This is a genomic window from Streptomyces sp. NPDC046859 (assembly GCF_040645135.1).
Classification (GTDB): Bacteria; Actinomycetota; Actinomycetes; order Streptomycetales; family Streptomycetaceae; genus Streptomyces.
Window position 1 is genome coordinate 1 of the sequence record NZ_JBEYXR010000003.1, and the last position, 57202, is coordinate 57202.

Here is a 57202-nt window from a genome sequence, read left to right on the forward strand (position 1 = left end):
AAGGAACGGACGCTTCCTTTGTACTCACCCTCTCGGGCTTTCCTCCGGGCGCTTCCCTTCGGTCTTGCGTTTCCGACTCTATCAGATCTTTCCGATCCGATTTCCTCGGTGCTTTCCAGGTTCCCGCTTCCGCGTTTCCCTTTCCGGCGGTTCCGACTTTATCAGAAGTCTTGGGCCAGACTGACCGGCCGCTTTTTTCCGATTTATCGGGAGAGGCTTCTCGGGAATCGATGTTCCACCGAAGCAGCTAGGTTCTCACCTACCCGGATCGGACTGGGTCCGCCTCCAGGCAACTGTTCGAATCTACCTCCCCGCTCGCGTCGTGTCAACGGCTCTCGCGGGGCGAAGAGGAGACTAGCAGCTCATCGGGCCCGTACGCACATCACGCGGCGGTCGGCACGGTCGCGCTGCGCTCGGCCTGCTCGACATCACCCGTATCGCCCTCACGCGCGGCACGGCCGCCGACGACATAGACGTAGACGAGGAAGGCCAGCTCGGCGAGGACGCCGATGCTGATGCGTGCCCAGGTGGGCAGCCCCGAGGGGGTGACGAACCCTTCGATGGCGCCGGACACGAAAAGGACCAGCGCGAGGCCTATCGCCATCCCGATGGCCGCGCGGCCTTCCTCCGCCAGGGCGGAGCGCCGGGTGCGGGGGCCCGGGTCGATCAGGGTCCAGCCGAGGCGGAGGCCGGTGCCGGCGGCGACGAAGACCGCCGTGAGTTCCAGCAGACCGTGCGGGAGGATCAGGCCGAGGAAGGTGTCCAGGCGTCCTGCCGACGACATCAGGCCGATGCCGACGCCGAGGTTGAGCATGTTCTGGAAGAGGATCCAGAGCACGGGCAGGCCGAGGAAGACGCCGAGGATCAGGCAGAGCGCTGCCGCCCACGCGTTGTTCGTCCAGACCTGGGCGGCGAACGACGCCGCCGGATGGCTGGAGTAGTACGTCTCGTACTGGCCGCCGGGGCGGGTCAGGTCCCGGAGCTGGCTGGGGGCCGCGATGGTGGCCTGCACTTCGGGGTGGGTTCCGATCCACCACCCCAGGAGGACCGCCACCAGCGTGGACAGGAGCGCGGTCGGTACCCACCAGTGGCGGCAGCGGTAGACCGCGGCCGGGAAGCTGTGCGCGAAGAAGCGGGTGACGTCGCGCCACGACGCGCGGCGGGTGCCGGTGACGGCGCTGCGCGCGCGGGCCACGAGCTGGCTGAGGCGGCCCGTCAGCTGGGGGTCCGGGGCGCTGGACTGGATCAGGGACAGATGGGTGGCCGCACGCTGGTAGAGGACGACGAGTTCGTCGGCCTCGGCACCTGTGAGGCGGCGTTGCCGGCCCAGCAGGGTGTCGAGGCGCTCCCACTCCGCCCGGTGGGCGGTGACGAAGACGTCGAGGTCCATCTGCTTTCCTGCTCCCCGGCTGTTCGTCGGCGGTTCCTGGTGGACGTCAGCTTGTCGTACTGCGGCGCGACGCGCCCTCAGCTTGGCAGACTGGCCGCTCAAGGAGCAGGTCAGGGAAGGACGGTCGGCGTGAGCGAGCTGGTGACGGGCGAGGCGGTGGCGCTGGAGCTGCGCCCCGCGAAGCTGCCCAGCAGGGCCCTGGCCGTGCTGCTGGATCTGGCGGTGGCCGTGGTCGCGTACATCGTCGTGACGATCGGTGTGGTGGCCGCGACGGCGTCACTGGACGAGGCGGCGCAGGCTGCGCTGTCGGTCGCGCTGTTCGTGTTGCTGCTGGTCGGCGGGCCGATCGCGGTCGAGACACTCAGCCATGGGCGCTCGCTCGGGAAGCTGGCCTGCGGGTTGCGGGTGGTGCGGGACGACGGGGGGCCGATCCGGTTCCGGCACGCCCTGGTGCGGGGTCTCATCGGTGTCATCGAGATCCTGCTGACGCTCGGCGTGGTCGCCGTCGTCGCGTCGCTCGTCTCCGCGCGCGGGCGGCGGCTCGGTGACGTCTTCGCCGGCACGCTCGTCGTACGGGAACGGGTGCCGGCGGCGCGGACGGGGTTTGTTCCGCCGCCTCCGCCGTGGCTGGCGGGGCGGTTCTCGGCACTCGATCTGTCGGCCGTGCCGGATGGGCTGTGGCTCTCCGTCCGGCAGTACCTCACGCGCATGCAGACCCTCGATCCGCAGGTCGGGTGGAGCGTGGCGCAGCGGCTCGCGACGGAGGTGGCGGCCCGCACGGGCGCGCCGGTGCCGCCGGGTGTCCCGCCCGCCGCCTACCTCGCCGCCGTGCTGCACGAGCGGCAGACGCGGGAGGCCCGCCGCGCCTTCGCCGCGGCACCATCGGCGGGCGACCGCCCGAGTGTCGCCCCCAGCGGGACGCCGGCGGCCGCGCCCCAGCAGGCGGCGCAGTACCGCCCGGAGCCCTCGGAGCCCTATCCCCCGGTGTCGCAGGACCCGCCCGCCGGGGACCGGTCCGGCACGCGGCCGTCCACCGGGTTCGTTCCGCCCGCCTAGTCCGGCCTCGGTCAACTGAACGTCGACGGCGGGGAGTCGAGGTCCTCCAGTTCGATGCCGGGGGCCGCGAGGACCACGTCGCCGGCGATGTGCACGGCGTGCCGTTCGCCCGTGTCCAAGGCGGTGACCTCGTACTCGTCCACGGTCAGGGGGCCGTTGTCAGTGGCGTGTGTTTCTCTGTTCACCAGCGCCCAGGACTGGTCCACGGTGCGGGGGGCGAGGACCGGGTCCGTGAGGGCCACGAGGCGTACGCGGGTCGCGGATGCGGAAGGGGTGAGGCGCAGCAGACGGGCGGTGGCGACGAGGAACGCGGGGGATGTCCCGGTGAAGGCGTGGGCGGGCACGTTGCCCTCGGTGGCCTCGGTCCCCGTGGGGTCCGTGCGGACCCAGGTGACGCCGTCGAGGGCGGCGCCGCGGACCTGCCAGTCCCCGGCGTGGAGCTCCAGGCGGATGGGGCGGCCGAGCGCGTCGAGGGTGAGGTCGACGGAGCCGCTGTCGTGACCGGCGGGGGTGGTGCGCCGGGCGACGTAGCGCCAGCCGGAGGGGCCGGGGGCGCACTGGAAGTGTTCTTGGGCGAGGGGGGTGTGATCGTGCGGATCGAGGAGCGAATAGCGGCCGCGGGGCATCGGGATCCTGAGGCTTGACGGGCGGTCCGGTCTCGCGAGCGGTCCGGTCGTGACGGGCTGGTCCGGCCGCGCGGGCCGAGGCCCGTGCGCGCGAGGGGACGTACGGGCCAAAGGGGCAGGCCCCCGGCACGGGGGTGCGGGGGCCTGCCTCGGTGGATTGGCTGCTGCCGAGGGAGTGGAGCGCTCGCCTCAGTAGCGGTAGTGGTCCGGCTTGAAGGGGCCGTCGACCTCGACACCGATGTAGGCGGCCTGCTCGGGGCGCAGCTTGGTCAGCTTCACGCCGAGCGCGTCCAGGTGGAGACGGGCGACCTTCTCGTCCAGGTGCTTGGGCAGCGTGTAGACGCCGGTCGGGTACTCGTCGGGCTTGGTGAACAGCTCGATCTGGGCCAGGGTCTGGTCCGCGAACGAGTTGGACATCACGAAGGACGGGTGGCCGGTGGCGTTGCCCAGGTTCAGCAGGCGGCCCTCCGACAGCACGATGATCACCTTGCCGTCCGGGAAGGTCCAGGTGTGGACCTGCGGCTTGACCTCGTCCTTGACGATGCCGGGGACCTTGGCGAGGCCGGCCATGTCGATCTCGTTGTCGAAGTGGCCGATGTTGCCCACGATCGCCTGGTGCTTCATCTTGGCCATGTCCGAGGCCATGATGATGTCCTTGTTGCCGGTCGTGGTGACGAAGATGTCGGCCTTGTCGACGACCTCGTCGAGGGTCGTGACCTGGTAGCCGTCCATCGCCGCCTGCAGCGCGCAGATGGGGTCGATCTCGGTGACGATCACGCGGGCGCCCTGGCCGCGCAGGGACTCGGCGCAGCCCTTGCCCACGTCGCCGTAGCCGCAGACGACGGCGGTCTTGCCGCCGATCAGGACGTCGGTGGCGCGGTTGATGCCGTCGATGAGCGAGTGGCGGCAGCCGTACTTGTTGTCGAACTTCGACTTGGTGACGGCGTCGTTGACGTTGATCGCCGGGAACAGGAGGGTGCCGTCGCGCTGCATCTCGTACAGGCGGTGGACGCCGGTCGTGGTCTCCTCGGTGACACCGCGGATCTCGGACGCCAGGTGGGTCCACTTCTGGGGGTTCTCGCCCAGGGTGCGGTGGAGCAGCTGGAGGATGACGCGGTGCTCGTCGGACTCGGCGGTGTCGACGTCCGGGACCTTGCCGTCCTTCTCGTACTCGACGCCCTTGTGGACGAGGAGGGTGGCGTCACCGCCGTCGTCCAGGATCATGTTCGGGCCGCCGGTGGGGCTGTCCGGCCAGGTCAGCGCCTGCTCGGTGCACCACCAGTACTCCTCCAGCGTCTCGCCCTTCCAGGCGAAGACCGGGATGCCCTGCGGGTTCTCCGGCGTGCCGTTCGGGCCGACGGCGATCGCGGCGGCGGCGTGGTCCTGGGTGGAGAAGATGTTGCAGGAGGCCCAGCGCACCTGGGCGCCGAGCGCGGCCAGGGTCTCGATCAGGACGGCCGTCTGCACGGTCATGTGCAGCGAGCCGGTGATGCGGGCGCCGGCCAGCGGCTGCGCCTCGGCGTACTCCTTGCGGATCGCCATCAGGCCGGGCATCTCGTGCTCGGCGAGGGTGATCTCCTTGCGGCCGAACTCGGCCAGGGAGAGGTCGGCGACCTTGAAGTCCTGTCGGTTGTCGACAGTCGTCATTACGAGCTGCTCCTCGGTATCGGGGCGAGGGTGGGTACGGCTGTTCTGCGCGGCGGCGGACACCGGGGTGCCCCGAAGAGGGCACAGGCATGCCCGCATGCGCGCAGCGCAGTCGTCGGAGGCCCTCTCTCCCTCGGCCGGTCCGCGGTGGGACCGCCCGACCGCCATCAGCAGCGACGTCTGGCTCCGTTCCAAGCTACACCGGGATGCCCCGCGACCCCCAGCCCGCCTCCGAACGGTTCGGGCCATCCCCTGTGCTGCTGCGCACAGCGGGGGAAGGCCGCGCGGGGGCTGGGGGCGGGACTGCGACGAGGGGTCGCCGCCTCTTTGAGTCCGGCGCGCGGTGATGCGGGTGCCCCGCAGATCGGGACCCCTGATCGGTCCGCGTGGCGCCCGGGACGGTGTGCGCGCGGAACGGTGGCGTGAGGAGATCGACGTGACCAGTCCAGGCGGCCCTCCCCCACGGGCGGCGGGGGCGAGCGGCGTGTGAGGTTGCTCGCCGTGATCGCGTGCCCAGGCGGACGGCGTGATCGTCGCCGCCGACGAGGACGTGGACCTGAGCCGGTTCACGGGCAAGCGGGTGGGCATGTGCGCGGCCGCGATCCCGGTGATGCCGCTGGGCCGGGGCCTGGCCACGCTGCTCCGCAGGCGCCTGTACTCCGGGCAGGGGCGGGAGAGCGTCTGCGCGTCCTGGCGATGCCGTCGCGGAGGATGACGGACGCCGGGTTCCGGGAGCGGCTGCCGGCCGCGCCGGACGAGGTGGCCGTCGTGGAGGTGCTGTGCGTGGTGGGCCGGCCCTCGCGGGGACCACGTGCCGAGGGGCCCGCCGGAAAAAGTCCGGCGGGCCCCTCGGGGTGAGCTGGTGTCAGTGGGCGGTGTCGTGCGGGGCGGGACCGCCCGGGGTCGCCTCGGGGTCGGCGCCCTTGGTCGCCTCGGCCTCGCTGTAGATGTCGGGTTCGAGGTAGATGACGCGGGCGATCGGGACGGCCTCGCGGATGCGGGCCTCGGCGGCGTTGATCGCGGCGGCGACCTCGCGGGCCGTGTCGTCGTGCTGGACGGCGATCTTGGCGCCCACGAGGAGTTCCTCGGGGCCGAGGTGGAGCGTGCGCATGTGGATGATGCCGGTGACGGTGTCGCCGTCGACGATGGCGGCCTCGATCCGCTTCGTCTCCTCGGCGCCGGCGGACTCGCCGAGCAGCAGCGACTTGGTCTCGATGGCCAGGACGACCGCGATCAGGACGAGCAGGACGCCGATGCAGATGGTGCCGACACCGTCCCAGACGCCGTCACCGGTGAGCAGGGCGAGGCTGACGCCGCCCAGGGCGAGGACCAGGCCGACCAGCGCGCCGAAGTCCTCCAGCAGGACGACGGGCAGCTCGGGCGCCTTGGCGTGGCGGATGAACTCCTTCCAGGACTTCCCGCCACGGGTGACGTTGGACTCCTTGATGGCCGTCCGGAAGGAGAAGGCCTCGGCGATGATCGCGAAGACGAGGACGCCGACCGGCCAGTACCAGTGGTCGATCTCGTGGGGGTGCTTGATCTTCTCGTAGCCCTCGTAGAGGGCGAACATGCCGCCGACCGAGAACAGGATGATCGAGACGAGGAAGGCGTAGATGTAGCGCTCGCGGCCGTAGCCGAAGGGGTGTTGCGGGGTCGCCTCGCGCTGGGCCTTCTTGCCGCCGACCAGCAGCAGGGCCTGGTTGCCGGAGTCGGCGAGCGAGTGCACGCCTTCGGCGAGCATCGACGACGAGCCGCTGAACGCGAACGCCACGAACTTCGATGCAGCGATCGCGAGGTTGGCGGCGAGTGCCGCCACGATCGCCTTGGTACCGCCTGACGCGCTCATGTGTCGCGTTGTCCCTTCGCCTTCGGAGCCTTCGTACCTACGTCGTCCGGGCGTCGCCGGCGAGAGCGCGCTGCCCTCGGTCGGCTTTGCCCGGCCTTTGCCGGTGGGCCATTGTCGCAGTCCGGCCGGACCCTGGCCCGCCGGGCCGCCGGATACCTCGCTCAGGCGACGACCGTGGCCCGGAACACCATGCCGGCACCGGACACTTCGGCCTTTTCGCCCGCCGGGACGAAGACCGACCGGCCCGGCGTCAGGTCGTGTTCCCCGGCACGGACGGAACCCGACGTGCAGAGCAGGATCTGCGGGGTCGCACGGGTGAGGTCGTGGGCGACGGTCCCCTCCGGGAGGACGTACCGGGAGAGCCGGAACTCGTCGATCGGGGTCTCGTAGACCTCCTCGCCGTCCGGTGCGGCCTCCGGGCGCAGCACTCCGGGGTCGCCCGCCTCGAAGCGGACGATGCGCAGGAGTTCGGGGACGTCGACGTGCTTGGGGGTGAGGCCGCAGCGCAGGACGTTGTCGGAGTTGGCCATGATCTCCACGCCGAGGCCGTTCAGGTAGGCGTGCGGGATGCCGGCGCCGAGGAACAGGGCCTCGCCGGGCTGCAGCCGGACGTGGTTGAGGAGCAGGGCGGCGATGACGCCGGGGTCGCCGGGGTAGTGGTGGGCGATGCCGGCGTACGGGGCGTGCTCGCCGCCGAGGCGGGTGCAGGCGGCCGCGGCCTCGGCGACGGTGTGGGCCATGGCGTCGCGGTCGGCGGTGAGGACGGCGGTCAGCACCTCGCGCAGGGCCGCCTCCTCGGGGCGCGCGTGCAGCAGGTCGACGTACGGCTTGAGGGAGTCGACGCCGAGGGCGTCCAGCAGGCCGGCCGCCTGGAGGGGGTCTCGGAAGCCGCACAGGCCGTCGAACTCGGTGAGCGCGCAGATCAGTTCGGGCTTGTGGTTGGCGTCCTTGTAGTTGCGGTGGCCCGCGTCCACGGGAATGCCGCGGCGCTCCTCGTCCTCGTACCCCTGCTTCGCCTGGGCGAGGTCGGGGTGGACCTGGAGGGAGAGAGGGGCGCCGGCGGCGAGGAGTTTGAGGAGGAAGGGCAGGCGGGGGCCGAACTTGGCGACGGTCGCCGCGCCCAGTTCCCGCTCGGGGTCGGCCTCGATGACCTCGACGAGGGTGCCGCGGGCCGTGCGCGAGGGCGCGCCGGGGTGGGCGCCCATCCACATCTCCGCCTGCGGTTCACCGGTCGGCTCGACGCCGAGGAGCTTCGGCAGGGCGGTGGTGGAACCCCAGGCGTAGGGGCGGACGGTGTTGTCGAGGCGGTCCATGCGGGTTCTGCCTGCTCTCTGTGCGTGCGTGCCGGCGCGTACGAGCGCGGGTCTTCTTCGGTGGAACGTGGGTCTTGTGCGCCGGAGCACGGGTCGTGCGCGGTGGGCCACGAAGCACCCGCCGGACGGGGTGCGTTCGTGACGGGTTCGCGCGCGTACGGCCGCCGCCCGGTGCGCCCCGGGACAGGTCTAGGCGCCCGAGGCGAGCGCCAGGTAGACGGCGGCGAAATCCGTGACGGCGATCAGTTCCGCGAGGGTCTCCAGCTCGTCGCCGGGTTCCGGTTCGAGCTCGCTGATCGGGGTGTCGTGGCTGAGGGCCAGGTCGCGGGCGGCGGGCGCGGCGGTGAGGCCGCCGATCGGCCGATCGCGCAGGAGCACGACGCGCGCGTGCAGGGCCGCGGGCTCCTCGACGCGGTCCCGGAAGAAGTCGTCGGGATCGGCGCTCGCCGCGAGCCGGCCTGCGAGCAGGGCGCTGTGCGCGGACAGGGCCTCGGGCAGCTCGGCGACGAGGGAGGGGTGGCCGGAGAGCTCGGCGAGCGCGGCGGCGAACCGGCGGCCGGCCGGGCCGGCGGACACGCCTTCCGTCCACACCAGCGGCAGTGCGTCGGCGAGTTCGACGGCGAGCGTCTTGGCCGGGTTGCTGTACGTCGCGACGGCGGGGCCGCAGCGCTCGGCGATGTGGTCGAGGCGGTCGGCGACCTTCTCCACGACGTCGGGCGGGGCCGCGAGGATCCCGGTCCGGTCGAGCAGCGCGAGGAGGGGGGTCAGCAGCGCCCACAGCACGCCGGGCGCGGAGGCGGCGAGCGGGGTGTCCAGCTCGTAGGGTGCGGTCGCCATCGGCACGAACAGGCCGTGGCTGTTCGGCACGGCCTCGGCGAGCGGGGAGCCGGCGGGGGACACGGCGACGACGGTGCAGCCGCGGCGGTAGGCCTGCTCGGCCAGCAGCGACAGGCCCGGTTCGCTGCCGTCGGGGGTGGCGATCAGCAGCAGGTCGACGGAGCCGGCCCAGCCCGGCAGCTCCCAGCGCAGGGCGCCGCCCGCGGGGGCGACGCCGGTCGGCGCGAGGCGGGTGACGGGGCTGGTGGCGCCGGCGAGCGTGCCGAGGAGGTCGGCGACGCAGATGGCGGCGGCGCCGGGTCCCGCGATCAGGATGGCGCGGGGGCGGCCGTCGGGCTTGAGGTCGTGGACGCCTGCCTCGGTGGCGTGCCGGGCGGCGGTGCGGACGCGGGCGCCCGCCTCGGCCGCGCCGCGCAGCAGGGCACGGCGGTCGGCCTCCGCGAGCGCTTCCGGCGCGTCGAGCAGCGATTCGTCGAGCATGGGCGGAAGGCCTCCGATCGCCGGGTCGTCTGGCGGCTCTGTCGTGCCGGTGCGTCGGTGCGGGTGCTTCGTGCGGTGCCGGCCGGGCCGGCGTCGGCCGCGGGCCCGGCGGGCCCCGGCCGTGGGGTGCTTACGCGGGGCGGCGGGCCTCGTCGACGAGGAGGACGGGGATGCCGTCGCGGACGGGGTACGCCAGACCGCAGTCCTGTCCGGTGCAGACCAGCTCGGTGTCCTGCTCCTCGAGGGGGGCGTGGCAGGCCGGGCAGGCGAGGATCTCCAGGAGGCCGGCTTCCAGCGGCATGGCGGGTCCCTTCTGGGGGCGGGTGTCGGTGGTGCGTGGGCGTGTGCGGATGTGCCTGGTCAGCGTACCGCCGGTGGGGGCGGCTCGCGGGCGCTCCCCTGCGGGGCGGCCGGGGCCGCCCCGCGTGCGGCGGCTCAGGCTCTGATGATGGCCAGCGCCTCGTCCCGCACCTTCGCCATCGTGGCCTCGTCGCGGGCCTCGGCGTTGAGCCGCAGGAGGGGCTCGGTGTTGGACGGGCGGACGTTGAACCACCAGTCGGCGGACGTCACCGTGAGGCCGTCGAGGTCGTCCAGGGTCACGCCGTCCTGTCCCTCGTAGGCGGCCCGGATCGCGGCGAGGCGGTCCGCCTGGTCGGCGACGGTGGAGTTGATCTCGCCGGAGCCGGCGTAGCGGTCGTACCGGGCGACCAGTTGGGACAGGGTGCCGTCCTGGCCGCCGAGCGCCGCGAGGACGTGGAGGGCGGCCAGCATGCCGGTGTCGGCGTTCCAGAAGTCCTTGAAGTAGTAGTGCGCGGAGTGCTCGCCGCCGAAGATCGCGCCGGACTTCGCCATCTCGGCCTTGATGAAGGAGTGCCCGACGCGGGTGCGGACGGGGGTGCCGCCGTGCTCCCGGACGACCTCGGGGACGGACCACGAGGTGATCAGGTTGTGGATGACCGTGCCCTGCCCGCCGTACCGGGCGAGTTCACGGGCGGCCACGAGGGCGGTGACGGCGGACGGCGGGACGGGCTCGCCGCGCTCGTCGACGACGAAGCAGCGGTCGGCGTCGCCGTCGAAGGCGATGCCGAGGTCGGCGCCCTCCTCGCGGACCCGCTGCTGCAGGTCCACGATGTTCGCCGGGTCCAGCGGGTTCGCCTCGTGGTTCGGGAAGGTGCCGTCCAGCTCGAAGTACATCGGGACGACGTCCAGCGGGAGGCCCGCGAGGACGGTCGGCACGGTGTGGCCGCCCATGCCGTTGCCCGCGTCGACGACGACCTTCAGGGGCCGGATCGCGGTGAGGTCGACGAGGGAGCGCAGGTGCGCCGCGTAGTCGTCCAGGGTGTCGCGGCGCGTGACGGCGCCGGTCGTGGCGGCCGGGGCGGGGGCGCCCGAGACGGTCCACTCCTCCACCAGGGCGCGGATGTCGGCGAGGCCGGTGTCCTGGCCGACGGGGGCGGCTCCGGCACGGCACATCTTGATGCCGTTGTACCGCGCGGGGTTGTGCGAAGCCGTGAACATGGCGCCGGGCAGGTCCAGCGCGCCCGAGGCGTAGTACAGCTGGTCCGTGGAGCACAGGCCGATCTCGGTGACGTCCACGCCCCGCCGGGCCGCTCCGCGCGCGAAGGCGGCGGACAGGCCGGGGGACGAGGGCCGCATGTCGTGGCCGGTCACGATCGCGCTCGCGCCGGTCACCTGCGCGAAGGCCGCGCCGAACAGCTCGGCCAGCGGCTCGTCCCACTGGTCCGGGACCACTCCGCGCACGTCGTACGCCTTCACGATCTGCGACAGATCAGCAGCCATGGGCACCCCTCCTGAAAGTCCTCACCGGGACCCCAAACTACCCGTCCGCACCGACAGCGCGGTGTGCCGGTCCCGAGTGGACCCACAGCCGTAACCCGGCGGTCGCCGAGGGGGTCAGGGCAGCATCCAGCCGAGCACCGGTGAACTCTGGCCGACCACGATCAGACACATCACCAGCAGCAGCCCCAGGCTCCATGGCAGGACCTTGCGCAGCAGGTCGCCCTCACGGCCCGCCAGACCGACGGCCGCGCACGCGATGGTGAGGTTCTGCGGCGAGATCATCTTGCCGAGCACGCCGCCCGAACTGTTCGCGGCGGCCAGCAGGTCCGGCGACAGTCCCGACTGGCGGGCCGCGGTGACCTGCAGGGCGCCGAACAGGGCGTTGGCGGAGGTGTCGGAGCCGGAGACGGCCACGCCGAACCAGCCCAGCACCGGTGACAGGAAGGCGAGTCCGGCGCCGGCCGCGGCGACGAAGTGGCCGATGGTGGCGGCCTGTCCGGAGAGGTTCATGACGTAGGCGAGGGCCAGCACGGACGTGACGGTCAGGATGGCGTACCGCAGCTCGTGCACGGTCGCCAGCCACTCCTTGACGGCCACGCGCGCGTGCACGCCGAGCACGGCCGCCGTGCAGACACCGGCGAGCAGCACGAGCGTGCCGCCGGTGGAGACGATCGGCCAGCTGAACACGTTGGCGCCGACCGGGGTGCCTGTGGCGTCGGCGACGTCGAGGAAGGGCCAGTCGAAGGTCTGGGTCGCACGGGCCAGCCAGTCCTTGACCGGCGGTATCTGCGCGACGGAGAAGATCACCACGATCAGCGCGTAGGGGGCGTAGGCGCGGACGATCTCCGCGCGCGGGTCGTCCTCGTCCAGTTCCTCGCTGCGCGTCCCGGTGAGCGCGGACGCGCGTACGGCCTCCGTGGCGGGCACACGCGCGTGCGGTACGGCGACCAGGGCGCCGGCGCCCACCAGGGCGGCGCCGATGTCGGCGAGTTGCGCGGAGACGTAGTTGGCGGCGGCGAACTGGGCCACGGCGAAGGCGACTCCGCACACCAGCGCGGGCACCCAGGTCTCGCGCAGGCCGCGCCTGCCGTCCACCAGGCCGACCAGCAGGAGCGGCACCACGAGGGCCAGCAGCGGGGTCTGACGGCCCACCACGGACGCGACGTCGTTCAGCGGCAGCCCGGTCACCTGGGCCAGCGTGACCACGGGGGTGCCCATCGCGCCGAAGGCCACGGGCGCGGTGTTGGCGACGAGTGCGACGACCGCCGCCCGCACCGGATCGAAGCCGAGGGCCACGAGCATGACCGAGCAGATGGCGACGGGGGCCCCGAACCCGGCGAGGGCCTCCAGCAGGGCGCCGAAGCAGAAGGCGACGACGAGCGCCTGGATGCGCGGGTCGTCCGAGAGCCGGCCGAACGACCGCCGCAGGATGTCGAAGTGCCGGGTGCGGACCGTCATCCGGTACACCCACAGGGCGTTGACGACGATCCACAGGATGGGGAAGAGACCGAAGACGGCTCCCTGGGCGGCGCTGAAGAGCGTCTGGCCGAGCGGCATGCCGTAGGCGAGCCAGGCGACCAGGGCGGCGCTCAGGAGGCCCAGGAGCCCGGCCAGGTGCGCCTTCATGCGGACCGCGCCCAGCAGGACGAGGACGATCATCAGCGGCAGGGCCGCCACCAGGGCGGACAGACCGAGGGAGCCCCCGACGGGCTCGAGTTCCTGCACGTACACGGCGCCTCCCCGGATTCCGCCATGCGGAAAGCGATTTCTCGTCCCGGCCTAGGAATGGTCGTGTCCGCGACAAGCTGGCGTCAATGGGCGTGCAGCACTCGCGGCGAAGAGATCGCGGGAAACAGGGGGCAACACGGTGAACAGGGAGAGCAACCGAGAACACGGGGAACGCGAGAAGGGGGGCGGCCGGAGGACCGGGTGTCAGTTGCCGGGACGTCAGTTGTCGGGCGACCGCAGCACGCGCAGGTGACCTCGCCGCGCGACTTCCATCGGGTCGGCTCCGCGCCCTCCGCCACCGCCGGCCCCGGCGGCGCGCTCCTGCGGACGGGCGGCCTCGCGCACGGCGTTGGCGAGCGCTTCCAGGTCGTCCCCGCTCGGGCGGGCCGGAGCGGAACCGTCCAGCAGCCGTACGACCTCCCACCCGCGCGGGGCGGTCAGGCGCTCGGAGTGCTCGGCGCACAGGTCGTAGCAGTGGGGTTCGGCGTAGGTGGCGAGCGGGCCGAGAACCGCGGTCGAGTCGGCGTAGACGTACGTCAGCGTCGCTACGGCGGGACGGCCGCAAGCGGTGCGCGAACAGCGACGTACAGGGCTCACGACGTTGGACGGTACCGCACTCTTGAGCGGGCCGCGACGACTCTCCCCCAGGTCACCCCACCGTGTCGTGGCGTGAAACACCCCACACGCCCCATTCACCCCACCTCTGTGACCTGCGGAGACAGGAAGCGCCCCGAACCCGGTTCCGACCGGAAGCGGTCACCACTTACCACAAACCCTGTCAATCACCACGACGTCACCGGTCTCGGGGAGATACGGAAACGAGCCGAAGCTTGGCTGGAATGGTCATCTGCCGACATGCCGTACGGCCCGGTGCACACCGCCCCGGCCCGCACCCGGACATCCGGCGGGCGGCGGCCACGGGGACTACGCTTCGTCAGTGATGGACACCCCCGTACCGCCCCGTGCCGTCGGCCCCGGGCCCCGCCGCCGTGATCGTCATGGGCGGGGCATGCGCGGCCCGATCGCACCACCCCAGGTCCCCCTGGCCGCCAGTCGCGCCGACGCGTTCGCCGACCTGGTCCAGGACTCCGTGGAGCGCCTGGAACGCCGCTGGCCGCAGCTCGCCGACGTCGATTTCCTCGTCCTGGAGGTGCCGCGCCTGGACGGCACCGGCCCCTGGAACGACGAGGCGGTCCCGCTCGGCGGCACCGTCGCCGCCCGCGACGGCCGTCCGGCCCGCGTGGTCGTCTACCGCAGGCCGGTGGAGATCCGCACCAAGGGCCGGGACGAGCGCGCGGCCCTCGTGCACGAGGTGGTCGTGGAACAGGTCGCCGAGGTGCTGGGACTGACCCCGGAGACGGTGGACCCCCGGTACGGGGAGGACTGACCCCGGGGCCGGACCGGCACCGGGGCCGTCGCCTGCTTCTGGAGCGCCTACTGCTGGAGCACCGAGAGGTCCTGGTCGGCGTCCGGGACGGCCACCATGCCGCGGTCGTCGGGCAGGGTCTGCACGGTGAAGGCGGAGACGCCGTCCTTCCCCTCCGTGAGCGTCCGGGCCCCGTGGACCTCGCCGCCGGACACCGACTCCACCGTCAGGGCGTAGGTGCCCTTCAGGCCGCTCGGCACCGGTGCCTCGATCTGCTGGGTCGTCCCCGCCTTGATCGTGAACGACTTCGTCGCCGCCGTACCGCCCTCGCTGCCGGCGGACGCGGTGACCTTGACCTCCGCCGCGCCGAACGGCGCCGTCAGCGACAGCGTCGTGCCCTTCGCCCGGTTGTCCACGACGGTCGCCCGCGCGCCGACCGGCCGGGTCGCCGGTATGAACGCCGTCTCCTGCCCGGCGCCCTTGCCGCGCACCACCCGCACCGCGGCGACCACCGGCACCGAGCGGCCCGTCGGGGTCAGCACCAGCGAGCCCGGCTCGCCGCGCATGACGTCGCCGAGGTCCACCGCCCCGGTCATGCCCGCCTTCAGATGCAGCGTCTCGTGCCCGGCCGGGGTGATCTGCCCGGAGGGCGAGGCGAGCCGCACCTTCAGGTCCGCGTCCGCGTCACCCGGCGCGAACGCGATCAGGCGCACCGCCGTCGCGTCCTTCGGGATGCCGGGGATCACGACGCTCCCACTGGGGTCGACGGAGGCGCTCAGCCAGTCGCCGCCCAGCTTGTCGTCCAGGGCCTGCACCGAGGCCCCCACACGACCGCTGCGCACGCTCACGTGCACGGTCACGTTGTCCTGCTTCTCGGCGGTCAGCGTGGACAGCAGGACCGGATCGTCGGAGTGCGGCGGGACGGTGATGCCCTCGCCCGCGGTGGTCTCCAGGGCGCCGTCCCTGCCGTACAGCTCGATGTCGACGACGGCGGCGGAGTCGTCCGGGTTCACCAGGTGCACGTAGTCCGTGCGGTCGGCCGCCGTGCCGGCGCCCGGGAACCAGAAGTCGGTGTCCGGTGCCGTGCAGGTGACACCGAGCAGACCGCGGCCCGAGCCGGCGGCGACCTCGGTGGTCTGCTGCACCGTCCAGCCGGGCGCGAACTTCCCCTCGGCGGTCCCGACCAGCGCCGGCGACTCCGAGCCGGAGTCCTCCTCGCTGACCGGTTTGCCCGGCTCCTTGGCCGCCAGGACCGGCTCGGCGGCCGTGCCGGCCTCGTCCTTGCCGCCCTCGGCGTCCTTGCCCGACGCCTTCTTCCCGCCCTTGCCGGTCTTGCCGTCCGTCGACTCGGTGGCGGCCGGGCGCAGTTCGGCCCTGCCCGCGCCACCCGTCCCCTTGGTGACGGGCGTGAACGAGGTGTACGTCGTCTCCGCCAGGTCCGAGACGCTCGGCGTGGGGCACGTCAGGCTCGTGCGCTCCACGGGCAGTTCGGCGGCCGTGGCGGCGGTGCCGGGCCCGGACGTGTCCGGGGAGGTGACGGCCGCGAAACCGGTGACGGCGGCGAGGGCGGTGGCACCGGCGATCAGGGACAGGGTGGTGCGGTTCACTGCTGGCTCCCGTCGGAACGTCCGCTGCCGTGCGGGTCCTGCCGCGCCGGGTCGTACGCGGGGTCGTAGTCCTGCTGGTAGGTCTGGTCGTAGGAGGCGTCGTAGACCCCGGTCTGGTCCTGCCCGCCGTACGCGTACGGGTCGTACGGGGCGCCCTGGTACGGATCGGCCTGGTGCTGCTGGTCGTAGCCGCCGCCCGAGTACTGCTGGGCGTCCTGGTACTGCCGGCCGTCCTGGTACTGCGGGGCGTCCTGGTACTGCTCGCCCTGGTAGCCGCCGTACTCGGGGCTCGGGTGACCGGGTGTGTCCCACTCGCCGTAGGAACCCTGCTGGGGGATGTCCGCCGGGGCCGGCGGCTGTCCGGGCGGGGGCGGGAACCCGTCGGCCTCGAAGGCACCGGCCTCGGGGGCGTCCGTCTCCGGAGCGGCCCCCGCCGCCTCGGCCTCCGCCTGGGCGCGCAGCCTGCGGGCCCGCCGTCCTTCGCCGGCCACGGCCTCGGCGGGGACGGTCTCCTCCTCGGGCAGGTCGTCGTCGATGTCGCGGCGCCGGCCCGGGAGGGCCATCACGACGAGGACGACGGCCAGGAGTCCCTGCGCCCACAGCCAGGCGGTGTGGGTGAAGGGCTCGTCGTAGGTGACGTCCAGCGTGCCCCCGGCGGCGGGCAGTTCGAAGCCCTGCGCCCATCCGTCGACGGTCGTCGGGGGGAGCGGCCTGCCGTCCAGGGTGGCCGTCCAGCCGTCGTCGGCGGTGTCGGCGAGCCGCAGGACGCGGCCCTCGGCACCGGGCTCGATCGTGGTGTGGATGTCCACGGGTCCCGCGGCGACGGGCTGCGGCGCGGCGGACGCGGCCCCGGATCCGGCGACGATCGCCGCGCGGGACACCTGCCGGTCGATCCGCCACAGCGCGCTGCCCTTCTGCTCGCTGAGCCGCGACAGACCGGGCGTGGCGTCCAGCACGCGCGCGACCTCGCGCGGCGCGCCCTTGCGGACGAGGACGTAGCGCACGGCGAACGAGCCGAGCTGGTCGGCCTGGTCGGCGCCGGAGCCGGCGACGAGGTTCGCCACGATCTTGTCCAGCCGGGTGTTCTCCCCGTCGGCCAGGGCGAGTTCGGCGTCGCCGAGGCGGGCGCCGGAGCCGCGGACCAGCACATAGCCGACGCGGGCCGTGGAGTCGCTGTCGAGGACGAGGGTGCGGGCCTGGTCGCGGGTGCCGCTCTCCTCGGCGACGAACGCCGGGACCTGCACGGGGTCGCGTCGCTCCAGGGGTCCGTCGGCGCCGCGGATCATCCAGCCGGCGGCGAGCAGGAACGGGCCCGCCGCGGCGGCGAAGGCGACCAGCGCGGCGACGGGCTGACGCCAGCCGAAGCTCTGCTCGGCCACGCGGGCGCGTGCCCCGTCGGCGCCGAGCAGGGCGGCGGCCAGCAGGGCGAGGCCGTACACGAGGGTGGCGGGCCCGGCCCACGCCGAGCGGTTGGACAGGACCGCGAAGACGAGGCCGAGCAGCGCGACGGCCCACGCCGTCCGGATGGCCGGCTGCCGCTCGGAGCGCAGCAGGGCGGCCAGCGCGGCCAGCACGATCCCGACGAGCATGAGCCCCTCGACGGTGCCGGGGCCGCCGGGGCTGGCGCTGAGCAGGTCGAGGGCGGAGGCGGCCGAGGGGCCGAAGTCCAGGCCGGCCTCCTGGAAGAAGCCGAACGGCGGCAGCGACAGCGACCAGGGGGCGAGCACCAGCAGGGGCGCGCCGAGCTGGGCGACGAAGCGCAGTCCGTAGGCGGTGATGTCGGTGCGACGCACCGCGAGGAGGGCGACACCGAGGACCAGCGCGATCGGCCACACGATCGGCGTGAAGGCGGTGGTGAGGGTCAGCAGCAGGGCGTAGGCCCAGGTGGCGCGCCAGCTTCCGCGGGTGCCGGAGGGGTGTGCCAGGCCGCTGGCCGCGATGCCGGCGCGCGCGATCAGCGGCAGGAGGACGCTGAGGACGGCGGTGCCGATCCGGCCGCCGGCGAGGGCTCCGGTGGCGGCGGGCAGGAAGGCGTAGACGACGGCCGCCCACGCGCGCAGGAGACGGGACTCGACGAGCGGGCGGGACGCGAAGTACGCGGTGAGTCCGGCCAGCGGCACCGAGCCGACGAGCAGGACGGTGACGGCGAGCCCGGTGGAGCCGAGCAGGAGGGTGGCGAGCGCCGCGACGAGCGCGAGGTACGGCGGTGCGGACGCGGTGCCGCCGGCGCCGACGGGGTGCCAGGCGTCCACGTAGTGCGACCACAGCTCGCCGGCGTCGGCCGGGGCGGGCAGCAGGGCGCCGCCCGCCAGCGCGCCGCCGCCGAGGAGTTCACGGCAGGCGATCAGCGAGACGAGGAGCAGGACGACGAAGAGCACCGGGGCGGGCTTGCGGGCGATGCGCTTGAGGCGCGCGAACTGCTCGATCTCCAGGAAGTCGGCGTCGTCGCCGCCGGGTCCGGACTCGATCGCGCTGCCGTGCCGGCCCGCGCCGGTGACCGCCTCGGGGTCGGAGCGGCCGACGACGCTGCTCGCGATCTGTTCGACAGTGGCCCGCACGGTCGCACCCGGCGGGGGGAACAGGGCGCGCAGCTCGCCCTTGTCGATGACGGGGGCGCCGCGCCGGCGCCGGCCGGCGATGATCCGCTCGGGGCGCAGCAGGGTGCCCATGAGGCCGCGGATCTCGTCGAGGGCCTGGCCGGGGACCTTGCCCACGAGGTAGGCGAGGGTGCGCAGGACGGTGCCGAGGACGAGGCGCAGCAGCGCCCAGGGCAGGGCGGCGCCATGGGTGTTGACGAGGAGGGTGTAGACGGCGCCCGCCTTGTCGACCTTGTGCGGGGAGGCGGCGGTACGGCCCACGCAGTCGACGGCGCGGCGCTCGCGGGAGGCGGCCTCGGCGTGCCGGACGACGGCCTCGGGGGCGACGAGGACGCGGTGCCCGGCGGCGGTGGCGCGCCAGCACAGGTCGACGTCGTCCCGCATGAGGGGCAGGTGCCGGTCGAAGCCGCCGAGCTCCTCGAAGACGTCGCGGCGGATGAGCATGCCGGCGGTGGAGACGGACAGGACGGCGCGCACGTGGTCGTGCTGCCCCTGGTCCTGTTCGCGGCGGTCCAGACCGGTCCAGCGGCGGCCCGAGTTGGCGATGGTGACGCCGACCTCCAGGAGCGCCCGGCGGTCGTACCAGCCGCGCAGCTTCGGGCCGACCACGGCGACGTCGTCGCGGCCCAGCTCGTGTTCGTTCTCCACGACGCGCAGCAGCTGGGCCAGGGCGTCGGGTTCGGGGGCGCAGTCGTCGTGCAGGAGCCACAGCCACTGCACCGGCTCCCCGTGGGGGAGTTCGGGCAGGTCGTAGGCGTCGTCGCGCCAGGCGCGGGTGACGGGGTCCCAGCCGCTGGGCCGCTTGAGATAGGTGAGGTCGTCCGGGGTGAGGACGGGGGCCGTGCGGTTGGCCTCCTCGACGGCCTGGCCGAAGCCGGTGCGCCGGGCGAGGTGCAGGACGCGGTCGTCCCCGAGGGCGTCGGCGAGCAGCTGCGCGGAGTGGTCGGCGCTGCCGGTGTCCGCGGCGACGGCGGACTGGACGGGGCGCTCCTGGCCCAGCAGCCCGGCGAGCGCCTCGGGCAGCCAGCGGGCGCCGTCGTGGGAGACGAGGACCGCGGTCACCACATGACGCGGGAACTCAGGTGTGGCAGCGGCGTCGTGCGCGGCTGCCGTGTGGCTGTGCACGGACATCGAGGTACAGGCCCCGGTTCGATGGACTGCGGTGGACGCCTGTGTCCCCGGGGGACAGCGGGACGTCTCGGACGAGCGCCCACACTATCGGCTGGGCATCACAGCGGCCCGCCGCCTGTGGACAACCCACCCGCGACGGGCCGTTCGAGATCTGTTCGAGACGTTGGGAGATGCGGAGGTACGGACGGATTCGCGCCGGCGCGCCCCGCCGCCGTCGTCGGCGGCCGGCGTGACGGCCGGGCCGTCGGCGGTGCCGTCAGACGGCCGCCTTCTTCAGCCGGCGCCGCTCGCGCTCGGACAGGCCGCCCCAGATCCCGAAGCGCTCGTCGTTGGCGAGGGCGTACTCGAGGCACTCGGAGCGGACCTCGCAGGCGAGGCAGACCTTCTTGGCCTCTCTGGTCGAGCCGCCCTTCTCGGGGAAGAAGGACTCGGGGTCGGTCTGGGCGCACAGTGCGCGCTCCTGCCAGCCGAGCTCCTCGTCCGCTTCGTCGACCAGCAGTTGCTGCACCAGCTCCGTCATGTGCGCCCCTCGTCCGTCTTTCGCGTCCCCGTGATGTAGCCGTTACCGATTCCGGCTGAACGACACGAGTGAAATTACAAGTGTGCTGCTCCGGGCGAGTCAAGCCGAGATCTGCTATTGGGCCCCTTATTCACTCTGCGGAACCAAGGTCTAGCGGAAAGTGTTCAAATCGTCCTAAACCTTGACAACCGGACAGGGCCCGTACGGGAACGTCGCTCCGCACAGAGCCTGTACGGGAAGAGACGTCCTGCCGTTCGATCTCGTTGCACACACGCGCGGATGCGAACCGGATCACAGTCCGATCACAGGATCACAACGACGCCCGTGCGCCCGGATGTGCGCCATGTGTCCCGGCAACCCGGTGCACAAACCTTTCGCCAGACAGATGGACCGGATGGGGTGAAAGTTGTGCCACATCACCGGGCGTCGAGTTGACAGTGGAGGCATGAACCGCTGTCCTTGTGGGCATGTTCGCGAATCCGGCACTCACCTCGACCCGCACCGCCGGGTCCCTCGGTGCCGCCCGCGCGTTCTGCTGCTGTTGCTGTCCCAGCTGTTGAGCCCTTCCCGCTCCGGCTGAAGGCCGCGTCGTCCACGGCGCGGCTCTCGTTCCCTCTGACCTTCTTTCACCGAGGAACCACCGCACCCCATGAACAGCGACAGCGACCTCCAGATCGCCGGCGACATCCTCGAAGTCCCGCACCTCCTCCAGGCCCCCCGCGAGCACCCCTCCACCGTGGCGGAGTTCGTCGGCCTGGCCCGATCCCTGGCCGCAGACCGGTCGCAGTGGGAGCACCTGGTCCAGTACGACGCGACCACCCGCTGGTACCACCGGCTGCGCACCGGCCCCGGCTACGAGGTGTGGCTGCTGTCCTGGGTGCCCGGACAGGGCAGCGGCCCGCACGACCACGGCCCGTCCTCCGGCGTGCTGACGGTGCTGGACGGCACCCTGACCGAGCACACGGAACGCGGCACACGTGTGCTGCGCCCCGGTGACGAGCGGGTCTTCGCACCCGGCTACACCCACGACGTGCTGAACGACGCGCTGGAGCCCGCGGTCAGCCTGCACGTCTACTACCCGGGCCTGACCGAGATGCCGATGGTCCCGCGCTCCCACCTGCGTGCCACCCCGGCGCCCGCGGCCTGCGAGGCGCGCCCGGTGACCGCCTGACACGTTGCCGCACCCGGCTGACAGACTGCTTCCATGCGCATTGTGGTTCTGGCAGGCGGCATCGGCGGTGCCCGGTTCCTGCGTGGTCTGAAGCGGGCCGCGCCGGACGCGGACATCACGGTCATCGGCAACACCGGGGACGACATCCACCTCTTCGGGCTGAAGGTCTGCCCGGACCTCGACACGGTGATGTACACGCTCGGCGGCGGCATCGACGAGGAGCAGGGCTGGGGCCGGGCCGACGAGACCTTCCATCTGAAGGAGGAGCTCGCCGCCTACGGGGTGGGCCCGGAGTGGTTCGGCCTCGGCGACCGGGACTTCGCCACGCACATCGTGCGGACGCAGATGATCGGCGCCGGGTATCCGCTCAGCGCCGTGACACAGGCGCTGTGCGACCGCTGGCAGCCCGGCGTGCGGCTGATCCCCATGACCGACGACCGCGTCGAGACGCATGTCGCCGTCGAGGTCGACGGCGAGCGCAAGGCGGTCCACTTCCAGGAGTACTGGGTGCGGCTGCGCGCCTCGGTGCCCGCCGAGGCGATCGTCCCGGTCGGCGCCGAGCAGGCCAAGCCGGCGCCGGGTGTCCTGGAGGCGATCGGGCAGGCGGACCTCATCCTGTTCCCGCCGTCCAACCCGGTCGTCTCGGTCGGGACCATCCTGGCCGTGCCCGGCATCCGCGAGGCCATCGCCGACGCCGGCGTGCCGGTGGTGGGCCTCTCCCCCATCGTCGGGGGCGCGCCCGTGCGCGGGATGGCCGACAAGGTGCTCGCGGCGGTCGGTGTGGAGTCGACGGCGGCGGCGGTCGCCGAGCACTACGGCTCGGGCCTGCTGGACGGCTGGCTCGTCGACACCGAGGACGCGGAGGCCGTGGAGCGGGTCGAGGCGGCCGGGATCCGCTGCCGGGCCGTACCGCTGATGATGACCGACGTGGACGCGGCCGCCCGGATGGCCCGGGAGGCGCTGGCACTGGGCGAGGAGGTGCGGGGCGCGTGAGCGGACCGTCCGCCGGGGGGTTCCGTGTCTGGGCCGTGCCGGGGATGCCCGAGGTCCGGCCGGGCGACGACCTCGCCAAGCTGATCGCCGCGGCCGAGCCCGGCCTCGCCGACGGCGACGTCCTCCTGGTCACGTCGAAGATCGTTTCCAAGGCCGAGGGGCGGATCGTCGAGGCCGCCGACCGGGAGGCCGCGATCGACGCGGAGACCGTCCGGGTCGTGGCGCGCCGCGGCCCCCTGCGCATCGTGGAGAACCGGCAGGGGCTGGTGATGGCGGCCGCCGGGGTCGACGCCTCCAACACCCGCCCCGGGACCGTGCTGCTGCTGCCCGAGGACGCGGACGCCTCCGCGCGCGCGATCCGCGACGGGCTGCGCGACGCGCTCGGCGTCGACGTCGGCGTCCTCGTCACCGACACGTTCGGGAGGCCGTGGCGGACGGGGCTCACGGACGTCGCGATCGGCGCCGCCGGCGTGCGGGTGCTCGACGACCTGCGCGGCGGCGAGGACGCCCACGGCAACCCGCTGAGCGCGACCGTCGTGGCGACGGCGGACGAACTCGCCGCCGCCGGTGACCTGGTGAAGGGCAAGGCCGAGGGGCTGCCCGTGGCCGTGGTGCGCGGCCTCGCGCACACGGTGACCGAGGACGACGGGACGGGCGCGCGGGCCCTGGTGCGTGAGGCGCGGGACGACATGTTCCGGCTCGGGACCTCGGAGGCCGTCCGGGAGGCCGTCACCCAGCGCCGCACCGTGCGGGCGTTCACGGACGAGCCGGTCGACCCGGGGGCCGTGCGCCGGGCGGTCGCGGCGGCCGTCACCGCGCCGGCCCCGCACCACACGACGCCCTGGCGGTTCGTGCTGCTGGAGTCGGCCCGCGCGCGCACCCGGCTGCTCGACGCCATGAAGGAGGCGTGGATCACCGATCTGCGCCGGGACGGCAAGAGCGAGGAGTCGATCGCCAAGCGGGTGCGGCGCGGCGACGTGCTGCGCCACGCCCCGTACCTGGTGGTGCCGTGCCTGGTCATGGACGGTGCGCACACGTACGGCGACGCGCGCCGGGACGCCGCCGAGCGGGAGATGTTCGTCGTCGCCGCCGGCGCCGGTGTGCAGAACTTCCTGGTCGCGCTGGCCGGGGAGCGGCTCGGCTCGGCCTGGGTGTCGTCGACGATGTTCTGCCGGGACGTGGTGCGCGAGGTGCTCGGACTGCCCGCGGACTGGGACCCGATGGGGGCCGTGGCGGTCGGGCATCCGGCGCAGGAACCGCGGCCCCGCCCGGAGCGTGAGGCGTCGGCCTTCATCGAGGTGCGCTGACGCCCCCCGGTGAGCGCCCAGGGCCTTTCGTTCGGATCAGCCCGGCTGTGGCCGACGGGACATGGTGACGTGCCAGACCCCGCGACGCCGGGATGATCCAAACGAAAGGCCCTAGGCTCATAGGGCGCCCCCCCTTGGCGCGCGCCCCTCCCCCACCCCGAGGACACCGTGGCAGGACGATTCCCCCAGCGGCCCACGCGTACGACCGTGCGCGGCGGGCAGGCCGCCGTGCCCGCGGGCGTGCCGCGTCAGGCTCCGGCGCCCGCGCGTGTGCGGACGTGGACGCCGGACGGGCCGCTCGATCTCGGGCTGCTCCTGGGGCCGCTGCGGCGCGGGCCGGGCGACCCGACGTTCCGTGCGACACCGGACGGTTCCGTGTGGCGGGCCTCGCTGACTCCCGCCGGGCCCGGCACGCTGCGGGTCACCGCGCGGGGGGCCGAGGCGCGGGGCGAGGCGTGGGGGCCGGGCGCCGAGTGGCTGCTGGAGCAGCTGCCGGACATGCTCGGCGCGGCCGACGACCCGTCCGTCTTCGTGCCCCGGCACCGGGTGGTCGCCCAGGCCCGGCACCGGCGGCCCGGCCTGCGGCTGACCCGCACCGGTCTGGTGATGGAGTCGCTGATCCCGTCGATCCTGGAGCAGAAGGTCACGACCGACGAGGCGTACCGGGCGTGGCGGCTGCTGGTGCGCGCGTACGGCGAACCGGCGCCGCGGCCCGCGCCCGAGCGGATGTTCGTCATGCCCCACCCGCGGACCTGGGCGCTGATCCCGTCCTGGGAGTGGCACCGGGCCGGCGTGGACAACAAGCGGGCGTCCACGATCCTGCGGGCCGTGCGGGTCGCCGCCCGGATGGAGGAGGCGGTCCGGATGCCCCCGGCCGAGGCGCAGGCCCGGCTGGAGCTGGTGTCGGGGATCGGGCCGTGGACGTCGGCCGAGGTCGTGCAGCGCAGTCATGGCGCGGCGGACGCGGTGACCGTGGGGGACGTGCATCTGCCGGGGATCGTGGGGTTCGCGCTGGCCGGGGACCGGGACGCGGACGACGCCGTGATGCTGGAGTTGCTGGAGCCGTACGCGGGGCAGCGGCACCGGGCGGCCCGGCTGATCCTGCTCAGCGGGCGGGTGCCGGCGCGGCGGGTGCCGAAGATGCCGCGGGTGGACATCGGGCGCTGGTGACGGTGGGCCGCCGAGCCGGCCCACCGCCCCCGAACGGCCCGCCCTACATGTCCGGTGAGAAGCGCACCGCGCCCGCCGGGATACGGGCGTCGCACCAGATCCGAGCGCCCTCGCGCAGTTCGTTGTCGGCGCCGACCACCGCGCCGTCCCCGATGACCGTGCCGGTGAGGACCGAGCGCTCGCCCACCCGGGCGCGGGTGCCGATGAGCGAGTCGGTGATGACCGCGCCGGGCTCTATGACGGCGCCGGGCAGGATCGTGCTGCCGAAGACGCGGGCGCCCTCGGCGACGAACGCGCCCTCGCCGACCACCGTGCCACCGGTGAGCTTGGCGTCGGCGGCCACCATGGCCGTGGGCAGGACCAGCCGGTCGCCGCAGCGGCCCGGCACCGCCGGTGACGGGGCCCGGCCGAGGACGAGGTCCGCGGAGCCGCGGACGAAGGCGGCGGGCGTGCCCAGGTCGAGCCAGTAGGTGGAGTCGACCATGCCCTGCAGGTGGACGCCGGCCGACAGCAGCTCGGGGAAGGTCTCGCGCTCCACCGAGACGGGGCGTCCGGCCGGGATGGTGTCGATGACCGAGCGGCGGAACACGTAGGCGCCCGCGTTGATCTGGTCGGCGACGATCTCCTCGGGGGTCTGCGGCTTCTCCAGGAACGCCGTGACCCGGCCGGTGTCGTCGGTGGGGACCAGGCCGTACGCCCGGGGGTCGGTGACCTTCGTCAGGTGCAGGGAGACGTCCGCGCCCGTGGTCGCGTGCGTACGGACGAGGGCGGCGATGTCCAGGCCGGTCAGGATGTCGCCGTTGAAGATCAGGACCGGGTCGTCGGGCGCGGAGTGCAGCCGCGAGGCGACGTTGCGGATCGCGCCGCCGGTGCCGAGGGGCTCCTCCTCCGTCACGTACTCCAGATGCAGTCCGAGCGACGAGCCGTCACCGAAGTACGGCTCGAAGACCTCGGCCAGATAGGACGTCGCCAGCACGATGTGGTCGACGCCCGCCGCTCTCGCTCTCGCCAGCTGGTGCGTGAGGAACGGGACCCCGGCCGCCGGGACCATGGGCTTCGGCGTGTGCACGGTGAGCGGGCGCAGCCGAGTGCCCTTGCCGCCGACCAGGAGGATCGCTTCTGTCACCTGTCGTCTCTGCTTCCTGCCGGGACCGGCCCGAACGGTGTTTCGGCCGGCCAGTGTATGCAGACCGTTGTGCGGTGCCCTCGACGGCAGTGCGGTGCCAGGTGTCCCGCCCCTCGTCCCCCGACGGCGGTGAATGCGACCCCATGGCCCCCCATGAGTCCCCCTTCGACCGGACGACGTCCAGGGCCCCTGTCAGACCTCTACCGGCCGTGACGGGTTCCCCGGACGTCCTTCCCCGTTGACTCCTCCCGCGGTCAGCGGCCCTGGTAACGGGCGGCCGTGGAACGGGCCGAGCCGAGCTTGCGGTAGAGCTGGAGCCCCGGGCACTCCGTGGAGAAGCCGTCCCGGTGACCGGAGATCACATTCAGTCGTACGTTCTCTCCCTTTCGGTAGAGATTGCCACCGCCGGACGTCAGGTATGTCTTTCCGCGCGGATTGGCGCCGTAGAGGCCGAGCTTCCAGGCGGTGAGGCGGGCGACGGCCTTCACCGCGGCCTTGGACGGCTTGGTGGAGCCATAGGTGCCGAGGACGGCGATCCCCATGCTGTTCGTGTTGAAACCACGGGTGTGGGCGCCCAGGACCGCCTTCGCCACACCCCCGGCCCGGCCCTCGTAGATCCGCCCGCACTTGTCGATGAGGAAGTTGTAGCCGATGTCGCGCCAGCCCATGCTCACCACGTGGTAGCGGTAGATACCGCGGATGACCGAAGGCGCCTGCGCGCAGGTGTACTTGCTGCCCGTGGCCGTGTGGTGGACGAAGGCCGCCTTCACCTTCTTCGTGTAGACGAACCTGCTCTCCCGCCAGCGTTCGTTCGCCCCCCAGCCGCGCCGGGTGACGATGCCCGGCCGCGGCCCGATGTACGGCTTCGCCTTCTGGGCCGCCGTCAACTCGCTGCCGCGCAGGGTCAGCAGTTCCCGCTCGGTCTCGGCCCGGCCGAGGGCGGGGATCTCGACGGCGCCCGCGGCGGCGAGTTCGGCGTTGGCGGTGGCGGCGGCGACGGTCTCGGCGGTCTCCGGCTGCAGGGCGCCGGGGCGTGCCGCGCCGAGCGTGTCGTCCTGGGGGGCTGCCTCGCCGGGATCGACGAGTTCCAGGCGCAGGCCGGTGGGCAGGGGTGTCGCGGCGGAGGACGCGGGGGCGGCCGATGTGCCGTTGCCGGTGGCCGGGGTCTTCTCGGGTTCGGGTTCGGCGCCTTCCGGGGTCACCCGCAGTTCGACGCCGTTCGACTCACCGACCCAGAGGGGGGCCGTCGAGCCGCGCAGCCGTCCGGGGGCGCCCTCCGCGGTGTCCGGGTCGGCGGCGTGGTCGGCGTTGTGGGTCTCGACGTCCTGCCAGCCGGACCAGACGCCGGTGGCCGCGTCCCGGGTGCGGATCTGGACGCGGCCGTGGAGTTCGGCGGCCGGGTCGTCCCAGACGACACCGACCAGGGAGAACGGACGTACGGTCCGGCGGGACAGCCCCTGTTCGGCGGGGTCGTCCGTGGCAGGGTCACGGGTGAGGGGCAGGGACTGGGTGCTGCCGGCGGCGCCCGGGCCGGCGCTCTCCCGGCGCGCCGACGGGCCGGCCGTCAGGGCCGCGCTCGTGGCCGCTTCCGCGCCGGGCGCCGGTCTTCCGGTCGCGGCGACGGCGGGTGGGGTGAGCGGGAGAGCGAGAGCGGCCGCGCACGTGACACCGATCGAGGAAGCAAGGAATCCACGCATACCCCCGATGTTGAACATAGTCATACAAACCTGTCCATCGAGGACTTGAGGGGGGGGCGGTGGGTGTTCGGCCGAACCGGTGGCGGGGCACTGGTGCCGCCGGGGGGTGCGGGTCCGGGCGCCCGCGTACCCTTTCCCGGGTGAACGCCACCGATCGCACCCCTGCCGACCTGCTGCGTTCCGCGCTCGCCGCGGACCCCGGACGCCCCCTGGTGACCTTCTACGACGACGGCACCGGGGAGCGCGTCGAATTGTCCGTGGCCACCTTCGCCAATTGGGTGGCCAAGACCGCGAACCTGCTCCAGGGCGACCTGAACGCCGGTCCGGGCGACCGGGTCACCCTGCTGCTGCCCGCGCACTGGCAGACGGCCGTGTGGCTGCTTGCCTGCTCGTCGGTGGGCGCCGTCGCGGACGTGGGCGGGGACCCGGCCGCGGCGGACGTGGTGGTGAGCGGCCCGGACACGCTGGAGGCCGCGCGGGCCTGCCGCGGCGAGCGGGTGGCGCTGGCGCTGCGACCGCTCGGCGGCCGTTTCCCGCAGCCCCCGGAGGGCTTCACCGACTACGCGGTGGAGGTGCCGGGCCAGGGCGACCGCTTCGCGCCGTTCGCGCCGGTCGACCCCGACGAGCCGGCGCTGATCGTGGCCGGGCGGGAGTTCAGCGCCGCCGAGGTGGTGGAGCGGGCCCGGGCCGAGGCACCGGGGCTCGGGTTGACCGGACCGGGCTCGCGCATCCTGTCCACGCTGCCGTACGACACCTGGGAGGGCCTCGGCGCCGGGCTGTTCGGGGCGCTGGCGACGGGCGGCTCGGTCGTGCTGTGCCGCAACGCCGGGTCGCTGGACGAGGAGGCCCTCGCCAAGCGGATCGAGGCGGAACGGGTGACCGCGACCGCCCGCTGAGGCGGTCCCCGCGCCCGCACCACCCCCTTCCCGTCACCCGTCCGGCGCAGCACCATCCGCCCCCCGGACGGCATCGGCGCCATGGTCGTAGGAGCAGCCCACACCGCACGCGCCATGTCATGAGGGGTGGACCCAGCCGTGATCGAGACCGCACGCTCACGCCGGGGGGCGTCGGCCAGGAGGGCATGGGTGCGGCGGGGGACCGTCGGGGCCGGACTGCTGCTCCTCGCCGCCGCCGGGACCGGCTGGCTGGTGTACGCCAAGCTCGACGGGAACATCACCCCGGACGAGGCCGCCGCCGCCGAACTCGCCCGGTACGAGAAGGAACGCCCGAGCGCGGCCGTGCGGGGGGCGCAGAACGTCCTCGTGATCGGCTCGGACTCGCGGGCCGGTGACGGCAACCGGCGCTACGGGCGCGACGCGGGCACCGAGCGGTCCGACACCACGATCCTGCTGCACCTGTCCGCCGACCACCGCCGCGCGACCGCCGTGTCGATACCCCGCGACCTGATGGTCGACCTCCCCGGCTGCCGGCGTAAGGACGGCGGGCGCAGCCGGCCCGTGTTCGCGATGTTCAATCAGGCCTTCCAGGTGGGCGGGTCGGCCTGCACGATCCGCACCGTGGAGCGGATGACCAACATCCGGGTGGACCACCACGTGGTCGTCGACTTCCACGGCTTCAAGGAGATGGTGGACGCCGTCGACGGGGTGGAGATCTGCCTGGCGAAGCCCATCCACGACAAGGCGGCCAGGCTCCGCCTCCCGGCCGGGAAGGTGACGCTCGACGGCGAGCAGGCCCTCGGCTACGTCCGCGCCCGCAAGTCCCTCGGCAACGGCAGCGACACCGGCCGCATGGAGCGCCAGCAGCGCTTCCTCGCCGCACTGGTGCACAAGGTGCGGAGCAACGACGTGCTGCTGAACCCGGTGCGGCTCTACCCGGTGCTGGATGCCGCGACGTCCTCCCTCACCACCGACCCGGCACTGGCCAGTCTGCGCGGTCTGTACGACTTCGTTCGCAGTGTGCGTGACATCCCCACCGGACGCGTGCAATTCCTGACGGTCCCGCGTGAGTCCTACGTCTACAACGCCAATCGTGACCAGTTGGTGGAACCCGACGCGCAGCGGCTCTTCGAGCGGCTGCGCCTCGACCGGCCGGTGGTGGTCGCGGATTCCCGCGGGAAATCCCCGAGCGCCAGGGGCGAATCGGGGTACGAGGGCTCCGAGGAGAGCGACGCGAAATCCGGCGTGGAGCGTCCGGACGAACCCGCCGGACCCGCTTCGCCGGCCCCCACGTTCCGCGGCAGCACGGCCGCCGAGAGCGGCTGCGAGTAAAGCGCTTCTCAAGTCCCGGAGACCTGTCCAGTGGATTGGGCGGAATTGCCCAGTTGTAGGGACGTGGAATTTGTCACCGTTCTCGCTCGACGCTGAACTGGGCGGATAGTGTGAGCGATCTGGTGCACCCTGCCGTACTTAGGCTTGCGCACTGTTCGACCGAGAGACCCGAGCGCCTTGGAGGGGGTAGGCGCCGCGTGGCCCCGACGGAGGATTCAGACAACCGTGGACGCGCAAGGCCGTGGGCGGGCGGATGACATCGATCCCGCAGACCAGTGGGTGCTCAATCCGAACACCGGCGAATACGAACTGCGACTGAGCCCTTCCGGTCCGCAGTCATCGGTTCCCGGTCCGCGCAGGCCTGCTCCCCGTGCGGGCGGGCCCGCGGGACCCGGTGGCGCCGGGCGCCCGGGGGGTGCCGTCCGTGACCGCGCCGCCGCCCCCGAGCGCCGTCCCGCACCGGGCCGTGAGGTCCCCGCCCAGCGCAGGCGCAGGGGGGCGCCCGAGGAGCCGCCGGGGCGCCGTTCGCGCCGCCCGGTCAAGAAGAACAGCAAGGCCAAGAAGGCCGTGCTGTGGACCGGCGGCGTCATGGCGTTCGTGGTGGTCGCCGCCGCGACCGGGGCCTACCTCTATCTCGAGCACCTCAACGACAACATCCAGTCCGTCTCCGACGACGGCGCGAGCACCGGTGGCTTCAGCAAGGACAAGGCCATCAACATCCTGCTCATCGGCACGGACAAGCGCACCGGTGCGGGCAACGACAAGTACGGCGACTCCGGCAGCGCCGGCCACGCCGACACCACGATCCTGCTGCACGTCTCCAAGGACCGCTCGAACGCGACCGCGCTGAGCATCCCGCGCGACCTGATCGTCGACATCCCCGACTGCCCCACGGAGCAGGAGGACGGCAGCCAGAAGGTCATCCGGGGCGAGACCGGCGCCCGCTTCAACAAGAGCCTCGGCCAGTCGGGCCGTACGCCCAGCTGCACCATGCGCACGGTGACGGAGCTGACCGGGATCAAGCCGGACAACTTCATGGTCGCCGACTTCAACGCGGTGAAGACGCTGACGTCGGCCGTCGGCGGCGTCGAGGTGTGCCTGGGCAAGGACATCGACGACCCGGACTCCCACCTCGACCTGCCGAAGGGCAAGCACGTCATCGAGGGCGAGCAGGCGCTCGCCTTCGTCCGTACCCGGCACTCGGTCGGCCTGGGCGGCGACCTGAGCCGGATCGGGCTCCAGCAGCAGTTCCTGAGCGCGCTGATGCGCAAGCTGAAGTCGAACGACACGCTCAAGAGCCCCACGAAGATGTTCCAGCTGGCCGAGGCGGGCACCAAGGCGCTCACCGTCGACTCCCAGCTGGACAGCATCGACAAGCTGAAGGACCTCGGTCTGGAGCTGGGCAAGCTCAACGTCAAGAACCTGACCTTCACCACGGTCCCGGTGATCGACAACCCGGCCGAGAACGTCAAGGTGACCGTCGTCCTCAACCCGACGAAGGCGCCGGAGGTCTTCCAGGCGATCCAGAACGACGTCTCCTTCACCGACATCAAGCAGCAGAAGAAGGAAGAGGCCTCCGCGGTGGCGGCCCGGCTCAAGGGCTCCAAGGCCGACGCCTCGGAGGTGCGGGTGCGGATCCTCAACGGCGGGGCCCCGGGGGGCAGCGCGCAGGAGACCCTGTCCTGGCTGCAGACCGAGGAGAACGTGACCAAGTCGGAGAACGCGGGCAACGCGCCCGCGGCGCTGGCGAAGACGACGCTGGAGTACGCGCCGGACCAGGCGGACCAGGCACGCCGGCTCGCCGCCATCATGGGGCTGTCCGGGTCGGCGATGAAGCCCGGCAAGAGCGTCACCAACGCGCAGGGCCTGCCCACGATGACGCTGACGCTGGGCAAGGACTTCAAGGGGGCGGGGGTGCCCCTGACGGCTCCGACCAAGGCACCGGACGTGGAGAAGTCCACCGCCGACAAGGTGGAGTGCGCGAAGTGACCACGGTTTCCGGCCGGGAACGCAACTGTGCCGGGCTCTCGTTGGTCTGACACAGGACGTGGTCGTGCCGGGCGGCGTCGCCCGGCACGCCGTACGGCCGTGCCGGACGTGGATTTTGCCGACACATGGCGAACCCGGATCGGACCCCCGGTGGTCTGACAGATCGCGGACCGGTGTCGGACAGGTTGGCTTGATACGGAGTTCACTCCGCCGCGGACAGGGAGGTCCGGCGCGGAGCTCCGGTGTGCGGGCCAAGGGCGGGGAAGGGCAGAGAGTTGGCGCAGAGCGGTGTGCGGGGGGAGGTCCCCGCTGTGGACGACACGATGTCGCTCACCCGGCAGCCCGGTCAGGACACGCCGGCCGGCCAGGGAGGCGGGAGAGGCGAGGACGGCCAGGGGCCCGGCAACGGGCGCCGCAAGCGGCGTGCGCTGCGCTGGTCGGCGACGATCCTGGCGGTCGTCATACTCGGGACCTCCGGTGCCGGGTACCTGTACTACCGCCATCTCAACGGCAACATCGAGAAGGGCGAGCGCAGCAGCGGCGACTCCAAGGCGAAGAAGGCCGAGCCCAACGCCGCCGGCCAGACACCGATGAACATCCTGCTGATCGGCTCCGACAGCCGCAGCTCCGACGCGAACGTCGCGCTGGGCGGCAGCCGGGACAACCGGGACAACCCGCCGCTCGGCGACGTGCAGATGCTCATCCACCTGTCCGCGGACCGCGAGAGCGCCGCGGTGGTGAGCATCCCGCGGGACACCCGGGTCGACATCCCCAAATGCGCCGACCCCGAGACGGGCGACACCTACCCGGCCACCAACGACATCATCAACACGTCCCTGGCCCGCGGCGGGGCCGGCTGCACCCTGGCCACCTGGCAGAACCTCACCGGGGTCTACATCGACCACTGGATGACGATCGACTTCGCCGGCGTGGTGAGCATGGCGGACGCCATCGGCGGCGTCGAGGTCTGTGTGAGGCAGAACGTGTGGGACCGTCCGCTGCCGGGGGTGCCCGGCGGCTCCGGCCTGAAGATGAAGGCCGGCCGGAAGGACGTCGAGGGCAAGCAGGCGCTGCAGTGGCTGCGCACCCGGCACGCCTGGGGCAGCGACCCGCTGCGGGCGCGCGCCCAGCACATGTACCTGAACTCGATGATCCGGACGCTGAAGAATCAGAACGTCTTCACGGACACCGGGCGGCTGATGGCCCTGGCCGAGGCGGCGACGAAGTCGCTGACGGTGTCCGAGGAGATCGGCACCGTGAAGAAGCTGTACGACCTCGGTATGCAGCTCAAGTCGGTGCCCACGGACCGGATCACGATGACGACCATGCCGAACGTCCAGGACCCGCAGAACGCCAACCACCTCGTACCGGCGGCGAGCGCCGGCAAGATGTGGCAGATGCTCCGCGAGGACGTGCCGTTCGACAAGAACGGCAAGAGCAAGGACAAGGGCAGGGACGGCGACGCGGAGAAGGCGGCCACCGCGGACCCCACGTCCGCTCCGGACGGGATCGGCGTCTCGGTGGTGAACGGGACCAGGACGGCCACCCTCGCGCCCGTCTCCGGGCGGGCGCACACGATCGCGCAGGAGCTGGTGGACAAGGGCTTCACCCAGGCGCTGCAGGACTCCTCTCCGGCGGTCTCCGCGGAGCACACGGTGGTGCGGTACCCGAGCGAGGACCTCAAGGGCGACGCGCAGCAGGTCGCCAAGGCGCTGGGCATTCCGGAGAGTTCGGTGCGCCGGTCCACCGACGTCTCGGGGGTCACGGTCGTCGTGGGCTCCGACTGGCGGACCGGCACGGCGTATCCGAAGCAGTCCAAGCCGTCGGCGGGCAACCTGCCGAGCGACTCCGACGCCATCAACGGTTCGGACGAGGACCAGTGCATGGATGTGTACGCGCCCTACCGCTGGTAGTCACCGGACGCCGCACCCACCTGCGGGATCGCCCTCGACGCGAGGGCGATCCCGTTTTTTTATGGCCAATCGCCAGCGATCTTCAGTCATCGGCGAACACGAACGATCACTCCGTGACCCGGGCATGCCAGGCTCTTGAAGCCGTCCACGCGGGCCTCACGAAGGCGTCCGTGGGCTGTCCGATCCGTCGCGCAAGTGAGAGGTCTGCAACTGATGCACAAGAGCGTGAAGTTCAGAGCCACCCGCTGGATCACCACCGGGGCCATGGTCCTCGGCCTGGGCGTCGGGGTTCCCCTGGCGACCGCTCCCGCGGCGCAGGCCGCGGCCACCGCCGGCTGCAGCGGAACCCTGATCGACCAGATCAAGCACTACGACTACACGGTCAGTTCGCACCCGCTCGTCGCCACGACCTACCTGTACTGGGACGGCACCTACAACTGCGCGCGGTCCGTCAAGGCGGGCTCCTACTACGGCGTCAGCTCCCGGATGAACCTCGACCTGTGGACCAAGGCCGGCGGTCACGACAACGACAACGGCTACTTCAGCTACGAGGCCGGTCCGGTCAAGGTGAACGGCAAGAACACCTGTATCACCTTCGAGCTCGACATGTGGCGCCCCAACGGCGGCGCCAACTTCCTGCAGGACCACGTCCCGCCGTCCGGCTACTTCCACTGCGGCTGACGCCAGGAGAACGCGCGAGGGTTGCCGCGGTGCCGCGGCAACCCTCGCGCGCTCTGCGGGCGTTGTGTCAGGAAGCCGCTTCGACGCCGCGCACCGCCGGACGGCGCGAGGCGATGACCTTCCGCGCCAGCGAACGCGGACTGGTCAGGAAGCCGTAGCCCCAGGACATGTGCATGGTGGCCAGGGCCACCGGGATCTGGAGGCGGGCCTTCAACGGCAGCCCCTTGCCGGCCGGGACCGAGCCGGCGGTGATGGCCGCGAGGTAGCCACCGGGCACGACCAGCGCCCACGGCGTCACCGCGACGCCGAGCAGCAGACCCGCCGCGATCGCGCACACCGCCGCCGGCGGCGCCAGATAGCGCAGGTTGATGGAGCCGGCGTGGTAGCGGGCGACGACGTGCCGCCAGCGGCCGTAGTCCTTGTACTGCTTGGCGAGGGCCTTCACGCTCGGCCGCGGGCGGTACGACACCTTCAGCTCCGGCGAGAACCAGATCAGGCCGCCCGCCTCCCGGATACGGAAGTTCAGCTCCCAGTCCTGGGCGCGGATGAACTCCTCGTTGTAGCCGCCCTGCTGCTCCAGCGCCTCACGGCGGAACACCCCCAGGTACACGGTCTCCGCGGCCTGCGCCTCACCGCCCGTGTGGAAGGCGGCGTTGCCGACACCGATCTTCGACGTCATCGCGGCCGCGACCGCCTGCTCCCAGGCGTTCTCGCCCTCGGCGTGCATGATGCCGCCGACGTTCTGCGCGCCGGTCTCCGCCAGGAGCCGCACCGCGGTCGCGATGTAGTTCGGCGAGAGCATGCCGTGCCCGTCGACACGGACGACGATCGGGTGGCGGGACGCCTTGATCGCCGCGTTGAGGGCGGCGGGCGTACGGCCGGTGGGGTTCGGGACGGTGTGAACGCGCGGGTCTTCGGCCACGAGCTCGGCGGCGATCTCGTCCGTGCGGTCCGTGGACGGACCGAGGGCGATCACGACCTCCATCTCGCCGGCGTACTCCTGCGCGAGGATCGCATGGACGGCTCCGCGCAGATGCCGCTCCTCGTTGAGGACGGGCATGATGACGGACACGGCGGGGAGCTGCACGTCGGGATTGGCGTTCATAGGGGGCTCACGTTACCGCGAACGGGGGACACGGGTGCGCCCCGCCGTGTCCGGTGCACCGGGCCGCAGATCGTATGGGCCTACGGTGCTCACGGATCCCACGTACGGCCCCCAGGGGCACGCCCCAGCGGAGGTATCCCTACATGCCCACGCCGTCCCGTCGCTCCTCCGGCTCCCCGCAGCGCAGCCCGCAGCCGTCCCGCGGCGGGGCACGGACGGTCGCGCCCGTACGGCGGCGCAGGAGGCCGCGCTGGGCCATGCGGGCGGTGACCACGCTCTCCGTCGTCGTCCTGGCCTCCGCCGGGATCGGGCACGCGGTGGTGACCAGCCTGGACGCGAAGATCGCGCGCGTGGACCCGTTCCGCGACATGAAGAACCGGCCGCAGGGCGGCCACGGCATGAACGTCCTGCTGGTCGGCACCGACGGCCGCGACCGCATCACCCCGCAGGAGCGGCGCAGGTACCGGCTGGGCGGCGCGCCCTGCCACTGCACCGACACGATCATGCTCGTGCACATCTCGGAGGACCGGGAACGGGCGAGCGTGGTGAGCCTGCCCCGCGACTCCTACGCCGAGGTGCCCGCCGCCGACGGACGGCCCGCCCACCCCATCAAGATCAACGCGGCGTACGCGGAGGGCGGCCCCCGGCTCACCGTCCGCACGGTCGAGCACATGACCCACGTCAAGATCGACCACTATCTGGAGGTCGACTTCACCAGCTTCATGAAGACGGTCGACGTGCTCGGCGGCGTGCCGATCTGCACCTCCGCCCCGCTGAAGGACTCCTACACCGGTCTCGACCTGCCCGCCGGCGACCACAAGCTGAGGGGCGGCGAGGCCCTGCAGTTCGTCCGCGCCCGGCACATCGACGGCGACGCCGACCTGGGGCGGGTCCAGCGCCAGCAGCGCTTCATGGCGGCCCTGATCGAACGGGCGACCTCGTCCGGCATCCTGCTGAACCCCATCCGGTTCCGGGACGTGACCCGGGCCGTGCTCGGCTCGGTCCGGGCCGACAAGGGCTTCGGCACGGGCGAGCTGCTGGACCTGGGGCGGGCGATGCGGAACTTCTCCCCGTCGTCGTCGGAGTTCGCCACCGTGCCGATCGGGCAGCTCGGCTACCTGGTGAAGGGCATCGGCTCCACCGTGAAATGGGACACCGCGCGCGCCGAGCGGCTGTTCCGCGCCCTGCGCGAGGACCGCCCGCTGGCCCCGTACCGCACGAAGCGCAAGGCCGTCAGTGTCGAGGTCGCCCCGCAGGAGATCAGCGTCCAGGTGGAGAACGGCACCCACCGCACCGGCCTCGGCAAGCGCGCCGACGCGGCCCTGGCGGCCGTCGGGTTCCGTACGACGGAGCAGCCGGTGGACGCGGCCGACCGCTCGGTGAAGCGGACGGTCGTCGCCCACGACCCCGGCTGGGACCGCTCGGCGAAGTCGCTCGCCGCCGCCCTGCCCGGCAGCGAGCTGCGCGTGGTCAAGGGGCTGGGCTCCACCCTGAAGGTGATCGTGGGGACGGACTTCGGCACGGTCCGCAAGGTGCGCGCCGAGGACCCCACCCGGGACACGGTGGTGCTGCGGGGCGACGAGGCCGGCTGCGCCTGACGGGCCTCAGTCGTCGAAGCCCTCCGCCGCCCGCTTCGCGCGCAGCTCCATGATGGCGCGGCGGCGGGCCAGACGGTGGGTGCGGCGGATCTGCGCCTCCTGGTTGCGGCGCCGGTCACGGTCGGTCTCCGGTATGACCGGCGGGACCCGGCGCGGCTTGCCGTCGGCGTCCACCGCGGCGAAGACCAGATAGGCGCTGCCGACCTGGGTGGGCGGCGTCGACTCGTTCCAGCGCTCGGCCAGGACCCGTACGCCGACCTCCATCGAGGTCCGGCCGGTCCAGTTGACCTGGGCCTTCACATGGACGAGGTCGCCCACGCGGACCGGCTCGAGGAAGACCATCTCGTCCATCGAGGCCGTGACGGCGGGACCGCCGCTGTGCCGGCCGGCCACCGCTCCCGCCGCGTCGTCCACCAGTTTCATGATCACACCGCCGTGCACGGTGCCCAGGAGGTTGGTGTCGCTGTGGGTCATGATGTGGCTGAGCGTGGTGCGGGACGCGGAGATCGGCTTGCCCGGGATCTCCGCGCTGTCCGCTTCCGCAGTGGTGGCCTGGTCTGTCATGCCCTCCACCTTATGCCGAGACGCGAATCGCGGACTTTGTGTTGGGTTCGCAACAGCCGTGCCTCTATTTTCCTCCGAACCTTGTGGGGGACCCGGTCGTGCCCTGCACACTTGGGCGCATGAATGACTGGCCCCAGGGATGGGATGGCGACGACCGCGGCACCGGTTACGGACGCGGCAGCGCGAGCGCGCGGCCGGAGAGCGCCCGTGTGATGCGGCAGGTCCGCCGCGGTCAGGGTGCGCCGCCCGGGCAGGGCTACGGCGGTGTGCCCCGGCAGCCGTCGTACGTCAACGGCCAGGGCCACGGTGGACACGGCGGTGGCGGCTACGACGACGGGTACGACAGCGGCTTCAACACCGGTCAGGTGTACGGCGGCGGAGGCGGCGGCCACGGCGGCGCCGGGACCCGCGGCTCCCGGCCCGCGCCGAACTGGCGGCGCCGGATCAAGGTGACCGCGATCACCCTGGTCACGCTGCTGGTCGTGACGAGCGTCGCCACCTACTTCTGGGCCGACTCCAAGCTCAACCGCGAGGTCGACCTGTCCAAGGTCATCGACCGGCCGGAGGCGGGCGAGGGCACCAACTACCTGATCGTCGGCTCCGACAGCCGTGCCGGCATGACCGACGAGCAGAAGAAGAACCTGCACACCGGGTCCGCCGAGGGCAAGCGCACGGACTCGATGATGATCCTGCACACCGGAAGCGGCAGCCCCACGCTGATCTCGCTGCCCCGCGACTCGAACATCACGATCCCGTCGTACAAGGGCTCGGATTCCGGGAAGCTCTACCAGGGCACCGGACGCCAGACCAAGCTGAACGCGGCCTATGCGGAGGACGGCCCCGAGCTGCTGGTGCGCACCGTCGAGGCCAACACCGGGCTGCACATCGACCACTACGTCGAGATCGGCTTCGCCGGCTTCGCGAACATCGTGGACTCGGTCGGCGGCGTCGAGATCGACATCCCGCGGGACATCAAGGACAAGAAGTCCGGCGCCGACTTCAAGAAGGGCAAGCAGACCCTGAACGGCGAGGAGGCCCTGGCCTTCGTCCGCACCCGGTACGCGCTGCCCGGCTCCGACCTGGACCGCACCAAGAACCAGCAGAAGTTCCTGTCGGCCCTGGCGAACCAGGTGGCGACCCCGGGCACCGTCCTGAACCCCTTCAAGCTCTACCCGACGATGGGCGCGGGCCTGGACTCGCTGATCGTCGACGAGGACATGGGCCTGTGGGACCTGGCCTCCATGTTCTGGGCGATGAAGGGCGTCAGCGGCGGCGACGGCACGTCGATGAACATGCCGCTCTCGGGCAACGCCGCCAACGGCAACCTCCAGTGGGACACCGCGAAGGTGAAGAAGCTGGTGGAGGAGCTGAAGAACGACGAGACGGTGACCGTCTCGGGCAAGTAGCCCACCCGCACCCGTGCGAGGGCACCCCGGCCGGGGTGCCCTCGCACATCTGCCGGGGGGTGCTACATCGTGGCGCCGGCCATCGAGCGGCAGGTCGCGGCGCAGCGGCGACACGCCTCGGCGCAGCGCATCATCTGCGGATCGTTTGGCATGGACATGCACGCCTCCGCGCACATCTCGCACGCCTTGGCGCACATCGCGCACATGTCCGCCGACATGGGCGAGCGGCGCATCATCATGTCGGCGCACATGCGGGTCGTCTCGGCGCAGTCCATCAGCGCCCGCATGATCTGCATCTGGCCCTGGCCGTCCATCTGCATGCAGGAGCTCATGGTCTCCTCACAGATGCTGTGGCACGTCATGCAGGCGTCGACGCAGTCCTGCATCTCCTTGGTCATCGCGGACATGGTTCCGGGCTGGGTCATGACTCCTCCTGGGGACGCGGGAGCCCGGAGCGGGCCCCGTGCCCTTCCGTCCTACGCCCGCCCGGAGTGGGGCGCCATCGGACGGACGCCGTCAATTCCCTGCAGAACGCCCATACGGTGCACACTCCCTCACTCCACCGTCCTCACCGCCACGGGTCCGAACGAGTGAAGGGCGCCCGGAAGCACCCGGACGCCCTTGCTCGTCAAGTCCCGTCGGGTCACGGCAGGTTGCGCGCCATCACGATCCGCTGGACCTGGTTCGTGCCCTCGTAGATCTGGGTGATCTTGGCGTCGCGCATCATGCGCTCCACCGGGTAGTCGCGGGTGTAGCCGTAGCCGCCGAGGAGTTGGACGGCGTCGGTGGTGACCTCCATGGCGACGTCGGAGGCGAAGCACTTGGCCGCGGCGCCGAGGTAGGTGAGGTCGGCGTCGCCGCGCTCGGAGGCGGCGGCGGCCTGGTAGGTCAGGGCGCGGGCGGCCGAGATCTTCATGGCCATGTCGGCGAGCATGAACTGGATGCCCTGGAAGTCGGCGATGGCCTTGCCGAACTGCTTGCGCTCCTGGACGTAGCCCTTGGCGTAGTCGAGGGCGCCCTGGGCGATGCCGAGGGCCTGGGCGGCGATGGTGATGCGGGTGTGGTCCAGCGTCTTCATCGCGGTGGCGAAGCCGGTGCCCTCCTCGCCGATCATGCGGTCGGCGGGGACGCGGACGTTGTCGAGGTAGACCTCGCGGGTCGGGGAGCCCTTGATGCCGAGCTTCTTCTCGGGGGCGCCGAAGGAGACGCCCTCGTCGGACTTCTCGACGACGAAGGCGCTGATGCCCTTGGAGCGCTTGGTCGGGTCGGTGACCGCCATGACGGTGTAGAACTCGGAGACACCGGCGTTGGTGATCCAGCGCTTGACGCCGTTGAGTATCCAGTGGTCGCCGTCGCGGACGGCCTTGGTCTTCATGCCGGCCGCGTCGGAGCCCGCGTCGGGCTCGGAGAGGCAGTAGGAGAACATGCCGTCGCCCTTGGCGAGCGGGGTCATGTACTTCTTCTTCAGCTCCTCGGAGCCGGAGAGGATGACCGGCAGGGAACCGAGCTTGTTCACGGCGGGGATGAGGGAGGAGGACGCGCAGACGCGGGCCACCTCCTCGATCACGATGACCGTGGCGAGGGCGTCGGCGCCCGCGCCGCCGTACTCCTCGGGGACGTGCACGGCGTGCAGGTCGTTGCCCACGAGGGCGTCGTGTGCCTCCTGCGGGAAGCGCGCCTCCTCGTCCACCGCCGTGGCGTGCGGCGCGATCTTCGCCTCGGCCAGCGAGCGGATCGCGTCGCGGAGCATGTCGTGCTCCTCGGTCGGGCGGTACAGGTCGAAGTCAGCCGATCCGGCCAAGGTCTCTCACGCTCCAGGGACGCTCGTGTGGCAAGGGTGATGCCGACGCTAATTACCGTTAAGTAACTCAAATTTTAGAGGCCGCCCCACGGGACTGATACGTGAGGTTGGCGACAGCGGGGAAACTGCCCGCCGGGCCCGTTGACTATGCTCAAGCGCGCATCGCCCGTCCTCACTCCTGGAGTCCTCCCATGGCCCTCAAGATCACCGTGATCGGCACCGGCTATCTCGGCGCCACACACGCCGCGGCCATGGCCGAGCTCGGGTTCGAGGTGCTGGGCCTGGACGTGGTGCCGGAGAAGGTCGAGATGCTGGGGCGCGGCGAGGTGCCGATGTTCGAGCCGGGCCTGGAGGACCTGCTGCGCAAGCACGTCGCGGGGATCGAGGGTTCGACGGGGCGGCTGCGGTTCACGATGGACTGGGCGGAGGTCGCCGAGTTCGGCGATGTGCACTTCGTCTGCGTGAACACGCCCCAGAAGCACGGTGAGTACGCCTGCGACATGTCGTACGTCGACGCGGCGGTCGAGTCGCTCGCCAAGCATCTGAGCAGGCCGTGCCTGGTCGTGGGCAAGTCGACGGTGCCGGTGGGCAGCGCGGACCGGCTGGCGGCGCGGCTGCAGGAGCTGGCGCCCGGCGGGGGCGAGGTGGAGCTGGCCTGGAACCCGGAGTTCCTGCGGGAGGGCTTCGCCGTGCAGGACACCCTGCACCCGGACCGGGTCGTGGTGGGGGTGCGCAGCGAGCGGGCGGAGAAGCTGCTGCGCGAGGTGTACGCGACGCCGATCGCGGACGGCTCCCCCTTCGTGGTCACGGACTTCCCGACGGCGGAGCTGGTGAAGACCTCGGCGAACTCCTTCCTCGCCACGAAGATCTCCTTCATCAACGCGATGGCGGAGGTGTGCGAGGCGGCCGGCGGCGATGTCGCGAAGCTGGCGGAGGCCATCGGGCACGACGACCGGATCGGCCGGAAGTTCCTGCGGGCGGGCATCGGGTTCGGGGGCGGCTGTCTGCCGAAGGACATCCGGGCGTTCATGGCCCGCGCGGGCGAACTGGGCGCGGACCAGGCGCTGACGTTCCTGCGCGAGATCGACTCGATCAACATGCGGCAGCGCGGTCAGATGGTGGAGCTGGCGCGTCAGGCGCTGGGCGGTGGGCCGTTCCTGGGCAAGCGGGTGGCCGTGCTGGGTGCCACGTTCAAGCCGGACTCGGACGACGTGCGGGACTCGCCGGCGCTGAACGTCGCCGGGCAGATCCATCTGCAGGGCGGCCAGGTGACGGTGTACGACCCGAAGGGCATGGCGAACGCCCGGCGGCTGTTCCCGACGCTCGGGTACGCGGACAGCGCGACCGAGGCGGTGCGGGGTGCGGACGTGGTGCTGCATCTGACGGAGTGGCGGGAGTTCCGTGAGCTGGACCCGCGGGAGCTGGGCGAGGTGGCGGCGGTGCGTCTGATCCTGGACGGCCGCAACGCCCTGGACCCGGAGTTGTGGCGGGATGCGGGCTGGACGTACCGGGCGATGGGCCGGCCCACGGCCTAGCCACCTTTCCAGCGCTGTACGCAGGACGCCGTTTCGGCCGAGGCTCAGTCGGCCGAAACGGCGTCCTTCGCATTCTGCCGCACACCACCGCGCATTGCCGAATGAATCTTCAACAACCTTTCCAAAAGGTGCGTCCGGTGGCTCATCTCGCCCGGTACCGGCGCATCTTGGCGCGTGCTCCGCACACCTGCATCGAGCACCAGCGGCCGCGGCCGGCCGGACTGCGGTCGTAGTACGCCCAGTGGCAGTCGGCCGCCTCGCACGCCTTGAGGCGCATCCAGGTGCCGTCGACGAGGCCTTGCGCGACGGCGGCGGCGACCCGGGAGAGCAGGGGGGCGGTGCCGGCGGGGGTGAGAGCCGCCGAGCCGTCGGCGGGCTCGACGGCCACGACGAGGGGGGCGGCGGCGAGCAGGTCGCCGAGCGGGGTGACCGTGCGGTGCGGCGGGTGGCCGGCGTGGGCCAGGAGGGTCACGCGCAGGGACTCCCGCAGCTCGCGCGCGGCGGGCAGGTCCGGCTCGCCCAGCCCGAAGCGCGCCCTGCCCTCGGCCGTGTCGAGCGCGTCGGCGCCGGACTCCAGGTCCACCGTGTTCACCAGGGCCTGGACCAGTTCCAGGGCACCGGGCGCGGGCGATCTGTCACTCATGGCTGCCGCTGTCTCCGCTTCTCGTCCATCCCCTTGCGACGTTACCTCCTGTACGGGAGCATGAGGTAACGCCGTTACCGGTTGACCTGGTCTGCCGGTAACCCCGAGGCTTCGAGGAGGAAGTCATGGCCATCGCCGAAGTGGGCTCCGTCGTCCTGGACTGTCCCGACCCGCGCGCGCTCGCGGAGTTCTACGCCAGGGTGCTGGACGGCACGATCGTGGACGAGGGCGACTGGGTGGACGTGAAGGTGCCCGGTGGGCCGACGCTGGCCTTCCAGGCCGCGCCCGGCTACGTGCCGCCGCGGTGGCCCTCGCCGGAGCACTCGCAGCAGTTCCATCTGGACCTGACCGTCGAGGACTTGGACACGGCCGAGAAGGCGGTGCTGGAGCTGGGCGCGCGGCCGCTGGAGACCGACGACCGCGAGCGGACCTTCCGGGTTTACGCGGACCCGGCGGGGCACCCGTTCTGCCTCTGTGCCGGCTAGACGAGGAGGACTCCATGGCACCCGCGGCGCGTCTGCGTTCCGTCGTCGTCGACTGCCCCGATCCGCGCGCCCTGGCCCGCTTCTACGCGGGCGTCGGCGGCGGCACCCCCGAGGACGAGGACCCGGACTGGGTCGTGCTGCGGCTCCCGGACGGGCCGCGGCTGGCCTTCCAGCGGGCGCCCGGGTACACCCCGCCGGACTGGCCGCGGGCGGACCACGACTCCCAGCAGTTCCACCTCGACTTCGACGCCGGGTCCACCTGGGAGGAGGTCGACGTGGCGCAGGAGAAGGTGCTGAAGCTGGGCGCGCGGCTGCTCCAGGCCCAGGACGAGGAGGGCTTCCGGGTCTACGCCGACCCGGTGGGCCATCCGTTCTGCCTGTGCCGGATCGACGAGGGATGAGCCGGGCGGCGGTCAGCCGTCCAGGTCGGTGATCGTGGCCGTCGAGGGTTCCCTGCGGCGCTGTGCCTCGCGGGCGGCGAAGTCGGCCTCGCGCAGTACCCGTTGGACGTTCCCCCAGGTCAGCAGGGCGATGTCGGTCTCGGACCAGTCGCGGCGCAGCAGCTCGGCGACGAGCCGCGGGTAGCCGGAGACATCGGCCAGGTCCTGGGGGTGGGCGGTGCCCGTGTCGAAGGTGCCGGACAGGCCGACGCAGTCCGCCCCTGCCAGCGCCCGCACATGGTCGAGGTGGTCGGCGACGTCCCGGACGGACGGGCCGGTCTGCTCGGCGGCGAGCGGCACCATGCACAGCCCCTTGGCGGCGCCGAGCGCGGCCAGCAGGTCGTCGGGGAGGTTGGCCGCGTGCGGGCGCAGGGCACGGGCCGCGGAACGCGTGCAGAGCACGGGCGCCTTGGAGACCGCGCAGGCCCGGCGGACGGTGTCGGGGCCGGCGCCGGAGAGGTCGGCCAGCACGCCGAGCCGGTTCATCTCGCGCAGGACCTCCTCGCCGAACCGGCTGAGCCCCGCCTCGCCGGCCCAGGAGACCCCGGTGAGCGTCAGAGCGCGCAGCCCGAGGCCGTGCAGGGAGCGCAGGATGCCGAGGGAGTCGCCGAGGGCGACGGCCCCGGCGGGTCCGGGCAGGACGGCGGTACGGCCGCTGTGCCGGACGTCGGTGACCGGGCCGGGGGCGCAGGCCAGGCGCAGGCCGTCCGGGTGGGCGCGGACGACGGTCTTGACGAGGTCGAGCTGCTCCAGGGCGGCGCCGACGGCCCGGTCGCCGCTCAGGCCGTCCGCCAGGTGCAGCGCCCAGAACAGCGCGCCGACGCGGCCCTCGCGCAGACGCGGCACATCGGTGTCGACGGCGCTCTCGCCGAGTTCCAGGTCGAACCAGGACAGCCGGCGAAGCGCCCGGGGCAGGCCGCTGTATCCGTCGGCGACGGGGTGGGCGTCGAGCAGGGCGCGGGCGCGCGTGAGCAGGTCGGCCGCTGCGGGGTCCAGGACCGGTCCTGGGTGTTCCTCGATGAGCGGTGCGGGCAGATCGTCCGTCGCGCCGGCCTCGGCCCCGGCGTCGTACTTGAGCTCTGCCATGACGGTCTCCGTACGGGATCGGCGTCCTGATCAGCGGTCGTACGGTTCACCGTCGCACGTGGGCGCGGGGGCTTCTCGGTGAGTAGGGCGTTCGGGGGTAGGCGCGGCGCGGCCGGCCCAGCCCACCCCCGCTGGTCAGGCGTCCAGCTCCGCGAGGGTGGCGTTGGACGGTCCGCGGGTGGCCTGGAGGTCCCGGGCGACGTCCTCGGCCGCGCCGAGCACCCGGACGGCGTTGCGCCAGGTCAGCTTGGCCAGGTCGGTCCTCGACCAGCCGCGGTCCAGCAGTTCGGCGATCAGGTTCGGGTAGCCGGTGACGTCGTTCAGGCCGTCGGGCGTGAACGCGGTGCCGTCGTAGTCGCCGCCGATGCCGAGGTGGTCGATCCCGGCGACCTCGCGCATGTGGTCGAGGTGGTCGGCGACCGTGGCCACGGTGGCGACCGGACGCGGGTTGCCGTCCTCGAAGGCGCGGTGCACCTTCATCGCCTCGGCGGTGGTGTCGAGGTGGTGGAAGCCGTGGGCCCGCATGTTCTCGTCGGCCGCGGCGGTCCAGTCGACGGCCGCCTGGAGGACGAACTTCGGCACGAACGTGACCATCGCGACGCCGCCGTTGGCGGGGAGGCGTTCCAGCACGTCGTCGGGGATGTTGCGCGGGTGGTCGCAGACCGCGCGGGACGAGGAGTGGGAGAAGATCACCGGGGCGGCGGTGGTGTCGAGCGCGTCGCGCATCGTCGTGGCCGCCACGTGCGAGAGGTCCACCAGCATGCCCTCGCGGTTCATCTCCCGCACGACCTCGCGCCCGAAGGCGGACAGGCCGCCCACGCCGGGCTCGTCGGTCGCCGAGTCGGCCCACGCGATGTTGTCGTTGTGCGTGAGCGTCATATAACGGACGCCGAGCGCGTACAGCGCCCGCAGCGTCGCCAGGGACTCCGCGATCGAGTGGCCGCCCTCGGCGCCCATCAGGGAGGCGATACGGCCCTCGGCGCGGGCCGCCTCCATGTCGGCGGCCGTCAGCGCCGGGCGCAGGTCGGCCGGGTAGCGCGCCAGCAGCTGCCGTACGCAGTCGATCTGTTCCAGGGTGGCGCTGACCGCCTGGTCGCCGGCGTAGTCCGAGCGGACGTACACCGACCAGAACTGGGCGCCCACACCCCCGGCGCGCAGGCGCGGTATGTCGGTGTGCAGGTGGGCGCTCTGGTCGGCGGCGATGTCGCGGGCCGCTATGTCGTAGCGCACCTGTTCGCGCAGCGCCCAGGGCAGGTCGTTGTGGCCGTCGACGACCGGGAACTCGCGCAGCAGGTCCCGGGCGGCCTCCAGGGAGGTCACCGGCGTCACTTCCCGGCGCCGAAGCCGAAGCCGGCGGCGCCCTCGACCTTGGCCCGCAGCCGCTTGCCCTTCTCGGTCGCCTGGTCGTTCAGCTCCTGCTGGAACTCGCTCATCCGCTGCAGCAGCTCCTCGTCGTGCGCGGCGAGGATCCGGGCGGCGAGCAAGCCGGCGTTGCGGGCACCGGCGACGGAGACGGTGGCGACGGGCACGCCGGCCGGCATCTGCACGATGGACAGCAGGGAGTCCATGCCGTCGAGGTACTTCAGCGGGACGGGGACGCCGATGACGGGCAGCGGGGTGACGGAGGCGAGCATGCCCGGCAGGTGGGCGGCGCCGCCGGCGCCGGCGATGATCACCTTCAGTCCGCGCTCGGCCGCGTGCTCGCCGTAGGTGATCATCTCGCGGGGCATGCGGTGCGCGGAGACGACGTCGACCTCGTAGGCGATCTCGAACTCGTCGAGGGCCTTGGCGGCGGCCTCCATGACGGGCCAGTCGCTGTCCGACCCCATGACGATGCCAACAACGGGGCTCATTCGGTGATCGTGCCTCTCAGGTAGCCGGCAGCGTGACGGGCGCGTTCCAGCACGTCGTCGAGGTCGTCGCCGTAGGTGTTCACATGACCGACCTTGCGGCCGGGCTTCACGTCCTTGCCGTACATGTGGATCTTGAGCTGGGGGTCGCGGGCCATGCAGTGCAGGTACGCGGAGTACATGTCCGGGTAGTCGCCGCCGAGGACGTTGACCATGACGGTCCACGTGGCGCGGGGGCGCGGGTCGCCGAGGGGGAGGTCGAGGACGGCCCGGACGTGGTTGGCGAACTGGCTGGTGATCGCGCCGTCCTGGCTCCAGTGGCCGGAGTTGTGCGGGCGCATCGCGAGTTCGTTGACGAGGATGCGGCCGTCGCGGGTCTGGAACAGCTCGACGGCGAGGTGGCCGACGACGCCGAGTTCCTTCGCGATCCGCAGCGCCATCTCCTCGGCCTGCAGGGCGAGGGTCTCGTCCAGATCGGGGGCCGGGGCGATGACGGTGTCGCAGACGCCGTTCACCTGCCGGGACTCGACGACCGGGTAGGCGACGGCCTGGCCGTGCGGGGAGCGCACGACGTTGGCGGCGAGCTCGCGGACGTAGTCGACCTTCTCCTCGGCGAGGACCGGGACGCCGGCACGGAACGGCTCGGCGGCCTCCTCGACGGAGTCGACGACCCAGACGCCCTTGCCGTCGTAGCCGCCGCGGACCGTCTTCAGGACGACCGGGAAGCCGTCCCCCTCGGCGGCGAACGCGGCGACGTCCCGCGGGTCGCTCACGATGCGGTGCCGGGGGCAGGGCACCCCGATCGCATCGAGCCTCTTCCGCATCACGCCCTTGTCCTGGGCGTGCACCAGCGCGTCGGGGCCGGGGCGCACGGGGATGCCGTCCGCCTCCAGGGCCCTGAGGTGCTCGGTGGGTACATGTTCGTGATCGAAGGTGATCACATCGCACCCTTGCGCGAACGCGCGCAGCGTGTCGAGGTCGCGGTAGTCGCCTACGACGACATCACCGACGACCTGCGCCGCGGAATCCTGAGGAGTGTCACTGAGGAGCTTGAACCTGATGCCGAGCGGGATGCCCGCCTCGTGTGTCATACGAGCGAGCTGACCCCCGCCGACCATGCCGACTACCGGGAACGTCACGCCTCTAGGGTATCGGCCCCGCCGGGCACCCCTCTTACCGGACTTTTCCAGGGCTCTTCCCGACCCGGGACACCACACGCGGGCGATCACCGAGGGGGCTGGTTAGCATGGCGGAGTTGACGACCACCGACCGACAGGAGCCTTCACGACCATGGAACGTGGTTCCTCGGGGCTTCAGGAGGCGCCCGCTGCGCGCGGTACGGTGCGGCGGCGCCTGGACCGGCTGGTCCGCGAGGTCGCCAAGTTCGGTGCGGTGGGCGGGGTGGGGCTGCTGGTCAACCTGCTCGTGTTCAACCTCGTACGGCAGGTGACCGACCTGCAGGTGGTGCGGGCGAGCGTCATCGCGACCGTCGTCGCGATCATCTTCAACTACCTCGGCTTCCGCTACTTCACCTACCGCGACCGCGACAAGGGCCGGCGCACCAAGGAGATGACCCTGTTCCTGCTGTTCAGTGCGGCGGGCCTGGTCATCGAGAACGGGGTGCTCTACACGGCGACCTACGGGTTCGGCTGGGACAGCCCGCTGCAGAGCAACATCTTCAAGTTCCTCGGCATCGGCGTCGCCACGCTGTTCCGCTTCTGGTCCTACCGCACGTGGGTGTTCCGTGCGCTGCCGGTGCAGAAGGACCCGGTGGCCGGTGGGGAATCGTTCCTGGAGTCGCGCCGCGGCTCGGACAAGGCCACCCGCCAGCGGGTGGGCTGACCGCTCGCCGGACCCTCCGGGGCACCTCGCGAAACACGCCCTAGCGGACCGTGGGCTCCGTGTCCCCGGACGACTTCTTCGGCGGGGCCGTGCGGGACAGGAACAGGGCGAAGACCGGCGGGTTCGTCTGCAGCATCTCCAGCCGGCCCCCGTCCGCCTCGGCGAGGTCGCGGGCGACCGCCAGGCCGATCCCGGTGGAGTTGCGGCCGCTGATGGCGCGCTCGAAGATGCGGGCTCCCAGGTCGGCCGGGATGCCGGGCCCCTCGTCCGTGACCTCGATGACCGCCTGGTTGCCGGTGACGCGGGTGCGCAGCGCCACCGTGCCCCCGCCGTGCATGAGCGAGTTCTCGATCAGGGCGGCCAGCACCTGCGCGACCGCGCCCGGGGTGCCGACCGCCGTCAGGTGCCGTTTGCCCGAGCTGACGATGGCCCGGCCCGCGCTGCGGTACGCCGGGCGCCACTCCGCGAGCTGCTGCTGGATCACCTCGTCGAGGTCGAAGGTGACCGCGGAGCCGCTGCGGGGATCCCGCGAGTTGGTCAGCAGCCGCTCCACGACGTCCGTCAGCCGCTCCACCTGCGTCAGCGCGATGGTCGCCTCGTCCTTCACCGTGTCGGGGTCGTCGGTGAGGGTGATCTCCTCCAGCCGCATGGACAGCGCGGTCAGCGGGGTGCGCAGCTGGTGCGAGGCGTCGGCGGCCAGGCGCCGCTCCGCCGTCAGCATCCGCGCGATGCGCTCGGCGGAGGAGTCCAGTACGTCGGCGACCCGGTCCAGCTCCGGCACGCCGTAGCGCTTGTGGCGGGGGCGGGGGTCGCCCGAGCCGAGCCGTTCCGCCGTCTCGGCGAGGTCGGTGAGCGGTGAGGCCAGCCGGTTGGCCTGGCGCACCGCGAGCAGGACGGCCGCGATCACCGCGAGCAGGGCCACCGCGGCGATGATCAGCAGGGTCCGGCCGACCTCGCGGGTCACGGAGGAGCGCGGCTCCTGGACGGTGACCGTCTCGCCCTCCTCGCCCCGCTCGCGGGCGCTGATGACGTCCCCGCCGGGCCGGTCGCCGACCTCGATCACGGGCTTGCCGGGAATGCGGATCTCGGCGTAGCGGTCGCCCTGGATCTGATCGCGCAGCACGGCGGCGTCGACGGTCTCGTCGCCCAGCAGCCGGCTGTCGACGATGCTGGCCAGCCGCACCGCCTCGGTGTCCACCCGCTCCTGCGCGGTGTTGGTGATCGTCCGGGTCTCGACGATCACCAGGGACACCCCGAACACGGCGATCACGACGAGGACGACGGCGAGGGTGGACTGGATCAGTCGGCGGCGCATGGCGTGTTACTCACCTGTCGGGCTCGGGAACCGGTACGGGGCCCGCGGCTCAGCTCTTCTCGAAGCGGAAACCCACGCCCCGCACCGTCGCGATGTAGCGGGGGTTCGCCGCGTCGTCGCCCAACTTCTTACGCAGCCAGGAGATGTGCATGTCCAGGGTCTTGGTGGAGGACCACCAGGTGGTGTCCCAGACCTCGCGCATGAGCTGGTCGCGGGTGACCACCCGGCCCGCGTCGCGCACCAGCACCCGCAGCAGGTCGAACTCCTTGGCGGTGAGCTGGAGTTCCTCGTCGCCCATCCACGCCCGGTGCGACTCGACGTCGATCCGCACGCCGTGCGTGGCGGGCGGCTGCTGGGGTTCGGCGGAGCCGCGCCGCAGCAGGGCCCGGACGCGCGCGAGCAGCTCGGCGAGCCGGAACGGCTTGGTGACGTAGTCGTCGGCGCCCGCGTCCAGCCCCACGACGGTGTCGACCTCGTCGGCGCGCGCGGTCAGGATCAGGATGGGCACGGCGTGACCGTCGGCCCGCAGCCGGCGGGCCACCTCGAGCCCGTCCATGCCGGGCAGCCCGAGGTCCAGCACGACGAGGTCGATGCCGCCCTGCATCCCGGCGTCGAGGGCGGTGGGCCCGTCCTCGCGGACCTCGACCTCGTACCCTTCCCGGCGCAGTGCGCGGGCCAGCGGCTCCGAAATGGACGCGTCGTCCTCGGCGAGCAGTACTCGGGTCATGAGCTGATGGTAGTCCGCGCGCGTCGGGCGCCGGGGCGGGATCAACCCGTTGCTTCTTACCGTTCTCCGTCGTCCTTCTTACCTTCCTCCGGGTCTGGTACAGACCATGCGCGGAAGGTGCGACCCTGGAGGGGCCTTCGAATGGGTGTGCGCGGTTGCGTCAAAACCTGTGATTCGCGTCTCAAGACCTTCCATATGGGGCGGTGTCCTGACGTATGGTGAATCTACGCCTGTAGCACTGCGGGGACCTCCGGCCACTTGACGCCGGGGGTCTCTTCTTGCGTAGGGGTCGCTCCTGGCCCCGGAACGGCAATGACCTGTGGCCGGGCCTCCGATGGCGGGGGCGTGGATCCCGGCGGTCGCCGTCTTCCGTCCCTCATCCGGACGGACTCCCCGAGGACGTGGGGACGACGGTTTCGTCCGCCGGTGCCGGCCGCCCCCCACCGGGCGCGTGACCGCTCCATTCGACACGCGTCCCGACAGCAAGGAACGACCATGGCGTCCAGCCTGACGAAGGACTCGGCCCCCACCGGAATGCCCGGTTCCGATCGCACCTTCTTCGGCCACCCCCGCGGACTGGCCACCCTCTTCATGACCGAGATGTGGGAGCGCTTCTCCTACTACGGCATGAGGGCTCTGCTCCCGCTGTACCTCGTCGCTCCGGCCGGCCTGGGCCTCAGTGCCACCACGGCCACGGCGATCTACTCGGTCTACCTCTCGCTCGTCTACCTGCTCGCCCTGCCGGGCGGCTGGTTCGCCGACCGCGTGCTCGGCCCGCGCAAGACGGTGGCCGTGGCCGGTGCCGTGATCATGCTCGGCCACCTGACGCTCGCCCTCCCCTGGTCCGGCAGCTTCTTCGCCGGCCTCGGCCTGGTGGCGATCGGATCCGGCCTGCTCAAGGCCAACATCTCGACGATGGTCGGCCACCTCTACAACGGCCCGGAGGACCCGCGCCGCGACGGTGGCTTCACGATCTTCTACATCGGGATCAACCTGGGCGCCTTCGCCGCCCCGCTGGTCATCGGCACCGTCGGTGAGAGCGTCAACTGGCACCTGGGCTTCGCGCTCGCCGCGCTGGGCATGGCGCTGGGTCTGGCCCAGTTCCTGCTGGGCAGCCGCCACCTGAACTCCCGGTCGGACATCGTCCCCACGCCGCTGACCGCCGAGCAGAAGGCCGCGACCTTGCGCAAGGCCGGCTTCTGGGCCGCCGTGGCCCTGGTCTTCTACGCGATCGTCGGCTTCTCCGGCGTCTACACGCTGAACTGGCTGCTGGTCCCGATCACCCTCGCCGGTCTGATCATCCCCGTCATGGTCATCGGCCGGATGAAGCGCGACAAGCAGCTCGACCGCGGCGAGCAGTCCAAGCTGACCGCGTACATCTGGTTCTTCGTCGCCGCCGCCGTGTTCTGGATGATCTACGACCAGGGTGGCTCGACGCTCTCCCTGTTCGCCGAGTCCTCGGCCGACAACTCGGTCTTCGGCTGGGGCTTCCCGGTCTCCTGGTACCAGTCGGTCAACCCGGTCATGATCATGGCGCTGGCCCCGGTCTTCGCCTGGGCGTGGATCGCACTGGCCAAGCGGGGCAAGGAGCCGAGCACCGCGTCGAAGTTCGCCCTGGGCCTGATCCTGGTCGGCGCGTCCTTCTTCCTCTTCCTGGCCCCGCTGTCGATCGCCGACGGCGGCCACAAGGCGGCCGCGCTGTGGCTGGCGGCGATCTACTTCGTGCAGACCGTCGGTGAGCTGATGGTGTCCCCGGTCGGCCTGTCGGTCACCACGAAGATGGCCCCGGCCAAGTACGCCTCCCAGATGATGGGTGTCTGGTTCCTGGCCGTCACCGCCGGTGACGCCACCACCGGTCTGCTCTCCATCGCGGGCGTCGACCTGAACAAGACGGGCATCGTCGCCCTGGAGGCCACGCTCGCCGTGATCGCCGGGTTCGCGGTCTGGATGTACCGCAAGAAGGTCAAGGAGCTCATGGGCAGCGTCAACTGACGTCCGTCCCCGAGTCCGCCCGGAGGGCCACCGCACGCCACGCGCGCGGTGGCCCTCCGGCGTTCCCGGACGCCGTGGTCAGCGCGGACGCCCCGGAAGGAAGGTGAACACCGCGCCCCCCAGCAGCAGGATCGTTCCCCCCACCGCCCAGGTCGAGGATGTCCGGATTCTCCGACGCCGCCTGGACGAACGTCCAGACGGTCTCGACCTCGTCGCCGGTCCTGGCCCGCGCGGGCGCGCCGACCGCCACGGTCGTGGTGCCCTGGACCGGCGGCAGCCCCGAGACCGGAGGCGGTACGCACTCGGTCGCGTACGACACCTCGGCCGCCTGCGCCGGGGCGGCGGACACGCCCAGCGGCAGGCCGGCGCCCGCCGCGCCCGCTCTGCGGGCCCTGGGGGATGTGGCTCTCCTCGGCTCGCTCACGGGGGTCCCTTCCGGGTCGCAGGACTCGTGGGGCTGTCGTCACGCGATGCGCCGGGGTCGCGGTCCGGGGCGAACCACGGCAGGGCCGGGGACGGGCGCGAGGAGTGCCGTGCCCGCTCACGCGGCCTCAGGCCGACGAGACGCGGGGCCGGTCCGGGCAGACGTGTCCGGGGCCTGGGGGCGGTCCGCCGCGGCCGGACCCGGTCGACGAGCGCCATCCCGGCGCGGAACACCGCGGCCGGCACGACGACCGCCGCCAGGATCCAGAACAGCGTCACGCCCCACGGGCGGCCCACGTCCCAGGGCTGCTCGGCCAGCACCCGGCCGCCGTACTTCAGGGTCACCGTGTAGGCGCCGTGCGCCCCGGCGGCGAGCTCCACCGGCAGCTCGATGCGGGCCTTCCCGCCGGGCCGGACCGTGCCGCGCCACCGCTGCTCCTCCCACCGCGGGGCGAACACCCCGTGGGAGGTCCCCACCTGGAAGACCGGGTCGCGCACCGGCGAGGTGCCCACGTTGCCGACGGTGAGGACGAGCGTGCGCTCCGCCGGGGCGCCGAACCAGGTCAGCAGGCCGTCCGAGCCGTCCAGCCGGGTGTCCGTGAGCACCGACAGGCGTCCGCCCAGCGGTTCGGCGGGCAGCGGTTCCACGGCGTGTCCGGCGACCTGGAAGACGGCGTCGGCCTCGGCCCTCGGCCCGGTCGCCGTCGCCGCGTGCACCACACAGGGGCACGGCACCGGCGGCTCGGCCACCGGCAGCTTCCGCCGGAAGCGCCCCTCGGCGTCCGTCGTCACGGCCCTGCCGTCGGCGTTGGCGCAGGAGTCGGTGCCGCGCACCCCGGTCGTCGGTACGGCCTGACCGCACACGAGGAGCATCAGCAGGGCGCGGGGCCGCCAGCCGCTGCCGCTGACGGTGACCGAACCGCCCGTGCCCGCCTGGGACGCGGACAGCCGCACCGTGGGCCGGTCCGCCGCCGACGCCGTTCCCGCCGCCGGTGGCAGCAGCAGCGCGAGCACCGCCACCAGCACCATCCGTCGCGCCCCGCCGTTCATGTGCGCGCTCCCCTCGGCTCGGCCTGCCTTTCCGGTCCGCGCCGTCGTCGTACGGCGATCAGGGCGGCCCCCGCCGCCGGCGCCCCCGCGGTCCCCGTCACCGCGCCCCGGGGCACGAACCGGGCCGGCGTCCCCGCGGTGTCGCCCGCCCCGCCCGCCGCCGTCACCGTCAGGCGCACGTCGCCGGCGTCGAGCGCGGGCCGCCCGGGCCACGGCTCGGTGCGCCGTGTACGGCCGCCCGGCGGCAGATCGACGCCGAGGGCCCGGGCGCCTCGGTCGAGGAGGCGCCCGAAGAGCCCGTCGGGCCGGATCGCCGGCCGCGGGGCGAGCGGCACCGTCCCCCGGTTGACCAGCTCGTACGTGATGCCGTCGGCGCCCACGGCCACCCGCTCGACGGTCAGCGCGGTCGGTTCAGGGCCGGTCGCGCGCAGCCGGAGGGGGACGGTCCGGGTGTGGCCGTCCTGGTCCCGGGCGACGACCGCCCCGGAGCGGACGCCGGGGGCGGCGGCGACCGGGACTGCCACGGTGAACGGGACGTCGGCGCGGGTGCGGGCCGGGATCCGGACGGACCGCTCGGCGAAGGCGAGCCGGACGCCGTCACCGGTCAGCCGTACGGTGAGCGGCCGCCCGCCCGGGTCGGCCACGGACACTGTGTCCTCGAGGACCGTGCCGGGCGCGCCCTCGGCGTGGAAGAAGGGACGTCCGCCGCCGGAGGGCGCGGCCGACCAGGGCGCGTCGGCGGCGGCCGGCGGGGTGGCCGCCGTCAGCGCGAGCGGGGACAGGCACAGGACGCGGACGGCTGACGGCATCGGTGGCTCCGGCGGCTCGGGCGAGCGGTCAGCGGCCGGCCGGCCGGTGCCGCCGCGTCAGCCACAGCGCGCCCGCCGCGCCCGCCAGGAGGACGGTGCCGCCGAGCGTGCCGAGGGCGATCGCGGAGTCCTCGGGGCCGGTGCGCGGCAGCCCGGCCGCCGGGTCGCCGCCGGACGAGGAGGTGCCGCCCGCTCCCCCGCCGCCCGCCGCCGTCACGTCGAGGGTGAGCGAGGGGCCCGGATCGCCGGTGGGGGTGCAGGTGGTCGTGGTGCCGAGCGCCTTGATGGTGAGCACGCCCGCGGTGAAGGTGACCCTGCCGCTCTTCCCCGGGGTGTAAGTGCCCGTCAGATCACTGATCTTGATGGGGGTGTTGGCCGGTATCGCTTCCTGGTTGGCCGGGCCGGTCACGTTCAGGGTGCCGCTGTCCGCGCCGCCCACCTCGATGGTGGCGCTCGGGCTCATCGCGCCCTTGCCGAGCTCGACCGGGCTGGACGAGACGCCCTTCTGCCACGACATCGTGATCCTGTAACCGGCGCCGCTGCGGACGCCCTTGATGTCGATGGGCGAGACGGCGTTCTTGTCGCCGATCGGCGTCTTGCAGGCGTAGTCGACGTCGACGACCTCGGCCCGGGCCGCGGGGGCGGCCAGCAGCACCGCCGAACCGGCCAGGGCCGCGGCCGTACCGAGCGCGGCGGTTCGCTTCTGCTTCGACACGGTCCCCTCATTCCTGACGGCGTATCAGATCGGCCGTCAAGGTACGCCCGGGGCCCTGAGGAAGGAAGACGCGGCGCACGCCGGAGTGGTGGCGATCGTGAGTGCGCCGAAGGGAGGGGGTGGTGACCCCGGATGCCCCGAGGCCGGGCGCGTGGGCGCTTCGGCAGCGGCCCGCGCTGAGGCGAGGGGGCCGGAAAGGCGAGAGCCCGCAGGGGACGGAACGGAAAGGCCACGGGAAAACCGATTCTTCCCGCGGCCGGACGGGTCAGGCCGGAGCGCCCAGCTCCGCCCACACGGTCTTCCCGACCTGCCCCGCGCTACGGACGACGCCCCAGTCCAGGCACAGCCGCTGCACGATGAACATGCCGTGGCCGCCGGGGCGGCCCGCGCGGTGCGGTGTACGGGGGGAGGGCTGGCCGGTGCCCTTGTCGGACACCTCGACCCGGATCACCTTGTTGTCGTAGGCGATCAGCAGTGCGTCGGGGCCCTCGGCGTGCAGACAGGCGTTGGTGACGAGTTCGGAGACCACCAGCAGGACGTCCTCGGCGGCGGCCCTCCGGTCGGCGGAGGCGGCCGGCAGCCAGCCCCACGCGTACAGCGCCTGCCGGGCGAAGTCACGGGCGAGCGGGACGACGCCGCTCTGGTCCGTGAAGTCCAGCGTGCGGACCTGACGCGCCACGGACGGCTGCGCGGGCTCCACGGGCGCCAGGGAAGCCCTGGGGGGGCTCGCGGACGCCTCCACGGCCGGTGGGCCCTCCGTGGAGCCGTCCGGCGCCGGAGCAGCGGCCCCGGACGACCCGGAAGCGCCGCTGGGCTCCGGGCCGCGGTCGCCCGGCGAGAAAGGCCGGGTGGTGCTCATCAGCGCTTCACCTCACCGATTCACCAGTTGAACGTTCAACTCTTCAATGGATCTGTACGCAGAGTCAGTACACCAGTACACGACCCTTGCCCGGAGCGCCGGTCACGGCCCTGCCGGTGGCCGACGTCACAGCCGACGGTTCCAGGATCTCTCCTGCCCGACCCGAGCGGTGGAACACCCCTCTTCTTCGGCCGAAAGATGTGACGTCCGTTGCGCGGGCGACACAAGGGGTCAGCCGGAGCCGGCGCTTCCGTCGGCGAGGGCGGCCTCCAGGGTGTCGTGGACCGTGAAGACGGCCTCGGCCCCCGTGATCTCGAACACACGCGCGACGACGGGCTGCATTCCGGCCAGGTGAACCCCACCGCCGGCGGCCTCCGCCTTCAGACGCGCCCCGAGCAGCACGTTCAGGCCCGTGGAGTCGCAGAACTCCAGCCGGGAACAGTCGACCACCAGTCGGCTGAAACCCTTCGTGAGGCACTCGTCGAGTGGCTCACGCAACAGATCTGCGGTGTGGTGGTCCAACTCACCCACCGGGGTCACGACGGCACTGGAGCCCTCTTCGCGAACCTCCACCAGAAGTCGGCCAGACTGTGCGCTGCCGACCGTCCCGCGGTCCATGCCGTCTCTCACTCCCGACGTCGTGGCTGCTGACTGACGCTGTCGAACACTACGCCTTCCCTACGCCCTCCAACACCCGAACATCCACCCACAAACGGACATTTATGGACAGAGCGCACT

At 72.3% G+C, this 57202-nt stretch carries 51 protein-coding genes and 1 pseudogene; 19 read left to right on the forward strand and 33 right to left on the reverse strand.

The features are described from left to right. Positions 1–382: 382 nt before the first annotated feature. Positions 383–1390 (reverse strand): stage II sporulation protein M, encoded by a 1008-nt coding sequence (locus ABZ899_RS04465; protein ID WP_361340588.1) that lies wholly within the window; start codon positions 1388–1390, stop codon positions 383–385. Between the two features lie 129 nt (positions 1391–1519). Here ABZ899_RS04465 and ABZ899_RS04470 point away from each other — a divergent pair, with 129 nt between their 5' ends. After that, positions 1520–2446, forward strand: a complete 927-nt coding sequence (locus tag ABZ899_RS04470) for an RDD family protein (RefSeq protein WP_361340591.1) — start codon at positions 1520–1522, stop codon at positions 2444–2446. Between the two features lie 11 nt (positions 2447–2457). Here the strand turns inward: ABZ899_RS04470 and ABZ899_RS04475 are convergent, their stop codons facing one another. Then, positions 2458–3072, reverse strand: coding sequence for a hypothetical protein (locus ABZ899_RS04475; protein ID WP_361340593.1), 615 nt, complete (start codon positions 3070–3072; stop codon positions 2458–2460). Between the two features lie 189 nt (positions 3073–3261). Continuing rightward, complete coding sequence (gene ahcY, locus ABZ899_RS04480; RefSeq protein ID WP_361340596.1) at positions 3262–4719, reverse strand: adenosylhomocysteinase; 1458 nt, start codon at positions 4717–4719, stop codon at positions 3262–3264. A 526-nt stretch (positions 4720–5245) separates the two neighbouring features. On the opposite strand from ahcY, the gene ABZ899_RS04485 reads away from it, so the two are divergent. Beyond that, positions 5246–5434, forward strand: a complete 189-nt coding sequence (locus ABZ899_RS04485; protein ID WP_361341588.1) for a hypothetical protein — start codon at positions 5246–5248, stop codon at positions 5432–5434. A 150-nt stretch (positions 5435–5584) separates the two neighbouring features. On the opposite strand, the gene ABZ899_RS04490 is transcribed toward ABZ899_RS04485, so the two are convergent. The 7 genes from ABZ899_RS04490 to ABZ899_RS04520 form a co-directional block, all read right to left on the reverse strand. Beyond that, on the reverse strand, positions 5585–6565 hold the full coding sequence (locus tag ABZ899_RS04490) for a cation diffusion facilitator family transporter (protein ID WP_361340599.1): 981 nt from the start codon (positions 6563–6565) through the stop codon (positions 5585–5587). A gap of 161 nt (positions 6566–6726) precedes the next feature. Next, positions 6727–7878 (reverse strand): mannose-6-phosphate isomerase, class I, encoded by a 1152-nt coding sequence (manA, locus tag ABZ899_RS04495; protein WP_361340601.1) that lies wholly within the window; start codon positions 7876–7878, stop codon positions 6727–6729. A gap of 189 nt (positions 7879–8067) precedes the next feature. Continuing rightward, positions 8068–9195, reverse strand: coding sequence for an SIS domain-containing protein (locus tag ABZ899_RS04500; RefSeq protein WP_361340603.1), 1128 nt, complete (start codon positions 9193–9195; stop codon positions 8068–8070). Between the two features lie 130 nt (positions 9196–9325). Next, the gene (locus tag ABZ899_RS04505; protein WP_078883827.1) at positions 9326–9496 is read right to left on the reverse strand and encodes a Trm112 family protein; all 171 of its coding nucleotides are present in this window, start codon (positions 9494–9496) and stop codon (positions 9326–9328) included. Between the two features lie 134 nt (positions 9497–9630). After that, complete coding sequence (locus ABZ899_RS04510) at positions 9631–10995, reverse strand: phosphomannomutase/phosphoglucomutase (RefSeq protein ID WP_361340606.1); 1365 nt, start codon at positions 10993–10995, stop codon at positions 9631–9633. A 114-nt stretch (positions 10996–11109) separates the two neighbouring features. Further along, the gene (locus ABZ899_RS04515; RefSeq protein ID WP_361340609.1) at positions 11110–12726 is read right to left on the reverse strand and encodes an L-lactate permease; all 1617 of its coding nucleotides are present in this window, start codon (positions 12724–12726) and stop codon (positions 11110–11112) included. A gap of 216 nt (positions 12727–12942) precedes the next feature. Next, entirely contained in the window at positions 12943–13371 is a 429-nt protein-coding gene (locus ABZ899_RS04520; protein ID WP_079033994.1) for a DUF3499 domain-containing protein, read from the reverse strand. A gap of 292 nt (positions 13372–13663) precedes the next feature. Between ABZ899_RS04520 and ABZ899_RS04525 the strand changes: the two genes are divergently transcribed. Beyond that, the gene (locus ABZ899_RS04525; protein ID WP_361341528.1) at positions 13664–14110 is read left to right on the forward strand and encodes a metallopeptidase family protein; all 447 of its coding nucleotides are present in this window, start codon (positions 13664–13666) and stop codon (positions 14108–14110) included. 47 nt (positions 14111–14157) lie between these two features. Here ABZ899_RS04525 and ABZ899_RS04530 read toward each other — a convergent pair whose 3' ends face one another. The 3 genes from ABZ899_RS04530 to ABZ899_RS04540 all read right to left on the reverse strand — a co-directional run bounded on the left by ABZ899_RS04530 (position 14158) and on the right by ABZ899_RS04540 (position 19944). Beyond that, positions 14158–15696, reverse strand: a complete 1539-nt coding sequence (locus ABZ899_RS04530) for a DUF5719 family protein (RefSeq protein WP_361340612.1) — start codon at positions 15694–15696, stop codon at positions 14158–14160. Further along, the gene (locus ABZ899_RS04535; protein WP_361340615.1) at positions 15693–19424 is read right to left on the reverse strand and encodes a glycosyltransferase; all 3732 of its coding nucleotides are present in this window, start codon (positions 19422–19424) and stop codon (positions 15693–15695) included. Before ABZ899_RS04535 ends, ABZ899_RS04530 begins: the two co-directional genes overlap by 4 nt. Positions 19425–19680: 256 nt before the next feature. Next, positions 19681–19944 (reverse strand): WhiB family transcriptional regulator, encoded by a 264-nt coding sequence (locus ABZ899_RS04540; protein ID WP_237320510.1) that lies wholly within the window; start codon positions 19942–19944, stop codon positions 19681–19683. Positions 19945–20593: 649 nt separating this feature from the next. Here ABZ899_RS04540 and ABZ899_RS04545 point away from each other — a divergent pair. The 4 genes from ABZ899_RS04545 to ABZ899_RS04560 all read left to right on the forward strand — a co-directional run bounded on the left by ABZ899_RS04545 (position 20594) and on the right by ABZ899_RS04560 (position 24585). Then, on the forward strand, positions 20594–21115 hold the full coding sequence (locus tag ABZ899_RS04545; RefSeq protein WP_361340617.1) for a cysteine dioxygenase family protein: 522 nt from the start codon (positions 20594–20596) through the stop codon (positions 21113–21115). Positions 21116–21148: 33 nt separating this feature from the next. After that, the gene (cofD, locus tag ABZ899_RS04550; protein WP_361340620.1) at positions 21149–22108 is read left to right on the forward strand and encodes a 2-phospho-L-lactate transferase; all 960 of its coding nucleotides are present in this window, start codon (positions 21149–21151) and stop codon (positions 22106–22108) included. After that, entirely contained in the window at positions 22105–23415 is a 1311-nt protein-coding gene (locus ABZ899_RS04555) for a coenzyme F420-0:L-glutamate ligase (protein WP_361340623.1), read from the forward strand. The genes cofD and ABZ899_RS04555 overlap by 4 nt, the downstream gene beginning before the upstream one ends. Positions 23416–23583: 168 nt before the next feature. Beyond that, positions 23584–24585 carry a DNA-3-methyladenine glycosylase 2 family protein gene (locus ABZ899_RS04560; RefSeq protein ID WP_361340626.1) on the forward strand — a complete coding sequence of 334 codons (1002 nt, stop codon included), beginning with the start codon at positions 23584–23586 and terminating at the stop codon, positions 24583–24585. Between the two features lie 43 nt (positions 24586–24628). Here the strand turns inward: ABZ899_RS04560 and ABZ899_RS04565 are convergent, their stop codons facing one another. Further along, a complete protein-coding gene (locus tag ABZ899_RS04565; RefSeq protein WP_361340629.1) occupies positions 24629–25711 on the reverse strand; it encodes an NDP-sugar synthase in 1083 nt (360 codons plus the stop codon). 254 nt (positions 25712–25965) lie between these two features. Beyond that, positions 25966–27408: a peptidoglycan recognition protein gene (locus ABZ899_RS04570; RefSeq protein WP_361340632.1), complete on the reverse strand. Its 1443-nt coding sequence runs from the start codon at positions 27406–27408 to the stop codon at positions 25966–25968. 140 nt (positions 27409–27548) lie between these two features. On the opposite strand from ABZ899_RS04570, the gene ABZ899_RS04575 reads away from it, so the two are divergent. The 5 genes from ABZ899_RS04575 (at position 27549) to ABZ899_RS04595 (ending at position 34219) form a co-directional block, all read left to right on the forward strand. Further along, the gene (locus ABZ899_RS04575; RefSeq protein ID WP_361340635.1) at positions 27549–28304 is read left to right on the forward strand and encodes a TIGR03089 family protein; all 756 of its coding nucleotides are present in this window, start codon (positions 27549–27551) and stop codon (positions 28302–28304) included. A 189-nt stretch (positions 28305–28493) separates the two neighbouring features. Next, a complete protein-coding gene (locus tag ABZ899_RS04580; protein WP_361340638.1) occupies positions 28494–29636 on the forward strand; it encodes an LCP family protein in 1143 nt (380 codons plus the stop codon). Between the two features lie 225 nt (positions 29637–29861). After that, entirely contained in the window at positions 29862–31625 is a 1764-nt protein-coding gene (locus ABZ899_RS04585; protein WP_361340640.1) for an LCP family protein, read from the forward strand. 323 nt (positions 31626–31948) lie between these two features. Then, positions 31949–33538: an LCP family protein gene (locus ABZ899_RS04590; RefSeq protein WP_361341531.1), complete on the forward strand. Its 1590-nt coding sequence runs from the start codon at positions 31949–31951 to the stop codon at positions 33536–33538. Positions 33539–33751: 213 nt separating this feature from the next. Further along, positions 33752–34219, forward strand: coding sequence for a hypothetical protein (locus ABZ899_RS04595; protein ID WP_361340643.1), 468 nt, complete (start codon positions 33752–33754; stop codon positions 34217–34219). Between the two features lie 67 nt (positions 34220–34286). On the opposite strand, the gene ABZ899_RS04600 is transcribed toward ABZ899_RS04595, so the two are convergent. Continuing rightward, complete coding sequence (locus tag ABZ899_RS04600; RefSeq protein ID WP_361340646.1) at positions 34287–35324, reverse strand: glycosyltransferase family 2 protein; 1038 nt, start codon at positions 35322–35324, stop codon at positions 34287–34289. A gap of 139 nt (positions 35325–35463) precedes the next feature. Then, positions 35464–35598 carry a hypothetical protein gene (locus ABZ899_RS04605; RefSeq protein WP_361341591.1) on the reverse strand — a complete coding sequence of 45 codons (135 nt, stop codon included), beginning with the start codon at positions 35596–35598 and terminating at the stop codon, positions 35464–35466. Between ABZ899_RS04605 and ABZ899_RS04610 the strand changes: the two genes are divergently transcribed. Continuing rightward, entirely contained in the window at positions 35582–36922 is a 1341-nt protein-coding gene (locus ABZ899_RS04610) for an LCP family protein (RefSeq protein ID WP_361341534.1), read from the forward strand. The two genes, ABZ899_RS04605 and ABZ899_RS04610, sit on opposite strands and share 17 nt — an antisense overlap. A 6-nt stretch (positions 36923–36928) precedes the next feature. On the opposite strand, the gene ABZ899_RS04615 is transcribed toward ABZ899_RS04610, so the two are convergent. Then, on the reverse strand, positions 36929–37486 hold the full coding sequence (locus ABZ899_RS04615; RefSeq protein WP_361340648.1) for an acyl-CoA thioesterase: 558 nt from the start codon (positions 37484–37486) through the stop codon (positions 36929–36931). Positions 37487–37605: 119 nt separating this feature from the next. On the opposite strand from ABZ899_RS04615, the gene ABZ899_RS04620 reads away from it, so the two are divergent. Then, a complete protein-coding gene (locus tag ABZ899_RS04620) occupies positions 37606–38892 on the forward strand; it encodes an LCP family protein (protein WP_361340651.1) in 1287 nt (428 codons plus the stop codon). 62 nt (positions 38893–38954) lie between these two features. Here the strand turns inward: ABZ899_RS04620 and ABZ899_RS04625 are convergent, their stop codons facing one another. Further along, entirely contained in the window at positions 38955–39317 is a 363-nt protein-coding gene (locus ABZ899_RS04625; RefSeq protein WP_361340653.1) for a four-helix bundle copper-binding protein, read from the reverse strand. A 218-nt stretch (positions 39318–39535) separates the two neighbouring features. Further along, entirely contained in the window at positions 39536–40693 is a 1158-nt protein-coding gene (locus ABZ899_RS04630) for an acyl-CoA dehydrogenase (protein ID WP_361340656.1), read from the reverse strand. A gap of 191 nt (positions 40694–40884) precedes the next feature. Here ABZ899_RS04630 and ABZ899_RS04635 point away from each other — a divergent pair, with 191 nt between their 5' ends. Further along, positions 40885–42228: a UDP-glucose/GDP-mannose dehydrogenase family protein gene (locus ABZ899_RS04635; protein WP_361340658.1), complete on the forward strand. Its 1344-nt coding sequence runs from the start codon at positions 40885–40887 to the stop codon at positions 42226–42228. 142 nt (positions 42229–42370) lie between these two features. On the opposite strand, the gene ABZ899_RS04640 is transcribed toward ABZ899_RS04635, so the two are convergent. After that, on the reverse strand, positions 42371–42871 hold the full coding sequence (locus ABZ899_RS04640) for a CGNR zinc finger domain-containing protein (protein WP_361340660.1): 501 nt from the start codon (positions 42869–42871) through the stop codon (positions 42371–42373). A gap of 125 nt (positions 42872–42996) precedes the next feature. Here ABZ899_RS04640 and ABZ899_RS04645 point away from each other — a divergent pair, with 125 nt between their 5' ends. Beyond that, positions 42997–43356 (forward strand): VOC family protein, encoded by a 360-nt coding sequence (locus ABZ899_RS04645; RefSeq protein ID WP_361340663.1) that lies wholly within the window; start codon positions 42997–42999, stop codon positions 43354–43356. 14 nt (positions 43357–43370) lie between these two features. Further along, positions 43371–43757: a VOC family protein gene (locus tag ABZ899_RS04650; protein ID WP_361340665.1), complete on the forward strand. Its 387-nt coding sequence runs from the start codon at positions 43371–43373 to the stop codon at positions 43755–43757. A gap of 12 nt (positions 43758–43769) precedes the next feature. On the opposite strand, the gene ABZ899_RS04655 is transcribed toward ABZ899_RS04650, so the two are convergent. The 4 genes from ABZ899_RS04655 to ABZ899_RS04670 all read right to left on the reverse strand — a co-directional run bounded on the left by ABZ899_RS04655 (position 43770) and on the right by ABZ899_RS04670 (position 47871). After that, positions 43770–44882: a dipeptidase gene (locus tag ABZ899_RS04655; RefSeq protein ID WP_361340667.1), complete on the reverse strand. Its 1113-nt coding sequence runs from the start codon at positions 44880–44882 to the stop codon at positions 43770–43772. A gap of 135 nt (positions 44883–45017) precedes the next feature. After that, positions 45018–46202 (reverse strand): dipeptidase, encoded by a 1185-nt coding sequence (locus tag ABZ899_RS04660; RefSeq protein ID WP_361340670.1) that lies wholly within the window; start codon positions 46200–46202, stop codon positions 45018–45020. Positions 46203–46207: 5 nt separating this feature from the next. Beyond that, on the reverse strand, positions 46208–46735 hold the full coding sequence (gene purE / locus ABZ899_RS04665; protein ID WP_361340673.1) for a 5-(carboxyamino)imidazole ribonucleotide mutase: 528 nt from the start codon (positions 46733–46735) through the stop codon (positions 46208–46210). Then, the gene (locus ABZ899_RS04670; protein ID WP_361340676.1) at positions 46732–47871 is read right to left on the reverse strand and encodes a 5-(carboxyamino)imidazole ribonucleotide synthase; all 1140 of its coding nucleotides are present in this window, start codon (positions 47869–47871) and stop codon (positions 46732–46734) included. Before ABZ899_RS04670 ends, purE begins: the two co-directional genes overlap by 4 nt. A gap of 151 nt (positions 47872–48022) precedes the next feature. On the opposite strand from ABZ899_RS04670, the gene ABZ899_RS04675 reads away from it, so the two are divergent. Further along, positions 48023–48574, forward strand: coding sequence for a GtrA family protein (locus ABZ899_RS04675; protein WP_361340679.1), 552 nt, complete (start codon positions 48023–48025; stop codon positions 48572–48574). Between the two features lie 40 nt (positions 48575–48614). On the opposite strand, the gene ABZ899_RS04680 is transcribed toward ABZ899_RS04675, so the two are convergent. After that, complete coding sequence (locus ABZ899_RS04680; RefSeq protein WP_361340681.1) at positions 48615–49889, reverse strand: ATP-binding protein; 1275 nt, start codon at positions 49887–49889, stop codon at positions 48615–48617. A gap of 49 nt (positions 49890–49938) precedes the next feature. After that, a complete protein-coding gene (locus ABZ899_RS04685; RefSeq protein WP_055624243.1) occupies positions 49939–50616 on the reverse strand; it encodes a response regulator transcription factor in 678 nt (225 codons plus the stop codon). Between the two features lie 495 nt (positions 50617–51111). Between ABZ899_RS04685 and ABZ899_RS04690 the strand changes: the two genes are divergently transcribed. Continuing rightward, positions 51112–52608: an oligopeptide:H+ symporter gene (locus ABZ899_RS04690; RefSeq protein ID WP_361340684.1), complete on the forward strand. Its 1497-nt coding sequence runs from the start codon at positions 51112–51114 to the stop codon at positions 52606–52608. Positions 52609–52756: 148 nt separating this feature from the next. Here ABZ899_RS04690 and ABZ899_RS04695 read toward each other — a convergent pair. The 6 genes and pseudogenes from ABZ899_RS04695 to ABZ899_RS04720 all read right to left on the reverse strand — a co-directional run. Further along, positions 52757–52963 (reverse strand): annotated as a pseudogene (locus ABZ899_RS04695) (hypothetical protein); the annotation flags it as partial. 65 nt (positions 52964–53028) lie between these two features. Continuing rightward, positions 53029–54081 carry a hypothetical protein gene (locus ABZ899_RS04700; RefSeq protein ID WP_361340687.1) on the reverse strand — a complete coding sequence of 351 codons (1053 nt, stop codon included), beginning with the start codon at positions 54079–54081 and terminating at the stop codon, positions 53029–53031. Next, positions 54078–54890, reverse strand: a complete 813-nt coding sequence (locus ABZ899_RS04705; protein WP_361340690.1) for a hypothetical protein — start codon at positions 54888–54890, stop codon at positions 54078–54080. The genes ABZ899_RS04700 and ABZ899_RS04705 overlap by 4 nt, the downstream gene beginning before the upstream one ends. A gap of 28 nt (positions 54891–54918) precedes the next feature. After that, positions 54919–55605 carry an LPXTG cell wall anchor domain-containing protein gene (locus ABZ899_RS04710; RefSeq protein WP_361340694.1) on the reverse strand — a complete coding sequence of 229 codons (687 nt, stop codon included), beginning with the start codon at positions 55603–55605 and terminating at the stop codon, positions 54919–54921. 265 nt (positions 55606–55870) lie between these two features. Beyond that, the gene (locus ABZ899_RS04715) at positions 55871–56464 is read right to left on the reverse strand and encodes an ATP-binding protein (protein WP_361340697.1); all 594 of its coding nucleotides are present in this window, start codon (positions 56462–56464) and stop codon (positions 55871–55873) included. Positions 56465–56695: 231 nt separating this feature from the next. After that, on the reverse strand, positions 56696–57082 hold the full coding sequence (locus tag ABZ899_RS04720; RefSeq protein ID WP_361340700.1) for an STAS domain-containing protein: 387 nt from the start codon (positions 57080–57082) through the stop codon (positions 56696–56698). Positions 57083–57202 lie beyond the last annotated feature (120 nt).

Coding starts and splice junctions, on each gene's coding strand:
- ABZ899_RS04475 (WP_361340593.1), bottom strand. CDS start 3,072: ATGCCCCGCGGCCGCTATTCGCTCCTCGATCCGCACGATCACACCCCC.
- ABZ899_RS04655 (WP_361340667.1), bottom strand. CDS start 44,882: ATGGCAGAGCTCAAGTACGACGCCGGGGCCGAGGCCGGCGCGACGGAC.
- ABZ899_RS04570 (WP_361340632.1), bottom strand. CDS start 27,408: ATGCGTGGATTCCTTGCTTCCTCGATCGGTGTCACGTGCGCGGCCGCT.
- ABZ899_RS04720 (WP_361340700.1), bottom strand. CDS start 57,082: ATGGACCGCGGGACGGTCGGCAGCGCACAGTCTGGCCGACTTCTGGTG.
- ABZ899_RS04615 (WP_361340648.1), bottom strand. CDS start 37,486: ATGACAGACCAGGCCACCACTGCGGAAGCGGACAGCGCGGAGATCCCG.
- ABZ899_RS04620 (WP_361340651.1), top strand. CDS start 37,606: ATGAATGACTGGCCCCAGGGATGGGATGGCGACGACCGCGGCACCGGT.
- ABZ899_RS04525 (WP_361341528.1), top strand. CDS start 13,664: ATGGACACCCCCGTACCGCCCCGTGCCGTCGGCCCCGGGCCCCGCCGC.
- ABZ899_RS04635 (WP_361340658.1), top strand. CDS start 40,885: ATGGCCCTCAAGATCACCGTGATCGGCACCGGCTATCTCGGCGCCACA.
- ahcY (WP_361340596.1), bottom strand. CDS start 4,719: ATGACGACTGTCGACAACCGACAGGACTTCAAGGTCGCCGACCTCTCC.
- ABZ899_RS04590 (WP_361341531.1), top strand. CDS start 31,949: ATGTCGCTCACCCGGCAGCCCGGTCAGGACACGCCGGCCGGCCAGGGA.
- ABZ899_RS04510 (WP_361340606.1), bottom strand. CDS start 10,995: ATGGCTGCTGATCTGTCGCAGATCGTGAAGGCGTACGACGTGCGCGGA.
- ABZ899_RS04610 (WP_361341534.1), top strand. CDS start 35,582: ATGCGGGCGGTGACCACGCTCTCCGTCGTCGTCCTGGCCTCCGCCGGG.
- ABZ899_RS04600 (WP_361340646.1), bottom strand. CDS start 35,324: ATGAACGCCAATCCCGACGTGCAGCTCCCCGCCGTGTCCGTCATCATG.
- ABZ899_RS04650 (WP_361340665.1), top strand. CDS start 43,371: ATGGCACCCGCGGCGCGTCTGCGTTCCGTCGTCGTCGACTGCCCCGAT.
- ABZ899_RS04545 (WP_361340617.1), top strand. CDS start 20,594: ATGAACAGCGACAGCGACCTCCAGATCGCCGGCGACATCCTCGAAGTC.
- ABZ899_RS04645 (WP_361340663.1), top strand. CDS start 42,997: ATGGCCATCGCCGAAGTGGGCTCCGTCGTCCTGGACTGTCCCGACCCG.
- ABZ899_RS04465 (WP_361340588.1), bottom strand. CDS start 1,390: ATGGACCTCGACGTCTTCGTCACCGCCCACCGGGCGGAGTGGGAGCGC.
- ABZ899_RS04595 (WP_361340643.1), top strand. CDS start 33,752: ATGCACAAGAGCGTGAAGTTCAGAGCCACCCGCTGGATCACCACCGGG.
- ABZ899_RS04505 (WP_078883827.1), bottom strand. CDS start 9,496: ATGCCGCTGGAAGCCGGCCTCCTGGAGATCCTCGCCTGCCCGGCCTGC.
- ABZ899_RS04500 (WP_361340603.1), bottom strand. CDS start 9,195: ATGCTCGACGAATCGCTGCTCGACGCGCCGGAAGCGCTCGCGGAGGCC.
- ABZ899_RS04535 (WP_361340615.1), bottom strand. CDS start 19,424: ATGTCCGTGCACAGCCACACGGCAGCCGCGCACGACGCCGCTGCCACA.
- ABZ899_RS04685 (WP_055624243.1), bottom strand. CDS start 50,616: ATGACCCGAGTACTGCTCGCCGAGGACGACGCGTCCATTTCGGAGCCG.
- ABZ899_RS04690 (WP_361340684.1), top strand. CDS start 51,112: ATGGCGTCCAGCCTGACGAAGGACTCGGCCCCCACCGGAATGCCCGGT.
- ABZ899_RS04540 (WP_237320510.1), bottom strand. CDS start 19,944: ATGACGGAGCTGGTGCAGCAACTGCTGGTCGACGAAGCGGACGAGGAG.
- manA (WP_361340601.1), bottom strand. CDS start 7,878: ATGGACCGCCTCGACAACACCGTCCGCCCCTACGCCTGGGGTTCCACC.
- cofD (WP_361340620.1), top strand. CDS start 21,149: ATGCGCATTGTGGTTCTGGCAGGCGGCATCGGCGGTGCCCGGTTCCTG.
- ABZ899_RS04625 (WP_361340653.1), bottom strand. CDS start 39,317: ATGACCCAGCCCGGAACCATGTCCGCGATGACCAAGGAGATGCAGGAC.
- ABZ899_RS04490 (WP_361340599.1), bottom strand. CDS start 6,565: ATGAGCGCGTCAGGCGGTACCAAGGCGATCGTGGCGGCACTCGCCGCC.
- ABZ899_RS04700 (WP_361340687.1), bottom strand. CDS start 54,081: ATGAACGGCGGGGCGCGACGGATGGTGCTGGTGGCGGTGCTCGCGCTG.
- ABZ899_RS04705 (WP_361340690.1), bottom strand. CDS start 54,890: ATGCCGTCAGCCGTCCGCGTCCTGTGCCTGTCCCCGCTCGCGCTGACG.
- ABZ899_RS04640 (WP_361340660.1), bottom strand. CDS start 42,871: ATGAGTGACAGATCGCCCGCGCCCGGTGCCCTGGAACTGGTCCAGGCC.
- ABZ899_RS04715 (WP_361340697.1), bottom strand. CDS start 56,464: ATGAGCACCACCCGGCCTTTCTCGCCGGGCGACCGCGGCCCGGAGCCC.
- ABZ899_RS04675 (WP_361340679.1), top strand. CDS start 48,023: ATGGAACGTGGTTCCTCGGGGCTTCAGGAGGCGCCCGCTGCGCGCGGT.
- ABZ899_RS04680 (WP_361340681.1), bottom strand. CDS start 49,889: ATGCGCCGCCGACTGATCCAGTCCACCCTCGCCGTCGTCCTCGTCGTG.
- purE (WP_361340673.1), bottom strand. CDS start 46,735: ATGAGCCCCGTTGTTGGCATCGTCATGGGGTCGGACAGCGACTGGCCC.